A 57,671-nucleotide genomic window follows, 5' to 3' on the forward strand; every position below is an offset into this window, starting at 1 on the left:
GAGAAGTGCTCGTTTGGCACAAAGGTCAAGCAATTCCGCTGAAAGAGACGGAAAAGCCAGAACGGGTGAAGCAAGCAAAAAAGGCGAGTTCTGCGCAGCACCGCAAACCCGCCGCCGATCATCCTTGGAGGATGTATCGGAACAAAAACCAAGTTCAGAATAGCACAAAATTAACGGTAATCCAAGCCACCTGACGGTGGCTGGGCAAACTAAAAAAGTGACATTTTTATAGGCGAGTTAAGGTGACATTTTCACAGACGCTTGACAGCGGAATATTGTTCAATCCGGAATGGACTCAGCGGTCATTCTCCGTTGAAGAACCGGGAACGACCGCCGTATCCTGTATTCGGTTTGGTTCGTCCGGGGTTTACCCGGCATTCGAGTCAAATGTCTACTCCCTTGGTGATGATCATCCTTGTCTTCCTTGAGCTGACGTTCTTCATTGCTCTTCTTTCTTTAAACCAGCTACACTCTCCAGGTAAATATAGACCCCCTTTCAACCTAATGATAGCGGTTACAAAAAGATCCGTTTGTCAAGACTTAAAATGAGCACAGGCACAGCGCCCTATCTTTGTCAGAAGCATCAGGACAGCTGCCGAAGATCCGATCACATTTCGACAAACCGGTCCTGTGGGTGTTTCTTGAACTGACAGAAGACGCACAGGGTGCGATTCCGCTTCGACATAAAACTGCTTCAAGCTTGACAGCTAAAAGCTCCCTGGTTTGTTAGATAAAAAAAGCCGAGGATCCGTGACGGATCATCGGTCATCCGAAGCCTATTCTCCTGCTGATCACCTGCCTACAAACCGGGGCGCCCGCTTCTCCTTGAAAGCAGCCAGCGCTTCTATGCGGTCGGCTGTTGGAATGATGGCCTCATAAGCTTGAGATTCGATACGCAGGCCGGTCTTCAAGTCAGCCTCGCTTCCATATTGAATCGCATACTTGGCCTGCCTTACCGCCAGCGGACCGTTCTTCATGATTTCGTCCGCTAAATTCAGCGCGGGGCGCATCACGTCCTCCCCTTCCCCGGCTACGCCATTCAACATGCCCAAGGCCAATGCTTCCCCGGCGGTAATCCGCCTTGCCGTAAAAATTAGCTCTTTCGCCCGGGCCATCCCGATCAGCCGAGGCAGCCGCTGGGTTCCGCCGCCTCCGGGAACGATCGCCCAGCTGACCTCCGTTAAACCGATAAGCGCCCCCTGGACCGCATAACGAAAATCGCAGGACAGCGCCAATTCCAAACCGCCGCCGAGCGCATGTCCGTTCATCGCGGCAATCGTCGGTTGGGGCAGCTCTTCAATCATCGTGAACACCTCGCGGATTTTCATCACATTCCGGCGCACCTCCTGCTCGGTAAGCGTTTGCCTTTCTTTCAAATCCGCTCCCGCACTGAAGGCTTTATCACCGGCACCCGTAATAATAACCGCATAGACGTCGTTATCCATCCGAATGCCGCTGACCGCTTGCTCCAATTGCACCAGCATCCGATAGTCGAAGCAGTTCAGCCTTTCCGCCCGATTCAAGGTAATGACCGCCAAATGCTCCCGTTTATCCAGCAAAACGAGCGACTCCTCCATTTTCCATCGTTCACCTCCAACCTTTACTGATCTCTCTCAGGTCATCGTACCGCTACACTTGGATCGAAACGGTGACGGTTTCCAAAAAATCGTATAGCCCCTCTTTCCCCCCCTCACGCCCCCATCCGCTTTCTTTGACTCCTCCGAAAGGAGATTCAATATTGGCCGAAACGGCTCCGTTCACGCCTACGTTGCCGACCTCCAGCTTTTCGGAAATAGTGAGCACTCTGGAGACATCCTTCGTGTAGACAAAACCTGCAAGTCCGTAAGGCGTCGCGACGGCACGCGTTACGACCTCATCCTCTTCCTTGAACGTAAGAAAAGTCGCTACCGGACCAAAGATCTCTTCCCGGCAAATATCCATATGATCCTGAGCTCCTCTGATCATCACAGGCAGGTAGTAATAGCCTGAGTCCGAATCCACACCGTCTACCATCTTGCCGCACACTTGAGCCTCCGCTCCTTGAGCCACGGCACTTTTGACCAGCCGGTCCACCTTTTCAATCGCTCTTTGATGAATGAGCGGACCGATATGGGCTTCCTTATGATGCCCCGGTCCCACTTTCAAGGTATTGATTTGCCGATAAAACCGGTCAATAAACTCTTCCGCTATGGATTCATGTACGTAAATACGGTTAGGAGACCCGCAAACCTGGCCGGTATTTCTGAATTTGGCATACTGCAGGGTCTTTACGGCTCTCTCCTGGTCCGCATCCGGAAAAATAATGCACGGGGAATTGCCTCCAAGCTCCATATGCGTCTGCTTTAAATGCTGTCCCGCTTGTGCAGTGAGCAGACGTCCGACCTGAGTGGATCCGGTGAAGGTGATTTTCCGGACGGCGGGATGCTCGCAGAACACCTTTCCAATGGCCGCCGCATCTCCGGTAATGATGTTCACGACCCCTTGGGGAAAACCGGCTTTTTCCACAAGACGGGCGAGCATCAATGCCGTTAACGGCGTTTCCGGAGCGGGCTTGGCTGCAAACGTGCACCCTGCGGCGACAGAGGCGGCCAATTTTCTTGCCAGAATGCCAAAAGGGAAATTGAAGGGACAGATGGACACGACGACACCCACGGGTCGTTGCAGCACGAAAATCCGGTTATTCGGATTCGCAGGCGAAACCACGGTTCCGTTAATGCGCTTGGCTTCCTCCGAATACCAGCTTACGTAAGCGGAGGCCGAACGGATTTCCTCCATCGCTTCCTTCAATACCTTGCCCGATTCGGCGGTCAACAGAGAGGCCAACGGTAAAGCGTGCTCCCTCAACAAATTGGCTAACCGGTATAAATATTTCGAGCGTTCCCTCGCGCTGACCATCGACCAGCTGCCGAATGCGGCCTGAGCGGCTTCAACCGCTCGCTCCGCTTCTTGAGCGCCCCCTTTCGAAACGTAGGCAATCACATTTTTCGAAGAAGGGTCTTCGACTGGCTCCCATTCTCCGGACCGGCCCTCGACCCATTGTCCGTTAATGTACATCTTCAGTTGTTCACCGTGCTCGATGAATTCCAACCAAGGAAAGTTTTGCGCGTTTATTTGCACACTCATATCCAACCTCTCCCCCATTTCATTGCACAGCTTCGACAATCGCTGCGATTCCCTGCCCTACGCCGATACACATCGTGGCCAAGCCCCTTTTGGCTTTTCTGCGTTTCATTTCATGCACCAGAGTGGTCAAAATTCTTGCCCCGCTGGCGCCCAGAGGATGCCCCAAAGCAATCGCTCCTCCATTGACATTCACGATCGACGGATCCAGTTCCAACCCCCGAATACATTGAAGCGACTGGGAAGCGAACGCCTCGTTAAGTTCCACCAGGTCCAGATCGGAAACGCTGAGCCGCGCCCTTTGGAGCACCTTTTGAACGGCCGGAATCGGGCCCAGTCCCATCACATCCGGTTCGACTCCGGCAACGGCTCCGGCCACAAATCGGGCTAACGGCTTTACGCCCAGCTCCTTCGCCTTGTCGGCACTCATCAACAGCAGGACGGAGGCGCCGTCGTTGACTCCGGAAGCGTTGCCAGCAGTAACGGTACCGCCACTGAACAGCGGCGGTAATTTCTCCAGCTGCTCCAGCTTAAGGTTAAAGCGGGGATGCTCATCCTGTGCGAAGGACGTCCGGTTCCCCTTGGCATCCTCCACCGTAACGGGGATGACCTCATCGTCAAACCAGCCCGATTCCCAGGCGCGCTGCGCCTTGTGCTGACTTTGCCATGCGAATTCATCCTGATCCGCCCGGGAAATGCGATACCGGTCCGCTACGATTTGGGCCGTTCCGGGCATGCTTGTCGATCCGTACAAGCGCTCCAACCGGGGATTGACGAACCGCCAGCCGATGGTGGTATCGTACATTTTCACATCGCCGCGGGGATATTCGGTTTCAGCTTTACCCATGACAAGCGGCGCCCTCGTCATGCTCTCCGTTCCTCCGGCAAGATAAATCTCCCCGGCACCGGCGCCGATGCTTCTCGCGGCGTACATCACCGCATCCAGCCCCGATCCGCACAAACGATTCACTGTCGTTCCGCCTACTTCCAGCGGCAATCCGGATAATAGAACCGCCATCCGGGCCACATTGCGATTGTCCTCCCCCGCTTGATTCGCGCATCCCAGAATGACATCTTCAATGTCCTGAACAGGCACCCCCGGGTTGCGCTCCAGAATAGCCCGTATGGCGGCGGCGGCCAAATCGTCCGGACGTACCGATTTAAGAGCGCCCTTATACTTTCCTATCGGAGTTCTGACCGCATCGACGATCACAGCTTCTTTCATGAACGATCACCGTCACTTATTCTTTTTTCCCATACTCGTATACGCCTCTTCCGGTTTTGCGCCCTAAACGGCCGGCCTGCACATATTTGACAAGCAGCGGACAGGGCCGGTATTTTTCCCCCAAGGATTGATGCAAATAGCGTAAATTGTTCAGCCGCGCATCCAATCCCACAAGATCCGCAAGCTCCAAGGGCCCCATCGGATAATTCAAGCCCAGCTTGATCGCTTTATCGATTTCCTCGGGAGTTCCGACTCCCTCCATCAGCATATAAAAGGCTTCATTGCCTACCAGGGCGCTCATCCTGCTGGTGACGAACCCGGGGAATTCGTTAATCGTCACCGTTTCTTTATTCATACGCCCGGCGACCAGCTGAATCAGCCGCACCGTCTCATCGCTCGTTTCCAGACCCCGCACCAATTCGATCAGCTTCATTTTGTAGGCCGGGTTAAAAAAGTGCATGGCCATGACTTTATCGGGACGCCTCGTAAACGAACCGATTTCGGTAGGGCTCAAAGTGGACGTGTTGCTGACCAGCAAACCATGCGCCGGAGCATGCCGATCGAGCATCTCGAAGATCTGCTTTTTCAAATCGAGCTTTTCCGTTACGGCTTCAATCACCAGATCCGCCGCTTGGACGCTGCCTTCCAAATCCGAGTGATAGGAAAGGCGCTCCTTGGCCGATGCCGCTTCTTCAAGCGTTAACTTGTTTCGTTGGACCGCGCCTGCAAAAAGCTCTTCTATTTCCTGCCGGGCGCTTTGCAAAACCTGTTCATATTTATCGACCAGCTTCACATGAAAACCGGAAACCGCCCCCGTGTAGGCGATGCCCCGGCCCATTACGCCGCCGCCGACAACAACCAGCTGTTCAATCAAAGCCTGTTCCCTCCCGTTAAGCGGATCAGTCATGCCGCCTTAAGCCAAATGCTTCATTTTTTCAAAAGGATTTTTGCAATGCTTGCAATAGTAAATCTCCTTGCACAGCGATGATCCGAAAGGGCTGTCCCGCACGATATGCTTGGAGCCGCAGTAGGGGCAATGAACGACCCCGTCCGCAGCCAAGGCAATCCCGTACGTTTTTAATGCCGTTTCCCCGTCGGAGCTGATTTTCTGAGATGTCCAGGATGAGGTAAAGCTCCAGCCCACTTCGGCTCGTTTGCCCGGAAATTGCTCCTCCAGGACGCCGATCACCAGCTTGCGTATATGTTCCAATGCGGGGCAGCCGGAGAAGGTGGGCGTTAGAACGACTTGAATGTGCTCCGGGCCGCAGTCAATGTTCTCGACAATACCCAGATCCACGATGCTGACAGGCAGCTCGGGATCCTCTACCGATTTTAGCGCCTCGCGTACCGCTTGTTTCTCCGCATCCATACGAAATCACCACCTTCGCTCTATCCCCAGACCATGTCCGGGTTTTGACGGTAAACCAAAGTAAATTCGTTGTACAACGGCATAAAACCGGAAGAGTGCAGTCCATAACGTCCGCCTTGTACCGACAGATTGCCGATCATCTCTTGTTCAGGGCATGGAATCGATAGTCCCAATTGGATCAATCGGGGATTCAATTCGTCCAGGCATTGCTTTAGCAGCGACTTCGCGCTGACCGAATTTAGGCCGTATTCCGCGGAGACGCGCTCTATTAACGGATCGGCGAAAAAATCGGAGATCAGCGGGTAAATTTGCCCGGCCGCTTTTTGCAGAAGCGATTGGCCTTGGCTGTCTTCCGAAATGAGCAGAGCCCATTCCATCCAATGCTCCAGATGAACGGCCTCCTCCCGCTTCATCAATCTCAGAACATCTTGCAGCCCCGAATCCGGGATTTCTCCGCCGAAGGACAAGCGCACGCCGTCGCAAATGTCATAGATGAGCTGCTTCATCACCAGCCGGGCCCAATCGTACTCATACCAATATTCGGCTAACCGGGAGACCTTGATTTGTTCCGGCGGCTTCCCGTAGATCAAATGATCTATCTGCTTTTCGCCGGTCGTATGGAGGTTCAGCAGCATCCTGCAGTGTCCGATCTCATCCTGGGAGATCGAACCGATGGCGATGTTTTCTTCCAGATCGGGTCCATATTCATATATTTTTTTGGTCAGCAAATGGCCTGCCCAAAACTCGTCTTCCGCCCATTGATTCATAAAGTCGATAAGTACCGTATTTTCCTGCATGACAGCCCCTCCAATCAGACGTTGTACTCCATAGAAGCCAAGCGATATTTTTTATCTTTCGACATGCCCAAAAATTCGGTGTCCTGAAAATGGATCATGTGCTTTCGATTCACAATGCTCAGCTTCACGCAATTCTCGCGGCGGGCAAAAATTTCTCTGGCGCTGTGAAGGGCCAGGATCTCGCTCGGCGCCCGCACACTGCCTACGTGAATGGCGGAGCGGTCCGCTTTTTCTTGAATGAATACCTCATATAATTGCTGTTTGCTCGTATCGTGTTGAGCCTGAGCCATACCGGTTCACCTCGCATCATGCCGTTTGGATTTTACTGCCCTTGTTCATCAAATCCCTGATCCATTGATAGTTTTCGTAGCTTTTACTTACGCTTTCTCGCCAATATTCCGAGGAAGGACCGCCGCCGTTAATCACCGCTTTGACCTCTTCCCAATCCGGCTCGGTATAGGACCAGGTTCCTGTTTTTGCATCTTTGGCTAATTGCGGATCTTGAAACTTGTAGCCCAAAGATTCCACCAGAGGAACAATCTTATCCAACCAGCGCGTGCGAATCGTGTCATTGGTGTCGACCTTGATTCTCCATTTCAAGGCATTGCTTGGCGCTTTGCCTTTCTCCGACGGACCAAAGTAAGCCAGCATCCGCGGATACCAGAGATCGAATGCATACTGCACGGTTTCCCGCTGCCGATCGGTGCCATGTGTCGTCAGCTGTTGAATCATATTCACGGCCAGGTTGTAATGGAAGGACTCTTCCTTCATGATTTTTCTCAGCGCCCGTTGATAGGGGAGGTAGCTGCCCTGCACCAGCGATTGAAATTGGACGATCGCCCCGGTGTTTTGCAGCAGCATAGCCGCAACCATTTCCTCATAAGAGCCGAAGGAGTAATGAAAAATATTCAACAGCTTGTTTTTGCGTTCAATATATCCTTCAATGATTTCTTCCCGCGAGTAGCCCAGATCTTCACAGGCCCGAATGAGAATATGAGCGTGGCCCATTTCGTCCTGAGATTTTGCCGCGTACATCATTTTCCTGACAATCGAAGGGGTATAAGGAATCCACTGGGACAGCATCATCGCGCCTACAATTTCGGCTAACGCCTGAAAGCCCATGACTCTCGTCACTTCCTTTTTGTATTCCTCCGGCATCCAATCGGTCGAATCGACTTTCCCGCCGCTTTCCACATGCTGAAAAAAAGCTTGAGCCGTCATCATATCGTATGGCCTCCTTTTTTTAATTACTGTTAATTAAAATACTTTGCAAAAAATATGCACGGCCAGAGCAGCCGAATCATTCCCTACTCTTCCGCCGGCATTTTCCGTTAACCCTACTCGGGCTCCCTCCACTTGTCTTGCACCAGCCTGGCCTCTTAGCTGCCACACGATCTCACAGATTTGAGCCAATCCGGTCGCTCCGCTGGGATTCCCTTTCGAAACGAGTCCACCGCTCGTATTGACGGGAATGGTACCGCCAAGCGTTGTTGCCTTCTCCCGAAGAAGCTTGACGCCTTCCCCTTCTTTACAAAAGCCCAATGATTCATAAATGAACAGCTCTACCGGTGAAACGGAATCGTGAACCTCCGCTACATCAATATCCGTAGGTTCCACTCCCGCCAGCTCGTATGCGCGTTTGGCCGCCCGCTCCGCCGCACGTTCGCCGTCCTCGGCATAAGGCGCTGAAGAATTGACTACGGAAGCCAGGACATCGACCGGTTCGCTTAACGAAGTGCGTTTGGCATACGCTTGGCTGGAGATCACGGCCGCAGCGGCGCCATCGCCTATAGGAGAGCACATCAGCCGGGTCAAAGGATCGCTTACCATAGGCGAGTTTAATATATCCTCTACGGTAATCGGGTTTCTGTATTGGGCATACGGATTAAGGGAAGCATGATACCGGTTCTTTTCCGATATGAGAGCAAATTCCAGCGGACTCACTCCGTATTTATCCATATAGGCTCTTGTTCTTTGGGCATAGGATTCGATGAAAATACTTCCCTGCATTTCGCCGTCCTTGATCAGCTCCACGTCTGTTGCGGCGGCAAGCGCCTTTAATGTCCGGGAACGGTCTGGATGGAACAGCTTCTCTGCTCCAACGACGAGAACCACATCGTATTGTCCCGACTTGACCGCCATATGGGCCAGATTGAACGCAGTAGACGCGCTTGCGCAGGCATTCTCCACATTATAGACAGGAAGTCCCGACAACCCGGAATCCCAAAGGCTGACTTGGCCCCGAACGCATTCCTGACCCGTGACGAAGCCGGCCATGGAATTCGCAAAGAATACCGCCTGGATTTCTTTTTTGTCTATTCGGGCGTCTGCCAGAGCTTCTGTGATTGCGCTTTGTGCCAAGCTCCTCAAGGTTTCGTGCTCATGCCTGGCAAACCGGGTCATCCCGACTCCGAGAATTTTCACAGGGTTCATGCTGAAGCCCCCTTCTCTCAACTACTTTTTTTCCAAACCGCTCAAAATCATTTGAGTAAATTGCCGGCTGACTTCCTGAACGCTGTATTTCTTTTCCGGCTTGAACCATTTATAAAGCCAGCTGCACATCCCCAGAATCCCGTTAACGACCAACACAGGATCCAAATCCACGAAATCGTTGGTTTTCACCCCTTGAGCGTAAATATTTCTGAGAACACGGATGAATTCTCTTTCGCGGGCGGTAATCAACTCCGTGTGATCTTCGGACAATTCATATTTATCTTGAAAAAATACCGTGAAGAAATCGAGATTATTGGCAACCAACGCGGAATATTCTTCTATCACCATTCTCAATTTGTCTTTAGGATTCATGGAATTTTCTGCGATCCGATTCATGGAATCCAGCCCTAATTTCATCGTCCGTTGGAAAATTTCATATAGAATCTCCTGTTTACTATTGAAGTGATAATAGACAGCCGGTGCAGTAATTTCCAGACGATCGGCAACATCCTTCAAGGTTGCGCTTTTATATCCCTTTTCCTGAAATATCCTGGCCGCCTGGTCTATGATTTCCTCGCGACGGAGATGGTATTTCTGGCTTTTAGATCCCATGACTTAGAACACCTCTAAACGATATTTACTAGATGACATTCGGCTTCGAATGAACCAATACGACCGCCCTGGATTCCACGACCTCATGACCGTGCTGGTTCACGCATCGCCCTGCAAGCTCAACGAATCCCGCTTTCAGCTTCTCTTTATAGGTCAGGGCTTCGATGGTCCATCGGGTGGTTACGGTATCGTTGGCGAATACCGGCTTGAGGAATTTGCCGCTGATGTTTGTGTTGGCCACGGCTGTACCCGCAAAAAAGTTTCCCAACGACGACGCCATCACACCAAGCGTGAAGGGCCCGGGAAAAATCCGCTTTTGAAACGGGCCTTTTTGAACAAAGGTTTCATTGACATGCACAGGATTGAAGTCGCCAAACAAGGCACTTCCCAATACCAAGTGCGTTTCGGTCAATGTAATGGAGGAACCAAATGCATCGCCAACCTGCAAATCATCGAAATACTTGCCCTCGACAACACCAATAATTGCCATTATACCCTAACTTCCTTTCTTATTGTATCAAAGATTCGATACAAATCTCCAGAAATTTCAGTTGCTTTAAAAGATTCCAGGTCAATAAAGCGGTGATGGGTTTTGCCCGTGCAGATCAGTTTTTCTTGTTCCGCGCGGATGATTTTATATTCGCATTCGAAGCCTTTGGCCGATAAATGTTCGATTCGGGCATGAATGATCAGTTCGTCGTCCAATCTGGCCGGCGAAAGATAGGAAAACTCCGAGCGAATCACCGGTGTTGCCACATTGTATTGTTCCGCCATCCTTTTGTGCGACAGGTTATATTTGCGCAAGACTTGTGCTTGCGCTTTTTCTGCAAATGCCAAATATCTGGCGAAATAGACCACTCTGGCATAATCTACATCGTCAAAATCGACAACCAGCCGATACTCCAATCCAACCCCTCGCTTCATTATTCATAATCGTGGATATACTCCACATGGAAAGGATCCACCGTCATCACCAATTGTCTTGAAAGAGCCAACATGAGAATGGCTAAATTTTTGATGCCGGGCACATCATGCTGACAAAGCCGTTTAAGGTTCTCGTGCGTTTGAAAAACCAATTCCTCCGTATTCATTTCCAGCTGCTTGCTCATGTTTGATTCGCCTCCCGATTCTTATTTTGCCTTATTTCGCCGTATAGAAAATGCGGTCGCGGTCTTTGCTGCGTTCGTCGGTCCAACGGCGGACTTTAAATTCAAAACGCGGCAAGCTTTCCTTCGCTTCCGTGACTTTCATCCGGACCCCGACTTTATGCCGAATCTGATCCTCCAATAAGCAGAGCATTTCCCGCTTTCTGTCCTCCGATACGAAGCTTTTGAATTCCAACGTGATCAACACCTCTTCTGTTCCGTTCTCCTCCATATACACCTTGCCCCGGTATTCTTCCACTTCATCATAATGGAACAGAATGGATTCGATAGCGGCAGGCCATACATTGACGGCCTTGATTTTGATCATGTCGTCGTATCGTGCGATGCTTCCGGCCTCAAAAGCATCGAAGGCGCGACCGCAGGAGCAGGTATGATGCGGCAGGAATACGACTTTGTCATCGGTCGAGAACCGGATCAGCGGGGCCGCTTCGCGATCCAGATTCGTCAATACGATTTCGCCTTCTTCCCCCGGCTTCACCGGCTCGCCGGTTTCCCGGTTGAGCACCTCGACATAGGACAAGTGTTCGAAGATGTGAATATGGCCTCGAGTCCCGTTATGCAGAACCCCGTGCTCGCATGTAAACCCAAGTCCGCCGCCCTGCTGCGTTGAACCGTACATTTCAAAAAGCTTGGCGCCCCAGAAGGCTTCCATTTTCTCGACCCAGGCGGGGGAGTAGCATTCCGTAGCCAGCATAATGCTCTTGAGCTCCGGAAATTCCTTGTGCGGGTCAATGCCCATTTCGGTACAAAGCACGGATAACCGTGTCAGGTAGGCAGGCACGATGGTGATTTGATTCGGCTTGAAACGAAGCATCATTTTCAGTTTGTCCTCGGATCTTTGGGTGCCTACATGCATACTCAACACGCCTAGATGCACGTAGGATTGCGTCAACGAATCCGGACCCGCCAATTGTCCCGCCGAGCCGGGCCACGTATTGTAACAGGTATCTCCCCGGTTTACCCCGGACCAATGCAGACCCATCGCCCACGTTTGGCCTGCGTATTCCTGATCTGCTCGGCTTCGACCGTACACTTCCTGTCCCAATCCGGAGGTTCCGCTTGTCATATACAGACCGATCAATTGCTCCTTTTTCATCCATGTCCGGCTGCCGAAAGGCGGATTGGCCTGCTGATCGGCGACCAGATCTTGTTTGCTGATTCTCGGCACCTTGTTCCGGAAATCATCAAAATGACGGATATCGTCGGGTTTGATCTTGTGCCGGTCAAATAAATTCCGGTAAAACGGATTGCGCGCATATTGATGCTCCAGCAAAAATTTGAGCTTTTTCCATTGCAGTTGTTTGATTTCTTCCCGGGTCAGCTGTTCCAATTTCGGATTGAATAAGCGTCGGTTCATCTTCATTCCTCCACTATGTTGGATTTAATTACGCACCCATATACATCTTTTGGATATCGGAATCTGCGGATAATTCGGAAGAGCTCCCTTCCTTCAACACTTTTCCGTGCGATAAGACATAGGATCGGTCCGATACATGTAAGGCGGCCTTCACATTTTGTTCCACCAGCAGAATCGAGATATGCTGATCCCGCAGCCTGCGGATGGTTTTGAAAATTTCTTTCGTAATAATCGGAGAGATCCCTAAGGAAGGCTCATCGAGCATCAGTAATTTAGGCTGTGCAATAAAGCCGCGTGCAATCGCGAGCATCTGCTGTTCCCCTCCGCTTAGCGTACCGCCTTTGTGATGGAGGCGTTCGTAAAGTCTCGGAAAGAGCTCGAACGCTTCCTTGATTTTCCGGGCTACCTTCTCCTTTTCCCTTCTCCAACGGAAGGCACCCAGCTCCAAATTTTCAATCACGGTAAGCTCCTTGATGACTCCCCTGCCTTCCGGCACATGAATCAGTCCGGCCTCGACTCTTTTGTAATCCGGCATATGGGTGATATCCCTGTCCATAAAGGTGATGCTGCCCTTGTAGGCGGGATTCAATCCGGATAAGGTTCGAAGCAGCGTTGTTTTGCCGCCCCCGTTCGCGCCTAAGATGCTGACGATTTCCCCTTCCATCACTTCCAGCTGTACCTGCTGCAAAACATGGATTTTGCCGTAGCCCGATTCCAGGTTTTCCACCCTAAGCACTGATATCCTCCTCTCCCATATAAGCCTGAATCACATCACGGTTGCGGTTAATGTCTTCCGGGGACCCCTCGGCGATTTTCTTTCCGTTATTCATCACCACAATGTCATCGGAGACCTCCATGACGAGTCCCATATGGTGCTCCACCAGCAAAATGGTTATGCCCATTTGGCGTATTTCGCGGAGAACGCCAACCAGGCGTTTGGTCTCGCTGTCATTTAATCCGGCGGCCGGTTCATCCAGCAGCAGCAGCCTGGGTTTTGCCATCAAGGCTCTGGCTAACTCAAGCAACCGCTGATACCCGCAGGGAAGCTCGCTTGCCGGCGCGTGCAGCCAATCGGACAGCCCGATCTGACCGCTCACCCGATGCGCTTCTTCCAACGCTTCTTGTTCTTCTTTACGGGAGATCATACTGCGTATACTGCTTCGGAGCATGCCCGCCTGGAAGCGCTTGTCATAGCCGACCAACAAATTGTCCAGAACGGTAAATCCGTTGCTGTCAAACATTTTGACGCCTTGAAAGGTCCGAATAATCCCGTAATGGGCGATCTGGTGCGGCTTTCTTCCCGTAATGGCCCGGTCTTCAAAAATCACTTGACCCTCCGTCGGGGCAAAATTCCCCGATATGATGTTGAACATGGTGGTTTTCCCCGCTCCGTTCGGGCCGATGAGGGCTTTAATGCTTCCTTTCTTGATGTCGAAGCTCACTTGATCCACAGCTTTCAAACCGCCAAACATTTTGGAAATCTTCTGTACCTGCAGCATCGAAACACCTCCATACCGTTGGGCTGATTCGGTCTCGTCACACTTTGCGCCGTTGAAAGAACCTTTTTTGTAAAACACCGTAGATGCCTTTAGGCATGAACAGCAAAATGACGATGAGCGCCGCCCCGGTCAGCAATATTTTATAATCCTTAAATGAATGCGTCGTTTCGACCAGCAGCACCCATACGAAGGATCCCAGCAGGGGACCGTAGATGACTCCGTGACCGCCAAGCAAGGACATGACAACCAAATCGACGGAAAGGGCCAAGCCGAAAATATCCGGCGCGATAAAGCTCAAATAGTTGGCCATCACAAAACCGGCCGCAGCCGCATACATCGCGCTGACCACGAAAATCTGAAGCTTCACCTTCCCCGTATAAATGCCCAAGGCCGACGCCGCTTCTTCATTGCTTTGGATCGCAACCAAGGACCGCCCCGTGCGTGTTCGGGTCAGATTGCGGGCCAGAATAAATCCGACTCCGAAAATAACCCAGGCTAATATAAAATAGCCTCTTTCACCCAAGCTGTTCGAAAATACGGTCAAGGAATTCACGGACATTCCCGAAGAGCCGCCGGTGAGCGGGAACATCGATATCGCCAGCGCCTGAACCAGAAGGGCGAAACCCAGCGTGGCAATAGCCAGGTAATAGCCTTCCAGCTTCAAAATCGGATAACCGATGATGAACGCCACAAGCGCTGAACCGATCAGAGCAGTCATAAAAATGAGAACCGGATGTACGCCATGCTGGCTTAGTATGGCTGTAATATAGGCTCCAAGTGCGATAAAGCCTCCGTTGCCGAGCGAAATTTGTCCGCCGTATCCCATCAGCATTTCCAGGCCGGTGGCCGCTAAAGCGTAGATTCCTACAAAGGTAAGCATACTGTACAGATAGTGATTGGGAGGAAGCACAGCGAGCATGATGGCGACCGGCACGATAACAACGGTCCAAACGGCGATTTGTTTTTTTCTCATCGCTTAAACCCTCCTACTAACCCTTTGGGCATAATAATGAGGAGCAGGAGCAAAAATACAAGCGTCATCACATCCTTGTACTCCGATGAAACGAATCCCGCCATATTGCTCTCGAATATCCCGAGCAGCAGTCCTCCCAGCAAAGCCCCGACCGGACTTCCCAGCCCTCCGAGAATCGAGGCCACCAAACCCTTTACGACAAAGACAAGTCCCAAGGTATAATTCATCAGCAGCAGAGGCGCGATCACGACGCCGCTTATGGCGCCGATTGCACCGCTTAAACCAAAGGCGATCATTCTCATCTGGTTCACGCGGATGCCGGCAAGTCTTACGCTCTCAGGATTCGAGGAGCAGGCCCGGAACGCTTTGCCGTAATACGTTTTATGCAGAAAATAGTAGAGCCCGCCGTTGATCAGAACCATGACGGCAACAATCACCAGGACCTGGTACTGAATCGTAATGTCGCCCCATTTGACGGCGCCGGCCCAAACCGGCTCGGCCGTTTTGGACTGTTTGCCGAACACCAGCATGGAAATCCCTTGTAAAGTAATCATGATGGCCAAGGTCATGATAATTTGATTAATCAACGGCGAGGAAGAAACCGGCCTCATCAAGGAACGCTCGATGATCAGTCCGATGATTACCGCAATGAATACCGCTGCAATAAAAGCCAATACGGAAGGCATATAACCGCTGAGTACAATAAATGAAAGCGCTCCCATTGTAAAGTATTCGCCTTGGGACAAATTAATCACTTTGGAGATCGAGAAGACTAACGTAAATCCCATGCCGATCAAGCCGTAGATGCTGCCTAAACTGATTCCCGTGATCAGGCTTTGCAAGACATTGTCCATAGGAAATCCCCTTTAATTATTTACTCGAGCAAGGACCATTTATTATCACGGATCTCTACGATTCTCAACGTTTCCGGAGACAGTCCGATCCGGTTGTCTTTGGTAAATTTGAAGGTTCCGTTCACGCCGATTATGCTCTCCCCCCCGTTTTCCAAATAATCCTTAATCTTCTGCGGGTCGGTTCCAGCCTGTTTCAAAGCATGATAAGCGACATTTAATGCATCGTAACCGAAGCCTTCGATATAACCGGGTACATAGTTATGATCCTTTTGAAAACGGGAGATGAATGTTTCCAAGACTTGCTTTTGCGGATGATCGTCAGGAATTTGCTCGAATGTCGTAATAATTCCTCCGGCGGCCAGCACTTTATCATTATCGATTTTTCCGATCAAGTCCAGGAAAGCTTGTGTAGCTGAAGAATGGGGAGGCAGCATCGGCACATTCAGCCCGATTTCATCCATTTCTTTCCTTACCTTGACGGCAGGCTCCCCTGTCACGAACGAAATCACAGCATCCGGCTTGGCTGACATAATGGAAGTCAGCTGCGGCTTCATTTGGATATCGTTCATATTAAATGATTCTCGTTTGACGATATTGACTTTATACTTTTCCGCGTACCGGGCAATCGCTTTGTCTGCGATCTGTCCCAAGGCATCGTTGGGATTGAGGACACCGATATTGTTCAAGCCTTTATTGGCAAAGTACTGAAACTGACGCTCAATGACCTGATCCGTGGAATGGACGACCGCCCAGCCCCAGCCAATCTTCGGATCCGGGATGTAACCTCCCGACATCGAGATCATGGGAATTTTGGCGGATCCCGCCGCCTGCTCCGCAGCGTTGGAGGTCGGCGTGCCGTTCGGGCCGATGATCATCACGACCTTATCCTCATTGATTAGACGCTTGGCCCAACGGCTTGCCTCTTCCGGTTTGGATTGGTCATCGTAAACGATAATCTCAAGAGGATGGCCATTCACTCCTCCCGCTTCGTTGATTTGCTTTTTCAAGGTTTCAACGGCACGCTGTGTGCTTTGTCCCAGCCATCCGGCCGGACCCGTCAGAGAGAGTATTGTGCCGATTTTATAAGCTTCATTGCCCTTTGGTCCAGCGGATGGATGGTCGGAGGCTGGATTCGTCTCTACCTGATGATTGGCGGACGGATTAGCGCATCCGGCTGCCGCAAGCATACAGATCATGATGAAAATAAAAGGAAGCTTGAACTTTTTCACCACTGCATTTCCCCCTCTATGGAAATATTTTTAAATAAAGCGCTTTCTTTTTTGGGGTAAAAAAATAAGGGAACTGCAATCAACGTCCTGATGGATGAATGCGAGTCGGCTGTCAAAATACGATATTTCCAATGTCAGCTCGTCAAATTGGCATCAAGCCTCACCTCCTGTGATGATAAAATTTTAATGAACGTTAAGTAAAATATACTGTAGAAACTTCTCTTTGTCAATTGATTTTTCGCACTATTCTGATATTGGTGTTTGTGACGGTTTGAGCTTGTTTGTCCATTCTCGTTTAATAAACAAAAGAGGCGAGCTCCTGCTCCCCCTTTCAGTGAATGATTATAATACTTCTTTATGCTTTATATCCAAAGGATTGCGAGACCTCTTTCATCATCTTTAATAAATATTGGCTTGTCACATCATCGATTTGCGTCGGGATCGTATGCGAAAAACCAACGACAACGATGACGGCGAGCAATCGCTTTTCAAAATTAAAAACCGGAAAGGCTATGGAGGATATGCTCGGAACCAGCGGTTCCTTCGCAAAAGATATAGCGTTCTTACGGACAATTAAAATTTCGGATTCCAGACGATGCCTCTGTTCCTCGTCAAGCTTGGCCAACTGCTGCTGTTTCCATTCCCGGATGAGATGTTCTTCCATGAAAGCCGCAAAAACCTTTGCGGTGGCCGACATAATGGGAAGAAACGTGCCGATTTGAGCCCCGATGTTCAGTCCCTGCAGACTATTGATAATTTTCACTACCATCGGTCCATTGTGAGACCACGTCGTCAGCAGTACGGTGTTTTTGCAGGTCCGGTTGATTTCCTGAAGAAAAGGCGTCACCCGCTCGATCATGTTCTCCCGGTTGATCGCTTTCATACCGTACTCTACCAGCTTGCTCCCAAGAGTATACAGGCCGGTTTCCTTATCCCTGTAAAGCATCCCGATTTGAGTCAGCGTATTCAGATACTTGTACAAGTTGCTCTTGGTGATTTTTGTTTTTTCGTATATCTCGTTGAACTTCAACGGTTTGTCATAAGAAGCGACTAATTCAAGGATCTCGTTGCCAACCTGCAAAGACTGAATTGTCGTACTTGTTTTGGAAGCAGCCATTTTAGACAACCCTTCTGTAATTGACCTCTGTATACAATATAAGATAATCATATCCAATGATCAATATCTCCCCATCACTTGACAGTTAAACGAGACGATCATCATCCCTGAGAAAGGCGTTCTTGATGATGCCGGATGTTGTCAACAGAACAGCCATGTCATTCCATCAGCTTATTCGGCAACCAGGTGGTTAGCGGCGACCAATAAGTAACCAGGAAAAGGATCACAAGCGCAACGATGAGAAAAGGAACAACCGATCGAATGAGCGTCTCAAACTTCACTTCGCCTACTGCCGAGGCAATGAATAAGCCTGCTCCGACCGGCGGTGTGAGCAGCCCGATGGTAGCGTTCAAACAAACGATAACGCCAAAATGGATCGGATCAATTTCGAACGCATGAACAAGCGGCATGAATATCGGCAATAACACAATCAAAACGGCCATCTCGTCCATAATAATACCGATAAGCAGCAGGAACAGATTCACCAGCAGTAAGAACACAAAAGGGCTCGAGGTCAGCGTTCCCATAAATTCGACGATTTTTTGCGGAATTTGTTCAAACGCCATGACCCATCCAAACAAGTTCGCCGTCGAAATCAGCAAGGTCACCGCAGAGGTGGATATGGTTGCACCCACTAATATTTTGGGAAAATGCTTGATTTTCAAGTCCCTGTAAACAAAGAATCCGATCAAAATCGCCAAGAAGCAAGCGAACGCCGCAGACTCGGTTGTTGTGAAAATACCGCTTAGAATCCCGCCCACAATGACAGCGGGAACCGATAAAGCCGGCAATACCTTAAAAAAACTGGAAACTATTTCTTTCCATAATGCTTTTTCGGATCTCGGAAAGCTGTGCTTGTAGCCTAAATATGCGATTAAGAGAATAAAAGCTGCCGCAAGTATAAGCCCCGGAATAATCCCCGCTATAAACATCTTGCCTATCGAAACTCCAGATCCTACAGAATAGATGATAAACAGCATACTGGGCGGAATGATAGGTCCCAACAGCGCAGCCGATGCCGTAGTTGCCGCCGCAAATGAACGGCTGTAGCCTTCCTTCTCCATCTCGGGAACCATGATCCGCGACATCATTGCCGTCTGGGCCGTCGCGGAACCAAGAATAGAGGCCAGGAACATATTCGCAATGATGTTGACGTAAGCCAATCCTCCGCGAAAGTGACCTACGAGCTTTTTCGAAAAATCGATTAATCTTCCGGTAATGCCGGCTGAGTTCATCAGCTCGCCGGCCAGCATAAAGAGCGGAATAGCCAACAGGCTAAAGCTTTCGACTCCTGAGTACAGACGCTGCGGAACATTATTGAACAGAACCATATTACCGTCCAGCCCGATATAGGCTACGCTAGTAATCCCAAGCACCAATGCGATGGGAATCTGAATGGCCAGCAGGGCGAAAAAAATGAGTAAAATAACCATTATATTCCCTCTCTACGTTGTTTTTGAAATACGCTTGCAAATAAATCCAACGAATGTATAGCCATAAATAACAGCCCCAGGGGAATGCCTATATAAGGAATGATCATCGGTAAGCCGACGGCTGGCGATTTTTGCAGCAGGATAGAGGGGTTCGTTATCCATTTCAAAGATAAGCCCAGAGCAAAAATGCAAAAGGCTAATGAAATAAAAAAAGCAATTCCCAAAAAGATGCGTCTTGTGTTTTCCGACAGCCTTTCCATAATAAAGCTTACGGCCGCCGCCTTGTTGGTTTTGATACTCATGCTTCCGCCAATGAAGGTCACCCATACTAAAGCGAATAATCCAAATTCGTCCGACCAACTCAGAGGTGAATTTAAAAAATAACGAAATATAACCCCTAACATCAGGGAAGTGACCATAAACGACAATATCAGAATGGCTAATATTCGTTCTATGGAAAAGACGGCATCACTAAGTTTGCGAACGAAGGTCATACGTACAACTCCCTTGGATGAATATCATAAGCTCCCATAAGTGCGGGTAGAAAAGAGAGGTGATTCCGGACAAGGGAGAAAAGCAAAGCTTTCCCCCTCGCCGGATCATGAAATAAGAAACCAAGGCATCGCAACAGCTATAGACTACTTGTTCTGATTTTCCTGAATGAGCTCTTTAATCAATGCGTTGCTGGAATACTTGGTATAAAGTTCGTCGCGGACGACCTTAAAGCTGTCATTATTGCTCAATTCAGAAACCGTTGCGCCTTTTGTTTTCAAATTATCCAGGTTCTGCTTTTCCAAATTGATCGATTCCTTGTTCCCCCAGTCCACAGCCGTTTTCATGGCTTCGGCTACTATTTTTTGATCTTCCGGCGACAAAGCTTCCAATTTCGTTTTGTTCGCGATCACAACCCCCGGCCACGCCATATGATTGGTCAGCGTAAAGTTTTTAGCGGTTTCATAATATTTTTCGGTCATCAAAGCATCAAGGTCAATATCGATCCCGTCGATCACGCCTGTTTGCAAAGCCGTATACACTTCCGGCAGAGGCATCGGAGTCGGACCGGCGCCTACGGCCTTCCAGAAATCTTGAATGGACGGGCTGCCGAGAATACGAATTTTTTTGCCCTTCAAGTCTTCCGGTTTGGTGACTGTCGTACTCTTCATCAAAATATGGCGGTTCCCCGCAAAAATATAGTCCATCCCGACAAGCCCCTGATTGCTCAAGCCATCCAAAATTTTCTTCGCCGCTGTGGAATTCCGCGCAGCCGCAGCTTTCTCAATGTCGCTGAACAGGAATGGCATGAACCAAGCATTGAATTCTTCCGAACGGGTACTCATGTAGGCGTTCGTTATAATCCCGAAATCGAGCGTGCCGGTCTCCAGCTGCTGCACCATGTCCTTTTCTGCCCCAAGTTGTCCCGCCGGGAAAGTCTCCACTTTCATTCGGCCGTTAGAACGCGCTTTCAATTCTTCATTGAACTTGTCGGCGGTCTTATGCCAAATGTGTGTAGGCTGCGTAATATGCGCCAGTTTGAACGTGTACGTTTTACCTTCCTCTCCTGCTGCTTGCCCTTCATTGGAGCTTTTGGTTTGCGTTCCGCCTCCGCAACCGGCAAGAATGAGAGACATGCTCAGCGTCGCGGCCAATACGAGTGAAAACGTCTTTTTCATAGTTTAAAATCCCCCTATAAATTGTTTTTTATAAATTCATTGCATCGGGCATCCAATGTTTCATGGTGATTTCATTGCAGGCAGAATGAGCTCTTCTGTCATGAAGAAATCGCTTTCATATTACTTGCAACGATTGAAATTACGAAGGCTGCGGCATACAACAAGCATCCTGCCGGGTACTCTTTTCACTCCTTTCCTATGCCCGCAATCCCATCTCTTCTACCCGGCGCAAAGATTTCTCAGCATGTATCCTCCAATACTCTCCAACACCCGATAATTCGAAAACGCATACATCTTATCAAGTAATCATGGATCGGGATTAAATTGATTGGGACTAGATAACGATAATATGTGAATTAAGTTCTCTATGTTTATATTATATAACTATGTTATGAAGTTTCTGTCAACATTATTTTTTGAAGCAAGCCTCATCGCACCACGAATGACAGACGCTTCCAAAGCCTGCTTTTCTCGCCTGTAAACTACTGCTTTACGCAATAGAGACGATAGTTTTAAAAAATCGTTTGAAAAAATATTCATGTTTTGATATTGACAATCATCAGGCGGTCATCGTTATAATAGAAATATAAATGAGAACTTAATTCTCTATTTGTGGATTTCAATCCAACCGAGGTGATTCACAACCAGCGTTACTGTGTCATCCTTGATTGCTGACTATCCAAATCAAAGTGAGGTGAATCCCATTGAAAAAATTTCTCGTATTCATTGAACGCAAACCGGGCTTTTCCGGGAATTCCATACCGGAGCATCGTCAATTTATCCAAAGCTTGCGAGATAATGACATCCTGGTATCGGCCGGCGGTTTTAACGATCAAACCGGCGGTGCCTATGTCCTTCAAGCACATTCCCTTGAAAGCGCAACCCAAACCATGAAGCAAGATCCCATGTACATGGAGAACGAATGTATCTATACGATAAAGGAATGGAACGTTCAGTAAAATGTAAGGGCTTTAATTTTGGATATAAGGAGTTATAACCATGAAATTAGTGAGCTTTAGTTATAACGGGATTACCCGGATCGGCTGCATCGCAGACGAGCAGATCATCGATTTAAATTTGGCGTACCGCAGCATGCTTGAATCGCAAGGCGTCATCCGGGCCGAGCAAATCGCAGAAGCCTACATTCCTGCCAATATGGTTGAATTTCTTCAAGGCGGACAGCAAAGTCTCCAATTGGCCAAACAGGCGATCGAATATGTTCGGCAGAATGAGGCTGCCTTGAAATATAAGGCGGTTCACCCGACTTCAGATGTAAAATTGGAAGCTCCGGTGCTCAACCCCGGGAAAATGATTTGTGTCGGCCATAATTATCGCGAGCATATTTTGGAGATGGGACGCGGACTCCCCCCCGTTCCTGTCGTATTCGCCAAGTTCAGCAATACCATCATCGGCCCTCAGGATGATATTCCTTTCTTCCCGATCTCCGAGCAGCTTGACTATGAAGCGGAATTTGCTTTTGTCATTGGCAAGCGGGCCAGAAATGTATCGCAGGATCAGGCACTGGATTATGTAGCCGGTTACACGATCGTCAATGATGTGACATACCGCGATTTGCAGCGAAGAACCCTTCAATGGCTCCAGGGAAAAACCGTAGAAGGTACGGCCCCTATGGGTCCATGGTTGGTGACGAGCGACGAGCTTGATGATCCGACCGGCCTGGAAGTCGTGCTTACCGTCAACGGCGAAGAGCGTCAGCGTTCCAATACAAAAAATCTGGTGTTTACCGTTGCCTATTTGGTCGAGTTTTTATCCAACCTGATGACCCTCGAGCCGGGCGATGTGATTTTAACAGGCACACCGGGCGGCGTAGGCGTAGCCCGTGATCCTCAAGTGTTCTTGAAGGACGGAGACGTGGTTCGAATTGAAATCGACCGCATCGGGGCGTTGGAGAATCGGGTATCCAAAGTCGAAGGAGGACAATAAGCATGAGCATCCAAGAGGCGATCCGCTCCATCCATGACACGATAGATGACATGGTGCGCGTGTCCAAAGGATTATCCGAAGACATCATTCGCTGGAAGCCCGCCGAGGATAAATGGTCCGTGATCGAAGTATTGTGCCATGTGGAAGAAGCCACTCCTTTTTGGTTGAATGAAATTCAAGCGTTGGTGAAATCCCCGGGTATCGAGTGGGGACGCGGACTTCAGCATGAAGGCCGGTTAGCCGCCGTAGCTGCGGCCGGCGGGCGCTCCACCGGCGAGGTTCTTCAGGGCATTGAGAGCTCCAAGGCGCAAGTACAGGCGGTTCTCGGCACGCTTACCGAGGAAGATTTAAAGGCGGAGGCGCCGAGCCGCAACCCCCGCTTTGGAACCAAGCCGCTGCAATTTATTGTCGATCATCTGTTGGTCGAGCATCTCATCACCCACCTGAACCAAATCAACCGCAATATCGGACAGTATCGGGAAGCGCATTAAACCCTAAACCCTTTGGAGGTGTGGTCGCATGGCAGAAAAAATGGAATTTTTCCAAAGTCAAACCGTACAAGATTTTAATAAGGAAATTGAGAAGTACCATCTGGGACCTCTTTGGAATGCCATCCCTGACTTGATGCATAAACAGCCTACTCCGCAAGCCGTACCTTATCTGTGGAAATGGGAGACGCTGTACGCCAAGCTCATGGAAGCCAGAGAAATTTTCACGCCCGATCGCGGCGGTGAAAGAAGAGCCATCTATTTGCAAAACCCGGGATTAACCTACCGGCAGCCCTGGGGATGGGCTTCCACTACCCAAACCCTGTATGCGGCGGTTCAGTTAATCCTCCCTGGCGAAACCGCGCCGTCACACCGGCATACGCAAAGCGCTCTCCGTTTCATCATGAAAGGAGAAGGAGCTTACACTATCGTTCAAGGCGAACGCATCTTCATGGAAGAAGGAGATTTTCTGACCACGCCGGGAGGGCTTTGGCATGGCCATGCCCATCCCGGAAATCAGCCGATGATCTGGATGGATTGCCTGGATATACCGACCATCTACGCGATCGGCGGGACGTTCTTTGAAAATTACCCTGAAAGGATCGAACAGCCGAAGGTGCCGGATAATTATACCGCTCAACGCTATGAAGGCGGCATGGTTCGCCCCATCTCGGATCGCAAATCCCAGGCTGCGCCTCTGGGCTCTTTCAAATGGAAGCAGACCTTGGCTGCACTCGAAGGCTTAAGCCGGTTTGAACCGGACCCGTACGATGGCTATGCGGTAGAATATATCAATCCGTCCAACGGAAAAACAGCGAACCCGAACATTGCTTCCTGGATGCAGAAGCTTCCTAAAGGATTTCACTCCAAAGCGCACAGGCATACCAGCTCCACCATTTATCAGGTATTCAAAGGCACAGGTTATACCGTCATCAACGGGATTCGTTATGATTGGTCCCAAGGCGATTTCCTTGTCGTACCGAACTGGGCCTGGCACGAGCATGTCGCTGCGGAAGAATCTTATTTGTTCTCCGTTAGCGACCTGCCGATTATGGAGAAGTTTGATCTTCAACGTGAAGAACATTATGAAGAGAATCAAGGGAACCAGGAAATTGTGGATGAATTTAAACCTCTGTTACCTTAACTCGCAAGTTCCGGATTCATTCCCTTATCCGCTTTAATTTAAATCAACATTATTAGAGGAGCATACCGTTATGACGAAAGAAATAAACGTTCCGTTCCTGATCGTTGGCGGCGGCATCGGCGGTCTCGCGACTGCGCTCGGTGTTACCCAGACGGGTCGATCCGTACATGTGCTAGAGCAAGCGCCTGAATTCGGCGAGATCGGCGCAGGTATCCAGCTGGCGCCAAATGCTACGGCGGTATTAGACAAACTGGGGGTACTTGACGCCATATCGGAATATGCGGTCTTTCCGAAACGTTTGGTGCTGATGGATGCCTTTACCGGAAAAGAACTTAGCGCGCTTAATCTTGGCGAGGCCTTCCTCGAGCGTTACGGTTATCCGTACATCGTGCTGCACCGTTCCGATTTGCACAAGGCTTTGCTTGATGCTTGCCGGGCTAACGACCAGATTACGCTGGTGAACAACCAAGTGGTGCAATCTGCCGAGAATGTCGGCGAGAAGGTCCGGGTTACCTGCTCCGACGGTACAACCTACCTCTCCGGCGCAGTGATCGGAGCTGACGGACTGTGGTCTAATACACGCAAACTGTTCAGTCCCGACAAGCCCGTCTGCTCGCAATATGTAGCTTACCGCGGCGCGATCCCTATGTCTGAGATTACTCCGAGCGCCGACCTGGATGATGTCATCATGTGGATCGGCCCTAACCTCCACCTTGTCCAGTACCCTGTACGCCGGAAGGAGCTTTACAACCAAGTGGTTGTATTCAAAAGCTTCCGATACAAGGAAGATTCCGATGACTGGGGCACACCGGAGGAGTTGGATGAGCATTTCGGCACATGCTGCGAGCCTGTACGCCATGCCGTGACCTTCATTCAACGTCAGCGCCGCTGGCCGATGTATGACCGGGAGCCGATCGGTAACTGGACGGCGGGACGCATTACCCTGCTCGGAGACGCCGCCCACCCTATGCTGCAGTATCTCGCTCAAGGCGGTTGCCAGGCCTTGGAGGATGTGGCATGTCTGACCGAATCTCTCCGCAAGTACGGCAACGATACGGAAAAGGCTTTCCTGGCCTATCAGGAGGAACGCATTCCACGCACGGCGGAAGTGCAGCGCAGCGCCCGCCTGTGGGGCGAATTCCTCCACACCGGAGACGCCATGGCCATCCTTCTGCGGAACAGAATTCTAGCCGGGCGAAGCGCTGACGACTTCAGTGTTTCCGACTGGCTCTACGGCCGCAGATACATGTAAATGTTCTTTATAAGAAACAACAGGTTGTGACAATATCGCGGCCTGTTGTTTCAAGCTATTCCATTACAAATCGACCAGTGATCTTTTGCAGATTGCCGGAAATGCTTTTGAGCAATTCCGCTTGTTCAGCAATGAGTTCCGTAGCCATATGATGCTGTTCTCCGTTGACCGCCATGGATTGCGCAGATGCGGTAAACTGCTGGGATATATCCCAAATCGTCTTTATCCTGTCTTCCATAGAATGGAGTCCCAGCTGAATTTCACGCATTTCCGCGGAGTGTACGACCGCTTGTTCGGCCGTCCGGCTGCATTTGTCGGCGACATCGCGAATCATATCGTTCAATTCGCCCAGCGTGCGGATTCCCCGTTCTACAGCAAACTGCCCCGCTTTCACACTGGCTGCGGTTTCTTTCGATTTCAGCGCCATATTATGCGTCAGCTCTATCGCGCGATCCGCCACCTCATTGGATGTAGCGGCAAGCTTGCGCACTTCATCGGCTACCACCCCAAATCCCCTGCCCTCTTCCCCGGCTCTTGCCGCTTCAATCGCCGCGTTCAGCGCCAACAAATTCGTCTGTTCGGCGATTTCCCGTATGTAAGTTATGAACTCTCTCATTTCTTGCGATTGCCGCTCCAGCTCTTCCATAGATGCAACACTCTGCTTGCTCGTTTCATGCAAATCATTCATTTCCTTGCGCATCTCCAATGTTTTATCCAGTCCCATATAAGAGGACGCCCGTGCCTCCTCGGATATCCTGCCGGAAAGCTCCAATTCTTGACCGGCCCGGCTGACCAGCTCTTGAATCTGTTTCATCAAGCTGCTGTTTTGTTCTATGAGCTCCAGCTGGTCGGTTGCTCCCGCGCTCACTTCCTGCATACTTGCCGACAGCTGCTCGGCCGAGGAAAGAAGCTGGCGAAGTTCATCCGCCTGTTCGGAGCCGATGGTATTGACAGTCGCTGAAACCTCCTTCATCTCCGACAAAATCGTTCTCATGCCGATGACAATTTTGTTAATTTCAAATGAAACCTGCCCGAGCTCATTGCGCCTGGAGCCTGCCGGAACGGGCATGAGCTTGCCTGAAGAGATCGCCTTCATCCTTTCCGTCCAGTTTTTTATTCCCTGAAAAACGGTTCGCTGCAAGTAAACGCTTACAAGCAAGAATGACGCCAACAACAGCAAACTCAGCCATACGCGTTCGCCCGCCGAATCGGCCAACCAAAGTCCGCCCAATCCGATGAGCAGAGGAATGCCGAATAAGCTATAAAACAGGGTCCGAAACGATAAAGACTGCACAACTACGCCTAACCGCAAATTATACGGCGAATCCTTCCTTCCGGGAATGTTCACCGGAACCGCTGCATCCAATAAGACCTCTCCTGTATTCCGGTGGTAAATCTGGGTTAACGGTTCGCTCGTTTGAGCGGCCGCCAGGCCGACGGTGTCGTTGAAGATCGTGCCCTCCCGGAGCCGATTGGTATGCAGGACGGAAAGACCCTGATGCTCTACGAGCAAAAAGTATTCGTCATGCTGAAGACCATTGTCGAGCAGCGCCCGAATTTCTTCCGACCTTTCGGACAAATCATGTCCCTCCAAAAGCTTGCCGATCTCTGCCGCCATGGATTGTACTTTGGCTAATGCGCGATGTTCCAGCTGTTTAGGTATTTTCACATGGAATGCCCCCTTCACTTTGCCAGCGCTATAATAGATGAAGCCATAAGCCTATACCTGTTACCGGATGTAGATATGGATAAATTTAGCATTGATTTTGCGGTCCATAAGAAAAAAGGGCGAATCCCAAAGCATACACCCGCTTCGGGAACAGCCCAAACATCGCATTAATCTTCAATCGTGGAAAGATCTCCTGTCGGAAGGCCTAGCTCCTGGGCCTTCAACACCCTGCGCATGATTTTGCCGGATCTTGTCTTGGGCAGCTTGCCTACCACCTCGATTTCCCGTGGGGCCGAATGTGCGGAAAGCCCGTTGCGCACAAATAAACGAATTTCCTCCAGCAGCTCCGGCGTTTCGCGATAACCCTCGCGCAAAGAGATGAATGCTTTGATGATCTCGCCGCGAATCGGATCAGGCTTACCGATCACGCCCGCTTCCGCCACAGCGGGATGCTCCACGAGTTTGCTTTCCACATCGAACGGACCGACCCTTTCGCCCGATGTGTTGATCACATCGTCCACGCGGCCTTGGAACCAGAAGTAGCCGTCTTCGTCACGGTAAGCGGAGTCGCCTGAAATGTACCAGCCCTTCAGACGGAAATACTCTTCATATTTGGCCGGGTTGTTCCAAATCTTGCGCATCATGGACGGCCACGGGGTACGGATGGCCAGATTGCCCAGGCGATACGGCGGCAGTTCATTGCCCTGGTCATCGACAATCGCCGCTTGAATGCCCGGGAACGGCTTGCCCATCGATCCCGGACGCATATCCATACATGGGAAATTAACAATCATATGCGCACCGGTTTCCGTCATCCACCATGTATCGTGAATTCGTTTGCCGAATACTTTCATTCCCCAGCGGATCACTTCGGGGTTTAGCGGTTCGCCCACGGAAAGCACATGACGAAGCGTGGATAAATCGGACTTTCTTGCCACTTCATCGCCCGCAGACATCAGCATCCGAAACGCCGTCGGCGCGCTGTACCAAACCGTAACCTTGTAATCCTCAATCGTCTGATACCAGCGCTCGGGAGAAAATCGTCCGCCGCGGATCAGATTGGTCGCCCCGTTCAACCATGGGGCAAATATACCGTATGTGGTTCCGGTCACCCACCCCGGATCGCCGGTACACCAGTAAATATCGTCATCCTGCAGGTCCAGTACCCATTTGCCGGTAATGTAATGCTGGATCATGGCTCCGTGAACGTGGAGCACGCCTTTGGGCTTGCCCGTCGATCCGGATGTATAGTGCAATATGAAGGGATGTTCAAGATCAACCCATGCAATGTCCAATTCGTCGGACGCTTCCGCCATCTCCTGACGGTAATCGATTTCTCCCGGAAGCCATTGCTCCTGTTCATCGACAACAATGACATATTTCAAGTGCGGGAGCTTATCGCGCGGAATACGCTGCTTCAACGCGGAGGTTGTGACAATGGCCACTGCTTCGGCATCGGCGAGCCGGTCCAGTACAGCCCCTTCCATAAAGGCTTCGAACAAAGGGCCGACGATTGCGCCGATCTTGATCGTTCCTATGATACCCGTATAAATCTCCGGGTTCCTCGGCATGAAGAAAAAGACACGGTCTCCTTGACCAATGCCCAGCTTCAGCAGCAAATTACCGAACCGGTTGGAGATTTGGCTGAGCTGCTCGAATGTATATTTTTCCTTACGCGCATCATCCTCATAAATTAAGGCCGTTTTATTCTTTAGAGACCCTTGCGCATGGCGGTCGATCGCCTCGTAGGCCAAATTGCAATTGCCTGTTTGATGCCAAGTAAATTGAGTCTTGATTTCGTCCCAGCGAAACGTACTGTAAGCGGATTCGTAGGATTGCAGATTATACCTCCCTTTCACACTTGGAATCGTTTCGACAAGTTGGCGTTCTGTCATGAAATCAGCCCCTTAACCAATATTGAAAGCGCTTTATACCGATTATACACGGATTTGCTTATTATAGTGAAAAACGCGCGCGAATCGTTAAAAAAAGGGTATGAAACGTAAAAAAACAATCCTGTACGGGTACTACGAATGGTTAGAAACAGGAAAGACACCAAAAGATCGTTTTCATCCAATATCCGTGATCCGGATGGAAAACGATCGCTTTTCCCGTTCTGCCTCAGTACATATTTTTCCCGTAAAATATTTCGTCCATCTCCATATTCAAGCTTTCCGTTATGTCCTTTTGCTTCTCCGGACTCAGCTTGTCTTTCGTATATCCAAACAAATAATTGTTCAAATCAAATGCTTTGAGCTTGCATTTCGTATGGAAAATATTTTCCTGATATACATTGACGTCAATCATGTCATATAAGCTTTTGATTTCCTCCGGAATGTAATTTTGGATGGAGCTGATCTCGTGATCGACGAATAATTTGTGGCCGTTGATATCTCTCGTGAAGCCGCGAACCCGGTAATCGATCGTCATAATGTCCGTATCAAACGAATGAATCAAATAATTCAGCGCTTTGAGCGGCGAAATTTCCCCGCAGGTAGACACGTCGATGTCCGCCCTAAACGTACTGATCCCTTCATCCGGATGGTATTCGGGATACGTATGAACCGTAATATGGCTTTTGTCCAGCTGCATGACGACCGTTGCCGGGAGAGGTCCGGGCGATTCCTCGAACGATTCCGTCGGGGCTTCTTCCACCGGTCCCTCCGAAATCAGCAAAGTCACACTGGAGCCCTGGGGGATATAGTCCTGCTTTGCGATATTCAAGACGTGCGCGCCTATAATATCGGATACGTCCTTGAGAATGCTGGTCAATCGGTCGGCATTATATTGTTCATCTATATATTCCAGGTAAGCTTCGCGTTCTTCTTTTGTTTCCGTATAGCAAATGTCATACATATTAAAGCTTAACGATTTGGTAAGATTATTAAAGCCATGCAATTGGATTCGCTGCTCCGGCGTTAGCTTCATCATGAATTTCCCCTTATTCTTGAGATTCAATGAATACTATTCCCTTTTTCCTGTTTACCCATTCTTTTCCCTTTAGGACATGGTAAAGAAAATAATGTTCATTTTTTTTGAATCGTTTCTGTCGGATCCGGTCGTTTTCGGTTGTTTGAGGAATACCATGATTTCATTCACGTAAACAATCCTGACAAAAGAAGGGGGAGCCCGATGATACATTTCCATCAGGTCAATAAACATTACGGCCAATTTCATGTGCTGAAGGATATTAACCTATCGATAAAACAAGGCGAAGTCGTTGTTGTCATTGGTCCTTCCGGTTCCGGGAAAAGCACGATGGTTCGCTGCATCAACCGATTGGAAACGATCACAGACGGCGAATTGATTGTCGACGGTGTTAGAATCAATGACAAGTCGACGGACATCAATAAATTGCGCCGGAATATCGGAATGGTGTTCCAGCATTTTAACTTATACCCGCATAAAACCGTACTTGAAAATATTACTCTCGCTCCCATGAAAGTAAACGGGATATCCAAAGAGGAAGCGGAAAAGACCGCCATGTTTTACCTTGAGAAAGTCGGCATACCCGATAAAGCGAATTCGTATCCGTCTCAGCTGTCCGGCGGCCAGCAGCAGCGTGTCGCCATTGCGCGCGGTCTTTCGATGAAACCGAAAATCATGCTGTTCGACGAACCGACGTCGGCACTCGATCCGGAAACCATCGGGGAAGTCCTCGACGTGATGAAAAAGCTGGCGCGCGAAGGCATGACCATGGTCGTGGTCACCCACGAAATGGGATTCGCCAAAGAAGTCGCCGACCGGGTCGTGTTTATGGACCAGGGTCAAATTATTGAAGAAGCACCGCCGGCTGAGTTTTTTGCCAACCCGCGCGAAGAACGGGCACGCTTATTCCTCAGCCGTATCTTAAACCACTAATTCAGGTAAAGGAGAGGTTCGCAATGAAACGTTGGGGTAAAATGATGAGTATTGCTTTAACCGCCGTATTGGCCATGGGCACTTTGGCAGCCTGTAGCAAGCCGTCTGACCAGAAAGCGCAAGGAACGATCGCGAAAATCAAAGAGCAGGGCAAAGTTATCGCCGGTGTGAAGTATGACCTGAATTTGTTCGGATTAAAAGATCCGTCTACCGGCCAGGTTCAAGGCTTGGACATCGATATCGCGAAAGCCATAGCCAAGAAAGTGCTTGGTGACGAGAACGCGATCGAGCTTAAGGAAGTGACCTCCAAAACGCGGATTCCCATGCTGAAAAACGGCGAAATCGATATGATCGTGGCGACGATGACGATTACGGAGGAGCGCAAGCAGGAGATCGATTTCTCCGACGTCTATTTCACAGCGGGGCAATCGCTTCTTGTTCCGGCTAACAGTCCAATTACATCGGTCAAGGATCTGACGAAAGCTTCCAAGGTGCTTACGGCAAAAGGCTCCACGTCCACCAAAAACGTTCGCGAGGCGGCGCCGGACGCGCAAGTGCTTGAATTCGAAAACTACGCCGAAGCGTTTACTGCATTGAAAGCCGGCCAAGGCGACGCATTGACGACCGATAACGCTCTTCTGTTCGGTATGGCAAAGCAGGACCCGAACTTCAAGGTATTGGACGAAACGTTCACGGAAGAGCCGTACGGCATTGGTATCCGTAAAGGCGATACCGAGTTTGTGAACCTGGTGAACGAAACCTTGAAGGAATTGAAGGAAAACGGTCAATACGATGCCATTTACGAGAAATGGATCGGCAAAAAACCGACGAAGTAATAAAAGCCGAGGGGATGAGCGCAAGCCGCTGGTCTCCTCTATGCTTTCAAACGGGATGTAAGGAGGGAACTTAGGGATATGTTTATTGATTTTACGGTCCTGACCGACAATATAGACCGCTACATGATCGGCTTCGGCGGAACCGTCGCAGCAAGCGTGATATCCCTCATTGCCAGTTTTATTCTCGGCACGGTGATTGCGGTGTTTCGAATTACCCCTTTTAAGCCGCTTCAATGGTTCGGCACGGCCTATGTTGAATTTATTCGGAATATTCCTTTGCTGCTGATTGCTTTTTTCGTTCTGGTCGGACTTCCAATCCTGACGGGCGTTGTCCTGGTCCCGTTCGTGACCGGATTGGTTGCCTTAACCGTATATACCTCCGCCTTTATCGCGGAAGCGATTCGCGCCGGTATTCAGACGGTGCCTAAAGGTCAGATGGAAGCCGCACGCTCATCCGGCTTAACCTACCTTCAAGCCATGTGGCACATCATCTTGCCGCAGGCCATTAAAATAGTGATTCCGCCGCTCGGCAACCAGTTTTTGAACCTGGTGAAAAACTCTTCGATCTTTACGGTTTTGTCCGCGTCGGATCTCATGTATCAAGCCGATTTGATTAATTCGGATACCTTCGATACGTTCAGCTCCTATATCTTTGCTGCGTTATTTTACTTGATTTTGACCATTCCACTCAGCTACGGCGTGCGATATCTGGAACGCAGGTACGCGGGGAATTAAAGGAGGGGAAGCGTAATGGATTTTATAGGTGCATTGTCCCCTGTCAATATACAATTTATGCTGCAAGGCTTTCTGCTCACGATTGAGGTGGCAATCCTCTCCATTGCGATCAGTTTTGTCATCAGTATTCTTGTGGGCACCGTTCGGTACGCCAAGGTACCTGTATTAGGCAAAGTATTCGCGGTCCTGGTCGAGACCATCCGCAACCTGCCGCTGCTTTTGATCATCTTTTTTACCTACTTCGCTCTGCCGGAGGTCGGCATCAAGCTGGATAAGTTTACAGCGGCCGTCGTCGCTCTGGTGATTTTTGAATCGGCCATGATCTCCGAGATCGTGCGAAGCGGGTTGAATTCGGTCGAAAAAGGGCTCATCGAAGCCGGACGTTCCTCCGGATTGACAGCGACGCAAACGTTAAGATATATTGTTCTTCCGATCGCTCTTCGCCGGATGGTGCCACCTATGGTCAGCCAATTTATCTCGCTGCTGAAGGATACGTCTTTAGCGGTGGTGATTGCGCTGCCGGAGCTGATGAACCACGTGCAGATCATTAACGGTCACAATATCAATTACGTCATACCGACGTTCCTGTTTGCAGCTTTGCTCTATTTTGCAGTCAATTACCTGCTTTCTATCGCATCGCACAGGCTCGAAAATAAACAGGCCTAAAATTATGAATCTTTTCCCACGCGACAAAATGCTCTTTCTTCCTGTACCATAGGAAGAGGGAGTATTTTTGGTATCCGGAGCAGAAAGGAGCGGCGAATCAAGATGCGGGATCACAGATTGTTCATCTGGGTCGTCATACTTCTGTCGACGGCGCTGCTGGGAGAGGTGAAAATGATCCCATTCGGCGGGGATTTCCGATTTTCACTTGGTATCGCGGCGTATTTCTTCGGATTATTGTGGTTTTCCGTTCCCGTCCTTGCAACAGGCTTATCGGCAGGTTTGTTTATCGTCTTTTTTCGGATTGTGATGGATGCTTCGCTGTACGGTATTCCTTGGACCGAAGGCATCGTGCAGCATATGCCTGTATTTTTTTATTATGTTACGTTTGCGGTGGTCATCTCCCTGCTAAAAATAAAAACTAACGTGGAATATCCGTTGAAGGTCGGTTTTTACGGTGCGTTTGCGGATATCGCGTCCAATGGAGCGGAGCTGCTGATTCGTATGGTGTCGGGCTCGCCAACCATGATAACGATCCATGGGGCTTTGATGATTGTACTGATCGGCTTGCTTCGCAGCTTCTTTGTCGTCGGACTCTGCAATATGCTGGCCATTCGGCAGGTGAGGGCCCAGGGAGAGCAGCGCCGGCAGGAATTGGAGCGGTTAATGCTCATTAATTCGGATTTATTTGAAGAAGCCTTTTATCTTCGCAAATCGATGTCCCATATTGAGGACATCACCCGGGAGAGCTACCGCTTATCCAAGGAGCTAAAAATTCTTTCTCCTCCTCATGCGGCGCAAGCGCTCCATATCGCGGAGAACGTGCATGAACTCAAGAAGGATTCCCAGCGCATTCTATCCGGCTTATCCAAAATCATTCAGCAGGAACGGATGCTGTCCAAGCGCATCCCCATTTCGTTTCTTTGCTCGATGGTAGCGAGGGCCAATAAAAACTACAGCCTGCTGCTGGGTAAAACCATCGAACTGGATAACCGATGCGACGTAAATCTTTCTACCGATGAGATTTATCCGCTTCTTTCCGTACTGAACAATATCGTATCCAATGCGGTCGAGGCCATTGAATCCCAGGGACGGATTGAACTCCGGGTCGATCTCGAATTCGATTCCGTCGTATTCTACGTGACAGACAACGGTCCCGGCATCTCTCACGATGAGTTGGACTTAATCTTTCACCCCGGCTATACGACCAAATTCGACGACGAAGGGAACTCGTCAACCGGTATTGGTCTTTCGCACGCGGCGGATATTGTCCGTTTGCTCGGGGGGAACATAAGCGTATACAGCGTACCGGGTCAAACAAGGTTTGAAGTCCGGATTCCGTCGGAACGTTTAATACAAAGGGAGGAGGCCGATCATGCTGAAATTTTATCTGGTGGATGACGACCCTGCCGTCCGAAAAATGATTTCCCGGATCATTAGAGAAAGCGGCCTCGGAGAGGTCACCGGCGAATCAGATGACGGAGCGCAAACATCCAGAGAAGACATTCGGGATGCTCAAATCGTGATCATCGATTTATTGATGCCTGGCCGCGACGGGATTGAAACCGTCAAAGCGCTTAGGGAAGAAGGCTACGAGGGCAGGTTTATCATGATTTCACAGGTAGAGAATAAGGAAATGATCGGGGAGGCTTACCAGCAAGGAGTCGATACCTTCATCCAAAAGCCGATTAACCGCCTGGAGGTTCTTGCCGTCTTAAGACGTGTATCGGATCATTTATTATTGGAAAAATCCATGCAAACCATCCGTCAATCGCTGAGTTTATTGGAGACATCTGGCATTGCGGATTCCAAAGGAAAAACGGCCGAGCGGAAGGAAAAATCCATCGAAGAACAGGCCAGATCCTTATTGCCGCTATTGGGCATCGCCGGAGAAGCGGGTGCCTCTGACCTTATCCATATTGTCGGTTGGTTGAAAGAGCAGGAACAAGACGGGAATATGCTGCCCGATTTGCCGCCGCTCAAAACCATTTATGAGCAGGTTGCCAAGAAGAACAGCCAGCATCCGGATGCAAGCATGCTCAAGGACGTGCGCGCGCTGGAGCAGCGGGTACGCCGGCTGGCGCTGCAATCTCTTACCCATCTTTCATCTTTGGGATTAAACGATTACGGAAACCCGACTTTCGAATATTTTGCCTCCCGTTTATTCGATTTTCAGGAGGTGCGCAACAGGATGCGAGAACTGGAGGAAGACAGCAAGACGTCGTCCTCCAAGTTGAATATTCGAAAATTTCTGTATGTATTCTATATGGAGGCGCGTTCTCCAAGTCATTGAAGCCACATCGTTCCTATTTTTTGCATTTGAGATCTCATTTGCCTGCGGGCAGCGGATTTGCGATAATGTGTTTATGACTTTAATGGAAAAAAAGGAATGATGGTTAATGGAGAAAAAAAAGAAGGTGCTTGCTTTCCTGGGATCCTACGCGGATTCGTCCGGTCCCGGATTATATGCCTGCCGGTTCGACACGGAAACCGGAAGTCTCGAAATCGTCGATCAAGCCGACGGCCTTCAAAACCCGACTTTTCTCGATGTCGATCCTGCCGGAAAGAAGCTGTACGCCATAACGGAAGGAACGGATTCCAGCGGTCAGCGCCGCGGAGCCGCCGCCGCTTTTCATTTCGATCCGGCAAGCGTCAAATTAACCTTGGTAAATAAGGAAAACACCGTACCGGCGCCTACCTGCCATATCACCCTGGATCATTCCCGCCAATGTGTCATCGTATCCAGCTACCATGGCGGCATGATCGGGCTGTCCCCGCTTCTGGAGGACGGAAGCATCGGTGCGACAACGGATATCCACCAGCATCGGGGCTCCAGCATTCTTCCCGTGCAGAACCAGCCGCGTGCGCATTCCGTTTTTCTCGACCGTTCCAATCGCTTTGCCGTCGCTTCCGATCTGGGCCTGGATCGAATCTTGATCTACAGGCTGGATCTTCCCAGCCAACGGTTGATTCCTCATGGGGAAGTCGGGGTTGCGCCCGGATCCGGTCCGCGGCACTTTGCCTTTCATCCGTCATTGCCTTACGGCTACGTGATTAATGAGCTGAATGCCACCATTACCGCGTTCTTCTATAATGAGGAACAAGGGGAATTGAGTGAAATTCAAACGGTGTCTACTCTGCCTGACTCCTATAAGGGAGAAAACGCATGTGCGGATATTCATATTTCCCCCGACGGCCGTTTTCTGTACGGCTCCAACCGCGGACATGACAGCATTGCGGTATACGCCATCGATCCGTTAACAGGCAAGCTCACTTTAGTGGAGCACGCCTCCACGCTGGGCAGGCATCCCCGCAACTTTGCACTGTCGCCGGACGGACGCTTTCTGCTCGCCGCCAACCGGGATTCCAACAATATTGTCACATTCAGCAGAGATGCAAGCACCGGCAAGCTTCTTCCTGCCGGAAGTGTACTGGAAGTGTCCAAGCCCGTGTGCATCAAGTTTGCCGTTTTGGATTAAATTCACGGGCCCGTCCCTCCGTTCTTGCGGAGGGATTTATTTCATTTCGGCAGGAGGGTGCCCCACAGCCGAACAGCCATGAAACCTATGCACCGAATCTTTGCCTATAGCCGCACTTCCTGCATAATTCTTCAACAGCCTCTCTCCTGGAAAATCCATAGAAAAGATTGTTCGCTCTTTCACCTTCTACAATTTCAGAGAAAGAACGGCTGTGGATATTCCCTAGATTAATCACGCCTTCTCCATCCAGACAGCAGGGCACGACGGTTCCGTCAACCAGAATCGCGGCATGGCTCCGAAGCGCGTGACAGAAGCCCTTACCGTCATCCTCAGGCGCTTGCAAGCTCGGCCATTGAAATTCATGATCCTGATTCAAATAAATGCGATCTGCAATTTTGACCCCGCTGCCCGGTACGACTTTTTCCTCAATTTTGAAGTCCAGGTTAAACTCTTTCTCCAGCATGGCCAGCGTTTCCCGGTTTCTGCTCTTCTCCAGGTTGGTGGCATTATCTTTATCCAAATTCCACAGCCTGAACGAAATAATCACCTTATGTTCGACCGCTTCCCGGACAAACGAAAAAATGTTGGCCAGGTATTCTTCCCGGTTCGTCGACCCCTCATGCCCGTCAAAGCTGTGAAGCGAGAAGTTCATTTGGCGCAGCGCCGGTTTTCCGAGGATTTTATGCCCGGCTTTATGAATCAGCGTTCCGTTCGTCGTTATATTGACCTTAAAGCCTTTAGCGTGGCATGCGTCGAGCAGCTCATCAATTTTGGGATGAAGAAGCGGCTCGCCTTTGACGTGAAGATAAATATGATTCGTATGCGGCTTGACCTGATCCAATATGTCATTAAAGGTGTCCGGCCTGATAAAATTAGCCTTTCGGCTCGTTTGCGGGCAAAAGGAGCAGGCCAGGTTGCATACGCTTGTAATTTCGATATATACTTTTTTAAATCTTTTCAAGACCTGCTCCCCATTCTATTCTGTTCTATGGATCGTTCTTCGAATGATCGAATGGCTTCGCGGGCTGCATCGGGTATCGGCGTACTTTTCCCGCTGTTTGTATCCACGAGCACAATCGTCCCTCTTCCGGCTGCTTTCAACTGGCCATTCACGGCCAAGGCGTATTCCAGATCCAGGGAAGAACGTCCTATATTGGCTGTTCTTATATGGAGCTTCAAGGGGTCCCTCAAGTAAATTGACGCCAGATACTGGCATTCCAGGTTGGCAACGACCGATACCGTTTTATCGTTGAACAGATCCTCCGTCAATGCGAGATGTTCAAAATACTCGATGCGTCCCTGCTCGAAATACATAAAGTAGCTGACATTATTCACATGTCCGAGCAGATCCGTCTCACAATAGCGGACTTTAATCGGAATGGAAAAATGAAATTTCTCCAACCAGCTCTGAGGGTCAGGCTGGACAAAGCTTATCGTTTTCACAGGATGAGTCTCCTCTCGTTATGCATGCAGCAGTATATCTACATATTTTAGTGCTAATCTATTGTATTCGCAAATACGGGGCCGTCCCATAAGTTGCTCTCTTACTCGACCTTTTTGGTTCATCGCCGCCCACTTTAATAAATTATGAGCAAGGGAAAGCCACCCGACCTTGGGCAAGCCGCGAAGCAGGAAACGCCGGAAGTTCCGGTTATTTTTCATTTGTCCGAACGCACTCTCCGGTTCGATCATGCGTCGAACTGACAACGCGTAGCCTTCCTCACTTCGCAGCTTTTCCCGCGTCTGCCGCTTGTAGCGAAGGTACTTGAGACTCACCCGGATTTCCCGGTTCCCTTTGGCTTTCGTGCAGGCATCCTTCAAAGGACAGCCTGTACACTCCTGACTCCGGTAGTGGCGCAGACGAACCTCATAGCCGCTTTCCGTTTGTTGCTCCATTGGCAGACAGAGTTGATCCATGTTATATTGAATGTACAAAAGAAGCCCTCCTTTGAATGGTTACTCGTCACTTCCATTTTACCAAGGTTTGGCTTCTTTTTGTTTTACAAAATTAAAAAAGGGGGTATCCCCGTCACCTCAGTGACTTTTGGGACACCCCCGTCAACATAGCCGTCTCTGCGGTTACCTGATTTCAACTTCACAGAGGCGGTTTTCAAATCAATTCAATTAGTTATCGTTATTGTATTCGATAGGCGGCTTGTAAAGCCTTGATAGGACTGAACAATGTAATAAGAACCTGCTGGTAAAGAAGGTATACTTACCGCACCATTGTGTCCTACAGTATAGGTACTGCCGATGACCGTATTATTGCTTGCATCGTATACACGCACTTCAGCGCCTGAGATTAAACCTGACGATTCCAATGTCGATCCGTTTTGAGTTAAGGCAGGGGCGAGAATCACCGTAACCGGGATTTCTAACGTCATTCCCCCATATACCGCGCTAATCACTGTCGATCCGGAGGCACCGGGTGTGATGACACCATTGGGAGCTACAGCAGCAATGTTCAGATTTTGGGATATATAAACCATATTAGCATCATAAGTCACGTCGGTTACCGTTCCGTCCCATCCGGCTGCACTTACCGTCACACCTAACGGTGTCAAATCATAAAAAACAATCGGACCTGCAGGCGAGTAAGTAAGAGATGTAACCGTAGGTGTGTTTATAATAGAAACCGTATACGTCCGGGATGAAAGACCGTCAAAAGATCTTGCGATCACTTTATCTCCATTCATAACAAAGCCTGTACGAACCGTAGTTCCATCGGATTGGTACACCTCTAACGATGTTCCCGGCGAAACGGAAAGTCCTGCCTTGAAGCTCTCTACCGGCGTATTTGCCGGCACCAGAATTTCGCGCACATTCTGATCAATGCTATATACTGCGGATGTTATCGCAGTATTGCCGATTCCGTTAGCAAGATGGCCTTGTGCAGCACTTTCATTTGCATAAAACTGATTAATATCTGTGAACGAGCTGATCAAGCCGTTAGACACATTCATTTCAAACACAGTCCAATAAAGCTCTGAGCCTGCTCCGGTTGGAATATCGTAAGTTTTTGCAGGCGTTGTCGTAGCCCCCACGTATACCTCAATATGAGCTCCCGATTCCCTCATATTCGTTTCACCGGAAAAATTATGCACATAAAAACGATAAGTACCGTCTACCAATTGACGAATGGTCGTCGTTTCAGGACCATAAGAAGTAACATCGTCATGGTCCAGATCTGCGTATACAGCGCCGGATACGGAATGAATTCTATCCGCATACCAAGTATGGAAAACCCCTCCATTCGGTATTGGACCTACAAGATGCGAATCAAGATCCCGAGGCCGTTCACCCCAGGTTAATACAATACGAATTTCATGGGCTGCCGCTACACGAATAGCCGTTGCATTCTCATTGGTGTTACGCACGTTACTTGCTGAAACTCCAACGAGATAGGTGGTAATAAACCCTGGTTTAGAAAGCTCACCCGTATAAATCCCCGGCGGTAAATCAACAGAATAACGGCCGTTGCTATCGGTGACAACCGTAGCGACGATGGTACCGTCCTTATTATCCAGTCCTCTCCGGAAATGAATCGTCATCCCGGCAACGGGTTGATTCTGAACATCGACAATTCTTCCTTCAAAACCGTATACCGTTTCTGTCACAGTATCATCGTCAGAAGAACTATCATCGTCATTGGAACTGTCATCATCGCCGGAAGAACTGTCATCGTCACTGGAAGAACTGCCGCCGCCTGATGCACCACCGCCGGAAGTACTGCCTACACTTATTCCGTTCCCTGTGGTGATATTGGAAGGAGTACGTTCAAAAGTCGAGCCGTTCGCATTCACGGCGGCACGTTCTATTGTCCCGTTCCCTGTTACGGAAGCTGCCGCATTCAAAATCAATTCGGCGATGGATGCGCCCGTTCCAACATTTATTGTCGAATTGCCTGCTTCCCGGGCAACGGTAAGCTGCTGGATCGAACCCTCAGTCAGGCTTACCCGTACGCTGGTGGCCTGCACATCCACTGTATTGAATTGCCCGGCTAAAGTTACCTGAGCATGAGGGGGCAGCACACTGGAAAGAATGACATCGGTAATCGTGCTCGTCCCTCTTGCTTCCAGCAAAGCACTCGACTGTACCGTGAATTGCTGTACGCTGGTAGCTCCTTCTGCCACGATACGAACGCTGCCGTCTGCTTTATTTACAATGACGGTAAGCAGCACGGAATCTTCAATATGTACCGAGTTGGCACCACCGCCATTGACGGTGGTAATACCTTTCACCGTTACATTCTTTAAGAAGACATCCCCTTCACCGATCGATTCAGCTAATAGAAGATTGCCTTCAATGACCGTATTTCTCAAAGTAACCCCTTGAGCGCTGATGACTACATTTCCGCGGATCGTCTCTACACCTGTTGCAGGACCAAATGTACCCTTGTGATCGTAGGTCACGACAGGAATCGCGTTAGACTGAATCCGATCCAACAGTACGACAATTTCTGCTCGCGTCATAGCGTTGTTGGGCTTGAATGTTCCATCTTCATATCCGGATAAGTACCCTTTGGCAGCAAGTGCACCAATGGAACCCTTGCTCCAGCCGGCAAATTGCGCCGCATCTTTGAATGTTTCGGCACCCGCAGCATTTTCTTGCAGTTTAAGCACATTCTTCAGCACGACTGCTGCTTCTTCACGACTGATTTGTTGATCAGGATGAATTGTTCCATCCGGGTAACCGCTAACATATCCCGCCGCTTGAGCACGGGCTATTTCAGATACGGCCCAATGCGAAGCACTAAGGTCCGTGAAGGATACGGAAGCTTCCTGGCTAAAGTGGAAAGAGCGATTAACTAAAGTAAAAAATTCCGCTCTGCTGATACTCTGATCCGGCTTATAAGTTCCATCCGAATAACCTGACAATAAACCCTTGTCGATCCATTGCCTCATTTCTTTCTCGGCCCAATGCTTGTTAATGTCGGAAGGCGCTGAAGCCGGTGCTGCGATCACGAAGCCTGGTAATGCGATGAGCACGCATAACAGGAGTACGATCGCTTTGGATACATACTTCATTCGTTTCACCCATAGTTCCTCCTTAAGTTATAGTAGCATGTATATATTACCATCGTAAGATCAAAGCTACAACAAAATTTTACATTTTTTAGTCTTATTTTCCCATTTTTTTATTTCCATTTTAGTTCAAAAGAAACAGTATTTCCCTGGAAAGTTTCTGAAAGCCGAAAAAGACCCTCTTTGGTGAGGGTCTTTCGTCTTATAATAATGATGAATAACGGTTAAGGAGCGGTCACAACCGTCACTCTGGTTCTCACTTCCGCCGAGCTTCCTTTATAAGCGATAAGATCAAAGCGGCCGACGTTGCCTGTGACGGTTACCCGTCCTTCTGCATCGATGCTCACTGTCCCTAATGGAGCGCCAGGATTCATTGGCTTTATATAGTCTACGCCGAATGAGTTGCCGAAGGCGTAGTTATAATTCACCGTATTGCTTCCTTTATAGCCGATGCCATAATTGTCTTTAAAAGAGAGGCCCATTAAGGTGTAGACATTTTCCGTCACCGAGCCGCCGGACGGCAGCGTTAGTACAGCCGTTTCGTTATCCGCCGTAAAAGAACTGACGGAAAGCGGGTCATCCTTAACGTTAACCTCTACGTTTGCTATTTTTTGTTCATTTTTTACCGTTGTGTATACTACACTGATATTCGTTTTACCCGCTTTACTGCCAAGAACATAAACGCTGCCGTTTTTAACGGCTGTTTTTACGATCTGTGTATCGGAAGCGGCAGCGCTCTGGCTAAAACCGTTAACGAAATAGATCTGTTCTCCCCGGGCGTTTTTAATCGTAAAAGACAGCTTTCTGGCAAACAGGCTCTGGGCAGGGTCGAGATGCGCATCCTGATAAGCCGCGGGAACGATGCTGCCGGGGCGGTATAAAGCCGGTACGGCATCCAGGAAATAGGTGAGATCATTCGATCTTTTGATCTGCACCGTTCTGGTTGCACGGGATATTTCTGTTCCATTCTTCAGCAATTGAGCCGAAAAGGTGTATGAACCACCCTCTTGCCCAGGAGGTGCGTAAAAACGGAATCCGTCGTTGAACGTTTCAAATTCAGCTCCGGTATATTCGAAAGCCGGACGATTGGCATGTCCCTTGGCCGGATCTTTATCCAATGTCAATCCATAAGTGGTCTCTGTAACGGTATCCGTAAACGTCGAGCCCGGATCAAGCCGGATGGAGTACACGTCGCCTCCACTGGCCACGATTTTACCCATAGCCACATTGTTGGCCGCGTCCAGTTCTTCTCCATATTGATCGACCACGGTATAAGTGAATTTGGTATAGCTTCCGGGAACAATCTCACTTGCAGGCGCCTTTACTTCTTTAAAACCAGCAGGAATGCGGGCATTCTGTACGGCATACTCACGGAAAAATGAAGCAGTCTTTCCTTGATCCATGATATCGGCGGTAATACGGATTTTACCGTTGGCCGGAGCGGTAATTGAAGTGAGCCAAATGCTGCCTTTGTTCTTGCCGGCCTTCTCAATCACCGCACCCGTGCCTAATGAACCGTCCCGCTGATCGGCCTGAGCACCGATTACAGTGATCCTGACCCGATCGGCGAAAGCGTCGCTGGTCAAATCTTCGAGACTCAGCTTGGCTCCGGACTCGTCATAGGCTGTAACCGGAATGTAGACGTTCGTGTCTCCATTAGCGATCACTTTGTTCATATCGCCGAATTCAATGGAAACCGCTTTGGCATAGGCTTGAACGGCAATTGTAACCGAAGCCGAGCCTCCCTGAACGTATACGCTGGCTGTATAATCCGCTGCAAGAAGGATGTCCTCAATAAGAGTGACGTGCGCCTGAATCGTATCGTCTCCCCGTTCATCCACAATATCATAACGGAAATTCGCCGTTCCGGGATGAAAGTGAAGACTTACGGCATCCTTCAGATTCGCCGTCCCCTGGCTGGCTTGAAGCGCTTCGCGCAGGGCGTTAAATCCCAGCACATTCCCATACTGGTCATATGGAATCAAATCGAATACGGCCTTCTGTCCCTTTGTCTTAATCGCCGTCCGGCTGTCCGAATAGGAAACCTCACCCGCCTTCAGCGTCGTCACCACCGGCTCGGCGCCTATAGTAAAGCTTTTTTGCACGGCGATATTCGTATCGTTATGCCGGAGATTAACGTGTATAAGAGTGGATCGCGAATTCAAATGGTACGTCAGCGTATCCAGGGTGAGTCTCAAATCCCCATCCGGTGTTTTGTCCAATCTCGGATGCAGCGCCGAACTGTCATTTACCGTATAGGAGAACGAGGCGGGCGAGAAGGAAGCTTTTTGCCCATACTGATTGATCGCCTTTAACCGAATCGAGGCATAGCGCGATTTGGCCAGCATTTCACTTTCCGTAACAAATTCAATGCTTGTTACAGTTTCGTTGTCCGCTGTAAATTCCGCCTCGATTTGCTCCACATCCTCTTCCCTCAATCCTCCCAGCGTCACCTTGTACCGGCCCGCGGTAAGCTTGCCTTCCTTCAATGTAAGAACGGCGGAGGGGTGCCCCTCTGTATATGCAACCGTCGCCGCCACTTCCACACCGTCCTTTGTTAAGACCAGTGTAGCCGTATCCGGATCCACTTGCCGGTTCAACTGTACCTTCACCTTGTTGTAATCGATCGCTTCCGCCGAAACAACAGAGACCTTCCCGGCTTCGGCTGCATTCAATTGCAATTGGTATGCTTGGTGAGCCTGATAGGAGGCTTTGATAAAATCTTCCCGGGTTGCAGCCTCATCTCCGGCTTTGCCTCCAAAATCGATGCCCTGCGTTTGGGCTGCCTGCATATAGCCGGTGTACCAGGCTTCATTCGGTCCGGTTGGAGCGGCTTTTATTCCCAAGCCTCTGACCAGGATGGCAGCAAGCTGGCCCAGCGTGATCGACCCGTCAGGATCAAAACGCGCTTGATCGACGCCTTCGATCAGTGAAGCCTGTTTGGCCGCTTCGATGTAAGGAATTCCCCATGCGTGTTCGGGGGATTGAGCGCTGACATCCGTAAAAGTAGACTTTTGAACCGATGAATCTACAGGTATGCCAAAGAGCTTGGTCGCTATTTTGGCGGCCTGCACCCGTGTCAGCCGGTCGGCCAGCCCGAAGTGGTAATCGGACATGCCTTCGACATAACCTTGGGCCAGCATGAAGTCCACGATTTTTCTCGTATCGGCTTCAATAGAATCCAAATCTTTAAAATGTTCCGAGGTTTTAACCTGAGGATGGGAATAACCGGATGAGGTATCGGACGGACTCGCCGCATTGGCCAAGGCCATCGGATACACGAGAGACATCGCTATAGTGGATGCCATAGTAAAAACTAAGAAAAACCTGGCCGCTGGCCAGGTCCTCTAAAATCCTTGTGCAAACCCATACATTTGAGCGTGGGGAGGGATGGGTATGGGGTTCCAACCGCTCTTGAAATCGTGTTTTATTGAATTGATTAGGCGGAAATAACACGATTTCAAAGGCGGCCCGTAAACTTTCCACCCCATACCCATTCCCTCATCTGATCGACTTCGAACTCTCTTCCACTTCTCTTTTCCTTAACCGATCTTCGATGCGGTATTCATATCCATGAACACCCTTATAGTATTCCGGATACATTTCTCCACCACAGGATTCACAAGCGAATTGTGGCGGAACTTCCGGATCCCCATCGTCCATCATGTCAAAATCTCTGACCACACTAAGCGGTATTTCTTCGCTCTGCGAGCACGTCATACATAGATATTTGACGACCTCTTTGGACTGCAGGTGCTTGCTTAGGCTTAACTGCGTTGGTTTCTTCTTCTTCGCTGGTTTTCGTTTCTTCGATACCGGTGAGATCGTTAATCATCCTTTCTAACACCGCCTTGCTTTTTGCACAAACGGCATGCTTTACGACAAGCTGCCCCTCTTCAAGGCAGACTTCTCCCTTGTACTCATAATAACATTGGCATTTTGGACAAACCATAGGGTCTTTCCCTGTCTGCGCTTTGATCCGTTCTTGCCAGTTCCGCCGACGAATCAGCTTTTGTACCTTCACAATCGTCTTCTTAACCTTCTCCTGCCATGTCTGTACTTTTTCTTTACATTCTTTCTTGATCCGCCGCGCGTATAGTCCATAATGGCGGATCATCTTAAAATGCTCATCTGGAATATGACGAATTAACCGCGAAATAAACTCCTCCACGGTTACTTTCTCTTCTTTTTCCATATCATCCGTCTTGTCATGGTAGCGAAATACGACATACTCTCCATCGTATTCCTTAATTCGCTCGATCGCTATGGCCGGACGACGGATATAACGTCCAATGTACCCCAGTTGCGTTTTTACGTCCCCTTTCTGTTTTGGGCCATGTACATAGAAGCCTTCCTCATTTTCGGAGTAGGCTTTTTGCAGCAACGGCTGTACCTGTTTCTTCTGCTCTTCCGTTAAGTGACGGCGAATGAGCTTCAGCACCACCGTCTGCCATTGTTTTCGCAGTTTCTTAAACGGAATGTAGTCGTAGGTCTTCCACTCCCCGTTCGCTGTCATACCTCCCATTGTCACAAGCATATGCACGTGCGGGTTAAAATTCAGTTTCGATCCGAAGGTATGTAAGCCTGCAATAATCCCAGGCGTTACTTTATGTTTCTTCTCAAAGTGTTCTTGAACCAGTCGGGCTGCTTCGTCCATGAACTCTTTCAGCATTTCCCGGTATTTCAGAAAAATGTCGCGTAATCCTTCATCGATGGTAAGGATGACATGCCTATGGTTCACTTGAAACACGTCTTCCGCCATCACACGGCTCCACTCTTCTGTTTCTCCGCATGAGCACGTCGTACAGAACCGTCCCTTACAGCGGTAAGGAATTTTTCTCGTGTCATGACACCCTTCACAAACCAGCAACTTAAAGCCGTTCCTGGGATTCCCGCAACCAAGAAATTTCTCGATCTCTTTAACGACAACCAGCCGGATTCGTGTTTTATTCTTTTCATAAAACTGGGGCCAATGCTCCAGAAAGATCCGTTTCAGTACGTTCGTCTCCATGTCCTTAGCATACCGAAAATTTCTTAGAAAGGGTACCCCCTTACGCTTTAGTTCTGTAAAGGACTTAAAGATTCTGATATGTTTAGAAAGGGTACCCCCTTACGCTTTAGTTCTGTAAAGGACTTAAAGATTCTGATATGTTTAGAAAGGGTACCCCCTTACGCTTTAGTTCTGTAAAGGACTTAAAGATTCTGATATGTGGACAAAGACTTATACATAAAAACAATTCATCCTTTCACCACTCGTTGATAAAGATAATCATTATCAACAAGAAGTATAAGTTACGCCTTGTCTTTTTGTATATGATCTTTTCGGACAGGTTTTAAATCATCGGCGTCCGAATGCTTCACGGAAGAACATGCCCACAAATACCCATGATTTGATCAAGAATCATTCCATGATTGTAAGCCGTGTACTCGAACCAAGGGCCAATGGTAACGATATGAACCCGCTGTCCGCGAACAGCCTTTAAATTCTTCCAATGCTGCGTCTGCTGAAGTTCATGCCAGTTTACTCTTGACATGACATCCTCTGACAGCAGGATCAGTATGCGCCCGGCCTCCCAATCCTGTAATTCATCCGCAGTCATCCGTATAAAGTCTGAAGGGAGCTGATCGATGCGACGCGGAGCAAAGGGCAGCGCAGCCGGATCCTCTCTCCGGTTTACCCAGCGGTAGCATCCTTTTCTATCGATCATGATCGTAAGCAGATCATCCTGACGGATCAGGCGGTTTACCTTATCCGAGACAAGGCCGGCCTTGTCGTCATACTTATCGAGCCATGCCTCCGCTTCTCTTCCCCGATCCAGAAATTCCGCTATCAGACGCAAATGGTCACGCCAGCTTCCGGTCAGCCAAGGCACGAAAAACGTCCGCGCGATCTGCCCAAGCCTTTCTTGCTCCTCCGGCGTTACGTAGGCATCGATTCCAATGATGCAATCGGGGCCAAAACGGCTCAGCGCCTCGCGGTTAAAATCATACCGGTGTCCCAAGGGTACCGTAACGTCGGCCCCGTATTTTCTGCGGTAGTGGTCGGTCCAATACTGGTCCATCGGGGCTGCCTGCGGAATGATATGAAGCGGCAGCAATTGCCCCAAGTTAGACCAATTGTATGCCGCCACTTTCATTTGCCGGTTTTTCAGATAAAGGGCAGGCGGAATGCCCACCTGCTTTCTAAACATGCGCCTGAAGTGACTCTCGTTGTTATATCCGGTCTGCCGCGCAATTTCTTCTATGGGCATGCAGCCCTTTTCCATCAATTGTTTCGCCTTATTCATACGCAGCTCATTAATGTAATCCATCGCGCTAATTCCGTAAGTATCCTTAAACAACCGCCTAAAATGACGGGAACTGACCTGCATCGAGCCCGCCAGCTGTTCTATGTCGATAGCCTGTTCATAATGCCGCTCCATGAAAGCTTTTGCAGCTACAAGCTCCTTGTTCCAGCCCTTGACGTTTTTTAAAAGACGGCTTTGCATGATGCTGTAAAGCAATTCATGAAAAGCGGCCTGACTGCGCAGGCGCTCCATCTTGTTTTTACTGTGCCAGCAGCGGGCCATCGTATCGCAAAGTGCAAGATCGGCGTGGCTCGGAGTGAAGTCAAAGTCGCCGCTGAACGGAAATAAGCTTTCCGAACGGTCCGGTGGATCGTTGGCTGTCTCCAACACTGCAAATCCGGATTCGAAACAAACGATATATATCCCGTCCTCATCCTGAACGGCGGCTTCTGCCCGGACCTCTTGACCCGCCCTGCATACCACGATAAATCCGGGCCGCAGTCCATAATTGTGACCGTTGATGCTTACATGGCCCAGCCCGCCGATCGGGATAAAAAGCATATGGAAATCCAGCTTATTCGATTTAAAATTCCAGCACGTATTACGCTTCTGTATATGCCAAACATCGTGGAGCTTAAACCACATGTTCTCCATTGGTGTATATGCCGCTTGATCGTTGATGAATGTCGAAATCATGATCCCATGACTCCTTTCTATATATCGACGGCTATTGCAATATCATTACAAAGTCACATTCTAATTGATAATGATTATCAACGTCAATGTTTTTTTTGCAAGAACCCCATTTTGTTCACAAAAAAACGCTCCATAAAAAAGCCTTTGAGCCCGAACGGTTCGGACACAAAGGCATTTTGCAATTTTTTCCGGCGAACCTTATGAACCATGCTCGCACGGGAATTATCCTTTTACAATCTCCAGCAGCTTCTCGTAATTATTGACCACATCGTACTTCAATTGTCCCGTGCTTAATCGGGCAAAATGCTTGCGGGCACATTCGATCTTCGCCTTCTCCACTTCTCTCAGTTCCATCGAGTCGATCGAGCCCTTGGTCTCCGCAATAAAGTAAATGTGCCTTACCGTGCCTTCCTTGAACACAATGGCCCAATCGGGGTTGTAATTACCTACCGGAGTCGGGATGAAGAAGCCGCGCGGCAGCTTGGCATAAATCTGCACTTCCTGGCTCGTATCCAGCGCCTGGGCGAAGGCCCTCTCGATTTTGGAATCGGTCACGACATAATCGTAAATGTGCTTCTCGGCGGAAACGGCATTGTGGCCCAACTGTCCCTTCAGCGTATTTTGGGTAAATATGTCCGTATGGAACGTCTCATTCACAACGTCATAGGTGATCGATTCAATGATGGTAGTCGCCTTTTGTTCATTGATCAGCTTGGCCGCCCGAATGATAAATTCCTCCGGGTTTTCCCTGAACTGCTGAAAGGTGTTCTGCTTCACTCCAGCCAGGATAGACGCAATCGTCTTTCGTGTGAGCCGCGTCTCATCCATCAGCTTGCCGATCAAATCGTATTTGATCCTAGAGGACGCCTCCTTGTGAACAAACTCCGTCTGCGTCTTTCGGGTCACAAACGCCTCACCCTGCCTCAACTGCTCCCTTGACTCGATCCGGTTCATTACTCCATGCTGGACGGCATAACGTACGGAGGGAACCCGCAAGTCGGCATCCAATGCCGCGATACAATTTCGAACCAGCTCGCCAGAATCGAACCGGACGGTATAGACCGATTTGCGGTTGATCCGATCCCACAGCTCCTTAAACTCTTTTTTGTAGAAGTTGCCGTTCACGGTGACGGACGGGATATTGCGGTCCCGGTCATTCTCCGTCATTTCCTCCTTGCCTGCTGCATATATCGTTTTGATCATCTCGATGAGCGGTTCTTTATAAGGCAACAGTTCATTAGGCAGCTTGACGTCTTGCCGTTCAACTGCGGCATAATAATCATCCGTTAACCGGAACTGATCGTCGACATAGCCGTTCTTTATGAATGTATACTGCAATTTGGCGGCCAGCTTTTCTCCGATTTTCAATGGCTCGCCGCGGGCGTTTGTTAACACCTTGTCCATAAAGAAGCCCATATCCGCCTTGCGGGGCCGGTCCGATAAAGCAGCGGCAATTTCATGCTGGAGCTGCTTGGCGAATTGCTCATAGGATTCGCTGGCGATTACTGTCAAGACGTTGATCTCATGCACGTCGATACCGGGGACGCTGGAATCGATCCGCTCCCCATGCCGGTTGACGCACAGTCTGAGGCCCCGGCCTACCTCCTGCCTTTTTTTGACGGCGGAATCGCTGTACTTCAGCGTGCATATCTGGAACACGTTCGGATTATCCCAGCCTTCTTTCAAGGCGGAATGCGAGAAAATAAACCGTGTCGGTTCCTCGAAGCTCAGCAGCCTCTCCTTGTCCCGCATGATCAAATCGTAGGCGTCGGCATCATCCGAATCCGTCTCTCTGGCGGATACTTTGGAATCAATGAACCGGCTGCTCCTCTTGTCGATGGAGAAGTACCCTTTGTGCGTCTCTTTTACATGAATTCCGTTTAAATACTGAACGTACGGATCGTCCGAACCCAGCGACAGCTGCTCGTTCAGGAGATCCATATATTCCTCTTCGAACATGCCGGCGTACACGCCATTATGTTCGCTGCCGTCCTGATCATACTGCCGGTATTTGGCAACCTCATCGATGAAGAAGAGCGACAGCATTTTGATCCCTTTATAGAACAGCACCCGCTCCTTCTCCAAATGGGATTTAATCGTTTCCCGAATCTGGATTCGCCGCAAATGCAGCTCGCTCACGTCGCCCTGGACGTCACCGGCCCGCAGCGTAACCCCGTTAATGAAGCTCACCGTATTGTTCCGACCGTTGATTTCGGACACCTTATAGCCTCTGTACTGTTCCAGCCGGCCGGATAATGGATACATGTCGTCGCCGCTTCTGATTCTCAGCGTTTTTTTGCTCAAGCCGGTTTTTGTGCGGATTTCCAGCTCAAGCCGGGCTATGGGAGCATGTTTATCGCTGACATCGATGCCTTCGAGATACAGGTAGCTTTCGGTTCCGCTTGTCCCTTTCACCGAGATGCCCTTGACGCTGATCTTTTTCACGAGCTTCATATTGTATGCATCCAAGGCGTCGAGCCGGTAAACCTTGTTATATTCCTCCCGGTGGGTAGCCGAATATCGCAGGGTGAACAGCGGATTGAATAATTTGAGCGATTCCTTGGTCTTCTGGCCTTCCACCGATTGCGGCTCGTCAATGATCAGGATCGGATTCGTGCCGGCAATCACATCCATGGGTCTGCGGGTATGGAATTCATCCAGCTCCATGTAAATCCGTCTTGCATCCTGCCCTCTGGCTGCAAACGCTTGCGAATTAATAATCATGACATTGATGCCGGCATCGGCGGCAAACCTCTCGATATGATGCAATTGCTTGGAGTTGTAGACAAAATATCGAACCTTCGACCCGTATTCGGCCATAAAATGATCTTCCGTCATTTGAAACGTCTTGAGTACGCCTTCCCGGATGGCGATGGACGGGACAACGATGATGAATTTGCTCCATCCGTATTTCTTGTACAGCTCAAACATCGTCCGGATATAGGTGTAGGTCTTGCCCGTACCGGTTTCCATTTCGACCGTCAGGTTATATTGGCCTTCGAGCCGCTCCGATATTTTCAATCCGTTCTCGCGTTGTACGGCTTGGATATTGCGGAGTATGTCATGATCGGGCAGCTTGATGGCATGATTTTTAAATCCATATTCCGGTTCGTTATTTGCCGTTTGAAACAAATCCCCCGCATATTCGGCCTTCTGCCGTCTGCCCTTATCCAGCGTGAAACGGGAGGATTCGTTAGGCTGCCCGTAAAACGCGCCGACAACGCTTTTGACGGCATCCAGCTGAAACGGTTGGTGCTTGAATTTTATTCTCATGTCAGCTCACCTTCCTTACAGCACCTGGATTTCCGTGCCCGGAGAAAGCAGCTTGAACAGTTCTTCCACGTTGATGCGTGCGGCGTCGTCCCTAAAAGAGCTGTCGCGGAATACGACACGCTGAGGCTGTTCCATTGCAATCTTCTTCATGACCGATTCCGTGATGTCTTCATCGAAGCAGGCGATCAAGGAGCCGCCTGCCACATGATGAACGGTCTTCCCTTCAACTTCCTTTGTTTCCATGGGCAATGAAAGCTCCAGGCCGCATTCCAGCATCACTTGAACGAGCAGATCTTCCCCGGTCCGGTCTTCCTTGATGTTGGATGCCAAATCCGCAAGATCCACTTGACCCAGCTCGGCCGGCGTATAGTAGACATCCTTCATATTGGAGGAATCCGTACGGTATACCCGGAAACCATAATCAATGTCCGCTCCGGTCTCCTCTTTGATTTTCCCGGCGGCGCGGCGGATGCGCTCTTTACCCAGCTCCGTTAAGTAATGAGGGCGGTTCAGTTCGTTTAACGTATCTATCGCATTTTTGAAGATCATTTTCCGGTTTTGTTCGGCCTGATTGTACATCGCGTCAATATCTTCCTGCAGCTGCACCAGAATAAATTTTCTGCGGCCGTTATCCTCCGCGTTTAATTCCATGATCGCATGGGCCAGTGTACCGGAGCCGGAGAAGAAATCGAGGGCCAGATCCTCGGAGCCTATGCCAAAGCCGATCAGATGCTTGATTAAGCTGACGGGCTTCGGGTTAGAAAACACGTCTTTGCCGAATAGCCGGAGCAAATCGCTGCTGCCGTCGCTGGTTGTTCCATTCTCATCCAGCATGGCGCCGGATTTATAGATGCTTCTGGGCGTCTTGCCTTTGGGCAATCGTTGTTTAAACTGGACCGACCAGTTCTCGCCGACTTTAATGATCCGGATTTCTCCTTTGGCCAGGTCTTCTTTAAACCTTTTCTCCGACCGGAGCCAGCTGATCGGATTGCCGTTTTCGTCCAATTCCAGGACGGTGCCGTCCGGGCAGGTAATCGGATAATATTGCTTCCCCGATTTTCTTTTAAATGTGTCCCAATAAAATTTACCTTCCGAGTCTTCCTCTTTGTAGCGCTTCAAATAGTCGTCGGAGTACATTTCATAAAGCTCATCGACCATCTCTTTATTTTTGGCGTAAACCAGAATATATTCATGCTCGACGGCGACATGCCTGGAATCGTTTCCCCCGCCCTTTTTATTTTGCCAAACCAGGTCCGCGATATGGTTTTTGATTCCAAATATCTCATCGCACAACAGGCGCAGTCTTGGATGCTCGCTTTCGTCGATACTGATAAACACGATTCCGTCGTCTCTTAACAAGTTCTTGGATACTTTAAGCCGGGAATACATCATGGTTAACCAGTCACTATGGAATTTTCCATTGGATTCGGTATTCTGAACCAGTCTATTCCCTTCGGAATCGACTTGTCCCGACGCCGCCAAATAGACATCGGCAGACGATTTGAAATCGTCCTTATAAATGAAATCCTTTCCTGTATTGTACGGGGGATCAATGTAAATCATTTTAATCTTATGTAAATAGGACTCCTGCAGCAGCTTCAGCACTTCGAGGTTGTCGCCTTCGATGTACAGATTTTGCGTGCTGTCCCAATCGACACTGTCTTCTTTGACCGGCCGCAGCGTTTTATCGATGGGCGTATTGGCGTTGAGGATCGCCTCTTTCTTGCCCGGCCAGGTCAGCTGGTATCGTTCTTTCTCTCCTTCGACAAGGACATCGGACAGCTCCTGTTTTAACAAATCAAAATCGATCGCGCGGATCAATTTCCCTTGACGATCTCTTGTCTCCGTAATCACATTGGGAAACAGCGCCGCTATTTTCTTGAGGTTGACTTGTGTCGTATTGAATGTTTTCATAGCCAATTGATTCATGAGTTTGCCTCCTGTGTTTCCCCTTGGTCATCCAGCACTATTTTTCTGTATATTACTTATTCTTCTGTCTACAGGAAAGTCCTTCTTTGGACATATCCCATGCACGGTGCGTCAGGGAGACAACGACAAATAACCCGACCCGGGCTTGCGCCCGAATCGGGTTATTCTGTTATATTAAACCATGATTTTGCAAATATCGTTGGTGAATTCGACGGGATCCTGGATCGGCAATCCTTCGATTAACAGTGCCTGGTTGTACAACAGATTTGTATACAGATTGAGTTTCTCTTTATCGTTTGCATAAGCATCCTTTAAGGATTGGAATACCTCATGATGGATGTTGATCTCCAGAATCTTGTCCGCTTTGACATCCTGGCCGCTAGGCATGGCTTTGAGGATCTTTTCCATTTCAATCGTTAATTCGCCCTCCGTAGACAGGCAGACAGGATGGGTCTTCAGTCTCTTGGATGCTTTGACATGCTTCACTTTATCCTTCAGTATGTTTTTCATATATTCAAAGAGGTCTTTGGTTTCGCCCTCTTCTGCATCCGACGTGTTTTCGCTTGCATCCGATTCAATTCCCAGGTCGCCGCTCGATACCGATTTAAATTCTTTTTCTTTATAGGTCATGAGCATTTTGACGGCGAACTCATCGATATCATCGGTAAAGTATAGGATCTCATATCCCTTGTCGGCTACTAGCTCGGTTTGAGGAAGCTTCTCGATGCGTTCAATCGATTCCCCGGAGGCATAGTAGATGTATTTTTGATCCTCAGGCATTCTCGACACGTACTCATCCAGGGTGACCAGCTTCTTCTCTTTGGAGGAGTAGAACATCAGCAGATCCTGCAGCATCTCTTTATTGGCGCCGAAATCGCTGTATACCCCGAATTTCAGCTGTCTGCCAAAGGCCTTATAGAATTTTTCATACTTCTCTCTTTCATCCTTCAATAAGCTTTGCAGCTGGCTCTTGATTTTGTTCTTGATGTTTTTGGCGATGAGGCTCAATTGCCGGTCATGCTGCAGAATCTCTCTGGAAATGTTGAGCGATAAATCCTCGGAATCCACCATTCCCTTAACAAAGCTGAAATAGTCGGGAAGCAGATCGGGACACTTATTCATGATCAGCACATCGTTGGAATACAGCTCCAGGCCTTTCTCATATTCCTTCGTATAATAATCGAACGGCGTATTCTCCGGGATAAACAGAATGGCATTATACACCACGGCACCGTCGGCACTAATATGAATATGCTTTAGAGGCTTATCGAACCCGTAGCGTTTCTCGGTGTAGAAATTTTCATAGTCTTCCGGCGTAAGCTCGTTCTTGTTTTTCCGCCAAATCGGAACCATGCTGTTGATGGTTTGTTCTTCAACATATTCTTCGAATTCATTGTCGCTGCCTTCTTTAGGCCGCTGCCCTTTCACATCCATCTTTATGGGGTACCGGATAAAATCGGAGTATTTTTTGATAATCGATCTTAAACGATACTCTTCAAGATACTCGTCGTATTGATCCTCTTCCGTATTCTCTTTAATTTTCAAAATAATATCCGTACCTGCCGTCGCTTTCTCGCATGGCTCAATCGTATACCCGTCTGCTCCTCTGGATTCCCACTTATACGCCTCATCGCTGCCCAAAGCCTTGCTGATGACCGTAACCACTTCGGCTACCATAAAAGCAGAATAAAATCCCACCCCGAATTGACCGATGATATTGTGCCCATCCTTCAATTCGTTTTCTTTCTTGAATGCCAATGAGCCGCTCTTGGCGATAACCCCCAGGTTATTCTCCAGCTCCTCTTTGGTCATACCGATCCCCGTATCGGAGATGGTCAATGTCCGGTTGGCCTTATCCGGCTTTACTTTGATGTAATAATTGTCTTTATCAAAAACCAATTGATCGTCGGACAGCGCTTTATAGTAGATTTTGTCAATGGCATCGCTCGCATTCGAGATCAGCTCTCTTAGGAAAATTTCTCTCTGCGTATAAATGGAGTTAATCATCATTTCCAATAATCTTTTGGATTCGGCTTTAAACTGTTTTTTGGCCATGATTCGCTCTCCTTTCAATCCGTTCCGCGATTAGCACTCTAAGCGCCTGAGTGCTAACTCTCCTTTTTATATTACATAGACGATTTTTTGATGTCAATATACAGTAGAATTTTTGAGTCCGGTCAATTGACTATATGGCCCCCCATAAATTACTTTTCCATCAGCAGTGAAACTCATGGTTTGTTCTGCTACTTTATATGTCCCATTTTCTCTTTTTACAATATACTTTGGTTTGATTTGGAGCTGACTCATCCAGGTTTATAATTTCATAGCTTAGTTGCTGCACTCGCTAAGGCTACAAAGGGAAGCAAATGTCTTGCTGTTCACAATGAATTATCCCACCTTTCAATAAATATAATAACAACTTTACCATATTCATATCATTTTAGTGATATAATAAGTGAAAAACGCGAATTCGCCGGAGAGGCTTATGAAAGCGCTTAAAAAGAAGGATTATACCCTTAATTCCGTAAAAAATGCGGCGCGTATCTTGCGTCTGTTCTCTTTGGAACGGCCTGAATTGGGAGTGACGGAGATCTCCAGGCTCTTGGGACTAAACAAAAGTACGGCCTACCATCTCATGACTTTCCTCACGGCCGAGGGTCTGTTGGAGAAAAGCCCAAAGTCCCGGTACCGCCTCGGCCTTGCCTTTTTGCGTTACAGCGGGATCATTACGACACAGATGGAAATTCACCGGGAATCGCTTCCTTTTTTGGAGAGACTGGCGGAGGAACTGGGAGAATCCGCTTTTATCGGCATTTTGGAAGGGACTAATGTGGCGTACCTTCAGAAAGTGGATGTTAAACATCCCCATCCCCTGTCGCCCATAGGCAACCGGAACCCCGTATCCTGCACCGGATCGGGAAAAGCGATTCTGGCCTTTCAAAAAGAGGAGATCATTTCAGGAATAGCGGAACGCTTGCAGCCTTACGGTCCCAATTCCATCACCGACCCGGAACGCTTCAAGAAGCATTTAAAGAATATCCGAAGCCAGGGATATGCCCTATGTATTGATGAAATATACGAAGGCGTTTCAAGTATTGGGGTGCCTGTACGCGATTATACCGGCGAGGTGGTGGCCGCCGTCAGTATCGCCGGGCCGACAGAACGCATCCGGAGCTGCAATATTGAGCATGCGGTGACAACGTTGAAGCAAGCGGGGCTTGGGATTTCCGCCAAATTGGGCTATTACGGTTGAATCCCGGCGTTCGGTGAGATCCAAGGCCGCAGATAACACAAAGCGACCGCTCCTTCTAACGATACCGGGGAGCGGTCGCTGCTTTTTAGAATGGGAAACGGCGATACTTTTCCTGAACCGAAACCCATTTGGTTATTGTAAATTCATCGATAATCCACGGATTCCCAAACCTTCCGCTTCCGCTCGCCTTATTTCCGCCAAACGGAATGTTGGGGCTGTCATTCACCGTCTGGTCGTTAATATGCGTCATCCCGCTCTCGATTTGCAGCGCCAACTCTTCGCCT

The 57,671-nt window shown here is 49.3% G+C and carries 49 protein-coding genes and 2 pseudogenes (1 of these 51 running past the window's edge); 14 read left to right on the top strand and 37 right to left on the bottom strand.

The window, feature by feature from the left end:
• A pseudogene (locus EXW96_RS26865) lies at positions 1-194 on the top strand (ISNCY family transposase); the annotation flags it as partial.
• 597 nt (positions 195-791) lie between these two features.
• Here EXW96_RS26865 and EXW96_RS00685 read toward each other — a convergent pair.
• From EXW96_RS00685 to EXW96_RS00795, 23 genes are all read right to left on the bottom strand, one after another.
• The gene (locus EXW96_RS00685) at positions 792-1,577 is read right to left on the bottom strand and encodes an enoyl-CoA hydratase-related protein (RefSeq protein WP_174349598.1); all 786 of its coding nucleotides are present in this window, start codon (positions 1,575-1,577) and stop codon (positions 792-794) included.
• A 52-nt stretch (positions 1,578-1,629) separates the two neighbouring features.
• Complete coding sequence (locus tag EXW96_RS00690; RefSeq protein ID WP_174349599.1) at positions 1,630-3,123, bottom strand: NAD-dependent succinate-semialdehyde dehydrogenase; 1,494 nt, start codon at positions 3,121-3,123, stop codon at positions 1,630-1,632.
• 19 nt (positions 3,124-3,142) lie between these two features.
• Complete coding sequence (locus tag EXW96_RS00695) at positions 3,143-4,345, bottom strand: thiolase family protein (RefSeq protein WP_174349600.1); 1,203 nt, start codon at positions 4,343-4,345, stop codon at positions 3,143-3,145.
• A gap of 16 nt (positions 4,346-4,361) precedes the next feature.
• Positions 4,362-5,219: a 3-hydroxyacyl-CoA dehydrogenase gene (locus EXW96_RS00700; RefSeq protein WP_174349601.1), complete on the bottom strand. Its 858-nt coding sequence runs from the start codon at positions 5,217-5,219 to the stop codon at positions 4,362-4,364.
• Between the two features lie 39 nt (positions 5,220-5,258).
• Positions 5,259-5,714, bottom strand: coding sequence for a 1,2-phenylacetyl-CoA epoxidase subunit PaaD (gene paaD / locus EXW96_RS00705; protein WP_062410798.1), 456 nt, complete (start codon positions 5,712-5,714; stop codon positions 5,259-5,261).
• Between the two features lie 20 nt (positions 5,715-5,734).
• On the bottom strand, positions 5,735-6,511 hold the full coding sequence (locus tag EXW96_RS00710; protein WP_174349602.1) for a Phenylacetic acid catabolic protein: 777 nt from the start codon (positions 6,509-6,511) through the stop codon (positions 5,735-5,737).
• A 14-nt stretch (positions 6,512-6,525) separates the two neighbouring features.
• A complete protein-coding gene (locus EXW96_RS00715) occupies positions 6,526-6,801 on the bottom strand; it encodes a hypothetical protein (RefSeq protein WP_074729125.1) in 276 nt (91 codons plus the stop codon).
• A 16-nt stretch (positions 6,802-6,817) separates the two neighbouring features.
• Complete coding sequence (locus EXW96_RS00720; RefSeq protein WP_074729123.1) at positions 6,818-7,735, bottom strand: Phenylacetic acid catabolic protein; 918 nt, start codon at positions 7,733-7,735, stop codon at positions 6,818-6,820.
• A 33-nt stretch (positions 7,736-7,768) separates the two neighbouring features.
• Entirely contained in the window at positions 7,769-8,944 is a 1,176-nt protein-coding gene (locus tag EXW96_RS00725) for a thiolase family protein (protein ID WP_174349603.1), read from the bottom strand.
• Between the two features lie 21 nt (positions 8,945-8,965).
• Positions 8,966-9,556, bottom strand: coding sequence for a TetR/AcrR family transcriptional regulator (locus EXW96_RS00730; protein WP_062410793.1), 591 nt, complete (start codon positions 9,554-9,556; stop codon positions 8,966-8,968).
• Positions 9,557-9,584: 28 nt separating this feature from the next.
• Entirely contained in the window at positions 9,585-10,046 is a 462-nt protein-coding gene (locus EXW96_RS00735) for a MaoC family dehydratase (protein WP_174349604.1), read from the bottom strand.
• Positions 10,046-10,462, bottom strand: a complete 417-nt coding sequence (locus tag EXW96_RS00740; RefSeq protein WP_160327418.1) for an acyl-CoA thioesterase — start codon at positions 10,460-10,462, stop codon at positions 10,046-10,048. The genes EXW96_RS00735 and EXW96_RS00740 overlap by 1 nt, the downstream gene beginning before the upstream one ends.
• 17 nt (positions 10,463-10,479) lie before the next feature.
• Positions 10,480-10,665: a hypothetical protein gene (locus EXW96_RS00745; protein WP_054818464.1), complete on the bottom strand. Its 186-nt coding sequence runs from the start codon at positions 10,663-10,665 to the stop codon at positions 10,480-10,482.
• A gap of 31 nt (positions 10,666-10,696) precedes the next feature.
• Positions 10,697-12,079: a phenylacetate--CoA ligase family protein gene (locus EXW96_RS00750; protein ID WP_174349605.1), complete on the bottom strand. Its 1,383-nt coding sequence runs from the start codon at positions 12,077-12,079 to the stop codon at positions 10,697-10,699.
• A gap of 28 nt (positions 12,080-12,107) precedes the next feature.
• Positions 12,108-12,815, bottom strand: a complete 708-nt coding sequence (locus tag EXW96_RS00755; RefSeq protein ID WP_054818462.1) for an ABC transporter ATP-binding protein — start codon at positions 12,813-12,815, stop codon at positions 12,108-12,110.
• The gene (locus EXW96_RS00760) at positions 12,808-13,578 is read right to left on the bottom strand and encodes an ABC transporter ATP-binding protein (protein WP_174349606.1); all 771 of its coding nucleotides are present in this window, start codon (positions 13,576-13,578) and stop codon (positions 12,808-12,810) included. Before EXW96_RS00760 ends, EXW96_RS00755 begins: the two co-directional genes overlap by 8 nt.
• Positions 13,579-13,615: 37 nt before the next feature.
• Positions 13,616-14,551 carry a branched-chain amino acid ABC transporter permease gene (locus tag EXW96_RS00765; RefSeq protein ID WP_174349607.1) on the bottom strand — a complete coding sequence of 312 codons (936 nt, stop codon included), beginning with the start codon at positions 14,549-14,551 and terminating at the stop codon, positions 13,616-13,618.
• The gene (locus EXW96_RS00770; RefSeq protein WP_062410787.1) at positions 14,548-15,405 is read right to left on the bottom strand and encodes a branched-chain amino acid ABC transporter permease; all 858 of its coding nucleotides are present in this window, start codon (positions 15,403-15,405) and stop codon (positions 14,548-14,550) included. Before EXW96_RS00770 ends, EXW96_RS00765 begins: the two co-directional genes overlap by 4 nt.
• Before the next feature lie 20 nt (positions 15,406-15,425).
• Positions 15,426-16,637: an ABC transporter substrate-binding protein gene (locus EXW96_RS00775; protein ID WP_174349608.1), complete on the bottom strand. Its 1,212-nt coding sequence runs from the start codon at positions 16,635-16,637 to the stop codon at positions 15,426-15,428.
• A gap of 352 nt (positions 16,638-16,989) precedes the next feature.
• A complete protein-coding gene (locus EXW96_RS00780; protein ID WP_062410785.1) occupies positions 16,990-17,751 on the bottom strand; it encodes an IclR family transcriptional regulator in 762 nt (253 codons plus the stop codon).
• Positions 17,752-17,909: 158 nt separating this feature from the next.
• Complete coding sequence (locus tag EXW96_RS00785) at positions 17,910-19,184, bottom strand: TRAP transporter large permease (protein WP_174349609.1); 1,275 nt, start codon at positions 19,182-19,184, stop codon at positions 17,910-17,912.
• Positions 19,184-19,678: a TRAP transporter small permease gene (locus tag EXW96_RS00790; protein WP_174349610.1), complete on the bottom strand. Its 495-nt coding sequence runs from the start codon at positions 19,676-19,678 to the stop codon at positions 19,184-19,186. Before EXW96_RS00790 ends, EXW96_RS00785 begins: the two co-directional genes overlap by 1 nt.
• Positions 19,679-19,822: 144 nt before the next feature.
• Positions 19,823-20,854: a TRAP transporter substrate-binding protein gene (locus tag EXW96_RS00795; protein ID WP_174349611.1), complete on the bottom strand. Its 1,032-nt coding sequence runs from the start codon at positions 20,852-20,854 to the stop codon at positions 19,823-19,825.
• A 704-nt stretch (positions 20,855-21,558) separates the two neighbouring features.
• Here EXW96_RS00795 and EXW96_RS00800 point away from each other — a divergent pair.
• The 5 genes from EXW96_RS00800 to EXW96_RS00820 all read left to right on the top strand — a co-directional run bounded on the left by EXW96_RS00800 (position 21,559) and on the right by EXW96_RS00820 (position 25,682).
• Positions 21,559-21,813 (top strand): YciI family protein, encoded by a 255-nt coding sequence (locus EXW96_RS00800; RefSeq protein WP_062410781.1) that lies wholly within the window; start codon positions 21,559-21,561, stop codon positions 21,811-21,813.
• Positions 21,814-21,853: 40 nt separating this feature from the next.
• Positions 21,854-22,798, top strand: coding sequence for a fumarylacetoacetate hydrolase family protein (locus EXW96_RS00805; RefSeq protein ID WP_062410780.1), 945 nt, complete (start codon positions 21,854-21,856; stop codon positions 22,796-22,798).
• Between the two features lie 2 nt (positions 22,799-22,800).
• On the top strand, positions 22,801-23,289 hold the full coding sequence (locus tag EXW96_RS00810; protein ID WP_062410779.1) for a DinB family protein: 489 nt from the start codon (positions 22,801-22,803) through the stop codon (positions 23,287-23,289).
• A gap of 28 nt (positions 23,290-23,317) precedes the next feature.
• Complete coding sequence (locus EXW96_RS00815; RefSeq protein ID WP_062410778.1) at positions 23,318-24,430, top strand: cupin domain-containing protein; 1,113 nt, start codon at positions 23,318-23,320, stop codon at positions 24,428-24,430.
• A 70-nt stretch (positions 24,431-24,500) separates the two neighbouring features.
• Complete coding sequence (locus EXW96_RS00820) at positions 24,501-25,682, top strand: FAD-dependent monooxygenase (protein WP_054818448.1); 1,182 nt, start codon at positions 24,501-24,503, stop codon at positions 25,680-25,682.
• Between the two features lie 55 nt (positions 25,683-25,737).
• On the opposite strand, the gene EXW96_RS28170 is transcribed toward EXW96_RS00820, so the two are convergent.
• The 3 genes from EXW96_RS28170 to speD all read right to left on the bottom strand — a co-directional run bounded on the left by EXW96_RS28170 (position 25,738) and on the right by speD (position 30,279).
• Positions 25,738-27,351, bottom strand: a complete 1,614-nt coding sequence (locus EXW96_RS28170; RefSeq protein ID WP_174349612.1) for a methyl-accepting chemotaxis protein — start codon at positions 27,349-27,351, stop codon at positions 25,738-25,740.
• Between the two features lie 167 nt (positions 27,352-27,518).
• Complete coding sequence (gene acsA / locus EXW96_RS00830; RefSeq protein WP_062410775.1) at positions 27,519-29,246, bottom strand: acetate--CoA ligase; 1,728 nt, start codon at positions 29,244-29,246, stop codon at positions 27,519-27,521.
• Between the two features lie 226 nt (positions 29,247-29,472).
• Positions 29,473-30,279, bottom strand: a complete 807-nt coding sequence (gene speD, locus EXW96_RS00835; protein ID WP_174349652.1) for an adenosylmethionine decarboxylase — start codon at positions 30,277-30,279, stop codon at positions 29,473-29,475.
• Between the two features lie 204 nt (positions 30,280-30,483).
• Here speD and EXW96_RS00840 point away from each other — a divergent pair, with 204 nt between their 5' ends.
• From EXW96_RS00840 to EXW96_RS00870, 7 genes are all read left to right on the top strand, one after another.
• Positions 30,484-31,212, top strand: coding sequence for an amino acid ABC transporter ATP-binding protein (locus EXW96_RS00840; RefSeq protein ID WP_054818444.1), 729 nt, complete (start codon positions 30,484-30,486; stop codon positions 31,210-31,212).
• 74 nt (positions 31,213-31,286) lie between these two features.
• Positions 31,287-32,048, top strand: coding sequence for a transporter substrate-binding domain-containing protein (locus tag EXW96_RS00845; RefSeq protein ID WP_254611166.1), 762 nt, complete (start codon positions 31,287-31,289; stop codon positions 32,046-32,048).
• 78 nt (positions 32,049-32,126) lie between these two features.
• On the top strand, positions 32,127-32,783 hold the full coding sequence (locus tag EXW96_RS00850) for an amino acid ABC transporter permease (protein WP_054818442.1): 657 nt from the start codon (positions 32,127-32,129) through the stop codon (positions 32,781-32,783).
• A 15-nt stretch (positions 32,784-32,798) separates the two neighbouring features.
• Complete coding sequence (locus EXW96_RS00855) at positions 32,799-33,449, top strand: amino acid ABC transporter permease (RefSeq protein ID WP_062410772.1); 651 nt, start codon at positions 32,799-32,801, stop codon at positions 33,447-33,449.
• A 102-nt stretch (positions 33,450-33,551) separates the two neighbouring features.
• Positions 33,552-34,847, top strand: coding sequence for an ATP-binding protein (locus tag EXW96_RS00860; protein WP_174349613.1), 1,296 nt, complete (start codon positions 33,552-33,554; stop codon positions 34,845-34,847).
• Positions 34,822-35,739 carry a response regulator gene (locus EXW96_RS00865; protein WP_062410770.1) on the top strand — a complete coding sequence of 306 codons (918 nt, stop codon included), beginning with the start codon at positions 34,822-34,824 and terminating at the stop codon, positions 35,737-35,739. Before EXW96_RS00860 ends, EXW96_RS00865 begins: the two co-directional genes overlap by 26 nt.
• Positions 35,740-35,845: 106 nt before the next feature.
• On the top strand, positions 35,846-36,925 hold the full coding sequence (locus EXW96_RS00870; RefSeq protein ID WP_062410769.1) for a lactonase family protein: 1,080 nt from the start codon (positions 35,846-35,848) through the stop codon (positions 36,923-36,925).
• Between the two features lie 85 nt (positions 36,926-37,010).
• Here EXW96_RS00870 and EXW96_RS00875 read toward each other — a convergent pair whose 3' ends face one another.
• The 10 genes and pseudogenes from EXW96_RS00875 to htpG form a co-directional block, all read right to left on the bottom strand.
• Positions 37,011-37,886 (bottom strand): radical SAM/SPASM domain-containing protein, encoded by an 876-nt coding sequence (locus EXW96_RS00875; protein WP_062410768.1) that lies wholly within the window; start codon positions 37,884-37,886, stop codon positions 37,011-37,013.
• Complete coding sequence (locus tag EXW96_RS00880) at positions 37,883-38,368, bottom strand: acyl-CoA thioesterase (protein WP_174349614.1); 486 nt, start codon at positions 38,366-38,368, stop codon at positions 37,883-37,885. The genes EXW96_RS00875 and EXW96_RS00880 overlap by 4 nt, the downstream gene beginning before the upstream one ends.
• A gap of 111 nt (positions 38,369-38,479) precedes the next feature.
• Positions 38,480-38,809: pseudogene (locus tag EXW96_RS00885) on the bottom strand (transposase); the annotation flags it as partial.
• A gap of 236 nt (positions 38,810-39,045) precedes the next feature.
• Positions 39,046-41,952, bottom strand: a complete 2,907-nt coding sequence (locus EXW96_RS00890) for an S-layer homology domain-containing protein (RefSeq protein WP_254611167.1) — start codon at positions 41,950-41,952, stop codon at positions 39,046-39,048.
• 221 nt (positions 41,953-42,173) lie between these two features.
• Entirely contained in the window at positions 42,174-45,239 is a 3,066-nt protein-coding gene (locus EXW96_RS00895; protein ID WP_174349616.1) for an S-layer homology domain-containing protein, read from the bottom strand.
• A gap of 395 nt (positions 45,240-45,634) precedes the next feature.
• A complete protein-coding gene (locus EXW96_RS00900) occupies positions 45,635-46,960 on the bottom strand; it encodes an IS91 family transposase (protein ID WP_254611157.1) in 1,326 nt (441 codons plus the stop codon).
• Between the two features lie 346 nt (positions 46,961-47,306).
• Positions 47,307-48,932 carry a helix-turn-helix domain-containing protein gene (locus tag EXW96_RS00905; protein ID WP_174349617.1) on the bottom strand — a complete coding sequence of 542 codons (1,626 nt, stop codon included), beginning with the start codon at positions 48,930-48,932 and terminating at the stop codon, positions 47,307-47,309.
• Between the two features lie 222 nt (positions 48,933-49,154).
• On the bottom strand, positions 49,155-52,205 hold the full coding sequence (locus EXW96_RS00910; protein WP_174349618.1) for a type III restriction-modification system endonuclease: 3,051 nt from the start codon (positions 52,203-52,205) through the stop codon (positions 49,155-49,157).
• A gap of 15 nt (positions 52,206-52,220) precedes the next feature.
• The gene (locus EXW96_RS00915) at positions 52,221-54,134 is read right to left on the bottom strand and encodes a site-specific DNA-methyltransferase (protein ID WP_174349619.1); all 1,914 of its coding nucleotides are present in this window, start codon (positions 54,132-54,134) and stop codon (positions 52,221-52,223) included.
• A 174-nt stretch (positions 54,135-54,308) separates the two neighbouring features.
• A complete protein-coding gene (htpG, locus tag EXW96_RS00920; RefSeq protein ID WP_174349620.1) occupies positions 54,309-56,189 on the bottom strand; it encodes a molecular chaperone HtpG in 1,881 nt (626 codons plus the stop codon).
• 430 nt (positions 56,190-56,619) lie between these two features.
• Here htpG and EXW96_RS00925 point away from each other — a divergent pair, with 430 nt between their 5' ends.
• The gene (locus EXW96_RS00925; RefSeq protein ID WP_174349621.1) at positions 56,620-57,387 is read left to right on the top strand and encodes an IclR family transcriptional regulator; all 768 of its coding nucleotides are present in this window, start codon (positions 56,620-56,622) and stop codon (positions 57,385-57,387) included.
• Between the two features lie 85 nt (positions 57,388-57,472).
• On the opposite strand, the gene EXW96_RS00930 is transcribed toward EXW96_RS00925, so the two are convergent.
• Positions 57,473-57,671, bottom strand: the final stretch of a protein-coding gene (locus EXW96_RS00930; protein ID WP_174349653.1) for an aldehyde dehydrogenase family protein. Its footprint extends 1,262 nt past the window's final position; only the last 199 of its 1,461 coding nucleotides appear in the window; its start codon lies beyond the right edge, outside the window; its stop codon occupies positions 57,473-57,475.

Origin of the sequence: Paenibacillus sp. JMULE4, from assembly GCF_013337105.1 — a bacterium.
Classification (GTDB): domain Bacteria; phylum Bacillota; class Bacilli; order Paenibacillales; family NBRC-103111; genus Paenibacillus_G; species Paenibacillus_G naphthalenovorans.

What these genes read in the sequence shown, in the direction of transcription:
- EXW96_RS00685 (WP_174349598.1), bottom strand. Translation starts at nt 1,577, where the DNA reads ATGGAGGAGTCGCTCGTTTTGCTGGATAAACGGGAGCATTTGGCGGTC.
- EXW96_RS00690 (WP_174349599.1), bottom strand. Translation starts at nt 3,123, where the DNA reads ATGAGTGTGCAAATAAACGCGCAAAACTTTCCTTGGTTGGAATTCATC.
- EXW96_RS00695 (WP_174349600.1), bottom strand. Translation starts at nt 4,345, where the DNA reads ATGAAAGAAGCTGTGATCGTCGATGCGGTCAGAACTCCGATAGGAAAG.
- paaD (WP_062410798.1), bottom strand. Translation starts at nt 5,714, where the DNA reads ATGGATGCGGAGAAACAAGCGGTACGCGAGGCGCTAAAATCGGTAGAG.
- EXW96_RS00710 (WP_174349602.1), bottom strand. Translation starts at nt 6,511, where the DNA reads ATGCAGGAAAATACGGTACTTATCGACTTTATGAATCAATGGGCGGAA.
- EXW96_RS00715 (WP_074729125.1), bottom strand. Translation starts at nt 6,801, where the DNA reads ATGGCTCAGGCTCAACACGATACGAGCAAACAGCAATTATATGAGGTA.
- EXW96_RS00720 (WP_074729123.1), bottom strand. Translation starts at nt 7,735, where the DNA reads ATGATGACGGCTCAAGCTTTTTTTCAGCATGTGGAAAGCGGCGGGAAA.
- EXW96_RS00725 (WP_174349603.1), bottom strand. Translation starts at nt 8,944, where the DNA reads ATGAACCCTGTGAAAATTCTCGGAGTCGGGATGACCCGGTTTGCCAGG.
- EXW96_RS00730 (WP_062410793.1), bottom strand. Translation starts at nt 9,556, where the DNA reads ATGGGATCTAAAAGCCAGAAATACCATCTCCGTCGCGAGGAAATCATA.
- EXW96_RS00735 (WP_174349604.1), bottom strand. Translation starts at nt 10,046, where the DNA reads ATGGCAATTATTGGTGTTGTCGAGGGCAAGTATTTCGATGATTTGCAG.
- EXW96_RS00745 (WP_054818464.1), bottom strand. Translation starts at nt 10,665, where the DNA reads ATGAGCAAGCAGCTGGAAATGAATACGGAGGAATTGGTTTTTCAAACG.
- EXW96_RS00750 (WP_174349605.1), bottom strand. Translation starts at nt 12,079, where the DNA reads ATGAACCGACGCTTATTCAATCCGAAATTGGAACAGCTGACCCGGGAA.
- EXW96_RS00760 (WP_174349606.1), bottom strand. Translation starts at nt 13,578, where the DNA reads ATGCTGCAGGTACAGAAGATTTCCAAAATGTTTGGCGGTTTGAAAGCT.
- EXW96_RS00765 (WP_174349607.1), bottom strand. Translation starts at nt 14,551, where the DNA reads ATGAGAAAAAAACAAATCGCCGTTTGGACCGTTGTTATCGTGCCGGTC.
- EXW96_RS00770 (WP_062410787.1), bottom strand. Translation starts at nt 15,405, where the DNA reads ATGGACAATGTCTTGCAAAGCCTGATCACGGGAATCAGTTTAGGCAGC.
- EXW96_RS00780 (WP_062410785.1), bottom strand. Translation starts at nt 17,751, where the DNA reads ATGGCTGCTTCCAAAACAAGTACGACAATTCAGTCTTTGCAGGTTGGC.
- EXW96_RS00785 (WP_174349609.1), bottom strand. Translation starts at nt 19,184, where the DNA reads ATGGTTATTTTACTCATTTTTTTCGCCCTGCTGGCCATTCAGATTCCC.
- EXW96_RS00790 (WP_174349610.1), bottom strand. Translation starts at nt 19,678, where the DNA reads ATGACCTTCGTTCGCAAACTTAGTGATGCCGTCTTTTCCATAGAACGA.
- EXW96_RS00795 (WP_174349611.1), bottom strand. Translation starts at nt 20,854, where the DNA reads ATGAAAAAGACGTTTTCACTCGTATTGGCCGCGACGCTGAGCATGTCT.
- EXW96_RS00805 (WP_062410780.1), top strand. Translation starts at nt 21,854, where the DNA reads ATGAAATTAGTGAGCTTTAGTTATAACGGGATTACCCGGATCGGCTGC.
- EXW96_RS00810 (WP_062410779.1), top strand. Translation starts at nt 22,801, where the DNA reads ATGAGCATCCAAGAGGCGATCCGCTCCATCCATGACACGATAGATGAC.
- EXW96_RS00815 (WP_062410778.1), top strand. Translation starts at nt 23,318, where the DNA reads ATGGCAGAAAAAATGGAATTTTTCCAAAGTCAAACCGTACAAGATTTT.
- EXW96_RS00820 (WP_054818448.1), top strand. Translation starts at nt 24,501, where the DNA reads ATGACGAAAGAAATAAACGTTCCGTTCCTGATCGTTGGCGGCGGCATC.
- acsA (WP_062410775.1), bottom strand. Translation starts at nt 29,246, where the DNA reads ATGACAGAACGCCAACTTGTCGAAACGATTCCAAGTGTGAAAGGGAGG.
- speD (WP_174349652.1), bottom strand. Translation starts at nt 30,279, where the DNA reads ATGAAGCTAACGCCGGAGCAGCGAATCCAATTGCATGGCTTTAATAAT.
- EXW96_RS00840 (WP_054818444.1), top strand. Translation starts at nt 30,484, where the DNA reads ATGATACATTTCCATCAGGTCAATAAACATTACGGCCAATTTCATGTG.
- EXW96_RS00845 (WP_254611166.1), top strand. Translation starts at nt 31,287, where the DNA reads ATGGGCACTTTGGCAGCCTGTAGCAAGCCGTCTGACCAGAAAGCGCAA.
- EXW96_RS00850 (WP_054818442.1), top strand. Translation starts at nt 32,127, where the DNA reads ATGTTTATTGATTTTACGGTCCTGACCGACAATATAGACCGCTACATG.
- EXW96_RS00855 (WP_062410772.1), top strand. Translation starts at nt 32,799, where the DNA reads ATGGATTTTATAGGTGCATTGTCCCCTGTCAATATACAATTTATGCTG.
- EXW96_RS00860 (WP_174349613.1), top strand. Translation starts at nt 33,552, where the DNA reads ATGCGGGATCACAGATTGTTCATCTGGGTCGTCATACTTCTGTCGACG.
- EXW96_RS00865 (WP_062410770.1), top strand. Translation starts at nt 34,822, where the DNA reads ATGCTGAAATTTTATCTGGTGGATGACGACCCTGCCGTCCGAAAAATG.
- EXW96_RS00870 (WP_062410769.1), top strand. Translation starts at nt 35,846, where the DNA reads ATGGAGAAAAAAAAGAAGGTGCTTGCTTTCCTGGGATCCTACGCGGAT.
- EXW96_RS00890 (WP_254611167.1), bottom strand. Translation starts at nt 41,952, where the DNA reads ATGAAGTATGTATCCAAAGCGATCGTACTCCTGTTATGCGTGCTCATC.
- EXW96_RS00895 (WP_174349616.1), bottom strand. Translation starts at nt 45,239, where the DNA reads ATGTCTCTCGTGTATCCGATGGCCTTGGCCAATGCGGCGAGTCCGTCC.
- EXW96_RS00900 (WP_254611157.1), bottom strand. Translation starts at nt 46,960, where the DNA reads ATGGAGACGAACGTACTGAAACGGATCTTTCTGGAGCATTGGCCCCAG.
- EXW96_RS00905 (WP_174349617.1), bottom strand. Translation starts at nt 48,932, where the DNA reads ATGATTTCGACATTCATCAACGATCAAGCGGCATATACACCAATGGAG.
- EXW96_RS00910 (WP_174349618.1), bottom strand. Translation starts at nt 52,205, where the DNA reads ATGAGAATAAAATTCAAGCACCAACCGTTTCAGCTGGATGCCGTCAAA.
- EXW96_RS00915 (WP_174349619.1), bottom strand. Translation starts at nt 54,134, where the DNA reads ATGAATCAATTGGCTATGAAAACATTCAATACGACACAAGTCAACCTC.
- htpG (WP_174349620.1), bottom strand. Translation starts at nt 56,189, where the DNA reads ATGGCCAAAAAACAGTTTAAAGCCGAATCCAAAAGATTATTGGAAATG.
- EXW96_RS00925 (WP_174349621.1), top strand. Translation starts at nt 56,620, where the DNA reads ATGAAAGCGCTTAAAAAGAAGGATTATACCCTTAATTCCGTAAAAAAT.